Annotated in this window: 54 protein-coding genes (2 of these 54 running past the window's edge); 27 read left to right on the top strand and 27 right to left on the bottom strand. The window is 52.1% G+C overall.

Annotated elements, in window-relative coordinates; all coding sequences use genetic code 11:
* Positions 1-484: the end of a sodium ion-translocating decarboxylase subunit beta gene (locus ACZCED_RS00545; protein WP_464859975.1), read on the top strand. 644 nt of this gene lie to the left of the window's left edge; only the last 484 of its 1,128 coding nucleotides appear in the window; its start codon lies beyond the left edge, outside the window; its stop codon occupies positions 482-484.
* 259 nt (positions 485-743) lie between these two features.
* Positions 744-1,052, top strand: a complete 309-nt coding sequence (locus ACZCED_RS00540) for an antibiotic biosynthesis monooxygenase family protein (protein ID WP_462971229.1) — start codon at positions 744-746, stop codon at positions 1,050-1,052.
* Positions 1,053-1,187: 135 nt separating this feature from the next.
* Here ACZCED_RS00540 and ACZCED_RS00535 read toward each other — a convergent pair whose 3' ends face one another.
* From ACZCED_RS00535 to ACZCED_RS00485, 11 genes are all read right to left on the bottom strand, one after another.
* Entirely contained in the window at positions 1,188-2,045 is an 858-nt protein-coding gene (locus ACZCED_RS00535; protein WP_462971230.1) for a 50S ribosomal protein L11 methyltransferase, read from the bottom strand.
* A gap of 221 nt (positions 2,046-2,266) precedes the next feature.
* Positions 2,267-2,611: a hypothetical protein gene (locus tag ACZCED_RS00530; RefSeq protein WP_462971231.1), complete on the bottom strand. Its 345-nt coding sequence runs from the start codon at positions 2,609-2,611 to the stop codon at positions 2,267-2,269.
* 10 nt (positions 2,612-2,621) lie between these two features.
* Complete coding sequence (locus ACZCED_RS00525) at positions 2,622-3,305, bottom strand: YkgJ family cysteine cluster protein (protein WP_464859974.1); 684 nt, start codon at positions 3,303-3,305, stop codon at positions 2,622-2,624.
* A 37-nt stretch (positions 3,306-3,342) separates the two neighbouring features.
* Entirely contained in the window at positions 3,343-4,752 is a 1,410-nt protein-coding gene (gene mnmE, locus ACZCED_RS00520) for a tRNA uridine-5-carboxymethylaminomethyl(34) synthesis GTPase MnmE (protein WP_462971232.1), read from the bottom strand.
* Between the two features lie 36 nt (positions 4,753-4,788).
* A complete protein-coding gene (gene jag, locus ACZCED_RS00515; RefSeq protein WP_464859973.1) occupies positions 4,789-5,571 on the bottom strand; it encodes an RNA-binding cell elongation regulator Jag/EloR in 783 nt (260 codons plus the stop codon).
* Positions 5,572-5,585: 14 nt separating this feature from the next.
* A complete protein-coding gene (gene yidC / locus ACZCED_RS00510; protein WP_462971234.1) occupies positions 5,586-7,247 on the bottom strand; it encodes a membrane protein insertase YidC in 1,662 nt (553 codons plus the stop codon).
* A gap of 137 nt (positions 7,248-7,384) precedes the next feature.
* A complete protein-coding gene (yidD, locus tag ACZCED_RS00505; protein ID WP_462971235.1) occupies positions 7,385-7,594 on the bottom strand; it encodes a membrane protein insertion efficiency factor YidD in 210 nt (69 codons plus the stop codon).
* Positions 7,587-8,012, bottom strand: a complete 426-nt coding sequence (gene rnpA / locus ACZCED_RS00500) for a ribonuclease P protein component (RefSeq protein ID WP_462971236.1) — start codon at positions 8,010-8,012, stop codon at positions 7,587-7,589. The genes yidD and rnpA overlap by 8 nt, the downstream gene beginning before the upstream one ends.
* 11 nt (positions 8,013-8,023) lie before the next feature.
* Positions 8,024-8,158: a 50S ribosomal protein L34 gene (gene rpmH, locus ACZCED_RS00495; RefSeq protein ID WP_372682401.1), complete on the bottom strand. Its 135-nt coding sequence runs from the start codon at positions 8,156-8,158 to the stop codon at positions 8,024-8,026.
* A 184-nt stretch (positions 8,159-8,342) separates the two neighbouring features.
* Complete coding sequence (locus ACZCED_RS00490) at positions 8,343-9,884, bottom strand: Rne/Rng family ribonuclease (protein ID WP_462971237.1); 1,542 nt, start codon at positions 9,882-9,884, stop codon at positions 8,343-8,345.
* The gene (locus ACZCED_RS00485) at positions 9,877-12,396 is read right to left on the bottom strand and encodes a TIGR03960 family B12-binding radical SAM protein (protein ID WP_464859972.1); all 2,520 of its coding nucleotides are present in this window, start codon (positions 12,394-12,396) and stop codon (positions 9,877-9,879) included. Before ACZCED_RS00485 ends, ACZCED_RS00490 begins: the two co-directional genes overlap by 8 nt.
* Before the next feature lie 43 nt (positions 12,397-12,439).
* Here ACZCED_RS00485 and ACZCED_RS00480 point away from each other — a divergent pair, with 43 nt between their 5' ends.
* Both ACZCED_RS00480 and asnS read left to right on the top strand, forming a co-directional pair.
* Positions 12,440-13,867: a Do family serine endopeptidase gene (locus tag ACZCED_RS00480; RefSeq protein ID WP_464859971.1), complete on the top strand. Its 1,428-nt coding sequence runs from the start codon at positions 12,440-12,442 to the stop codon at positions 13,865-13,867.
* Positions 13,864-15,246, top strand: coding sequence for an asparagine--tRNA ligase (gene asnS, locus ACZCED_RS00475; RefSeq protein ID WP_464859970.1), 1,383 nt, complete (start codon positions 13,864-13,866; stop codon positions 15,244-15,246). The genes ACZCED_RS00480 and asnS overlap by 4 nt, the downstream gene beginning before the upstream one ends.
* 112 nt (positions 15,247-15,358) lie before the next feature.
* On the opposite strand, the gene ACZCED_RS00470 is transcribed toward asnS, so the two are convergent.
* The 5 genes from ACZCED_RS00470 to rdgC form a co-directional block, all read right to left on the bottom strand.
* A complete protein-coding gene (locus ACZCED_RS00470) occupies positions 15,359-16,153 on the bottom strand; it encodes a thymidylate synthase (protein ID WP_462971241.1) in 795 nt (264 codons plus the stop codon).
* A 354-nt stretch (positions 16,154-16,507) separates the two neighbouring features.
* Positions 16,508-18,904, bottom strand: coding sequence for a DNA topoisomerase (ATP-hydrolyzing) subunit B (gyrB, locus tag ACZCED_RS00465; RefSeq protein WP_464859969.1), 2,397 nt, complete (start codon positions 18,902-18,904; stop codon positions 16,508-16,510).
* 20 nt (positions 18,905-18,924) lie between these two features.
* A complete protein-coding gene (gene dnaN / locus ACZCED_RS00460) occupies positions 18,925-20,040 on the bottom strand; it encodes a DNA polymerase III subunit beta (RefSeq protein WP_462971243.1) in 1,116 nt (371 codons plus the stop codon).
* A gap of 223 nt (positions 20,041-20,263) precedes the next feature.
* On the bottom strand, positions 20,264-20,788 hold the full coding sequence (locus ACZCED_RS00455) for a hypothetical protein (protein WP_462971244.1): 525 nt from the start codon (positions 20,786-20,788) through the stop codon (positions 20,264-20,266).
* Between the two features lie 14 nt (positions 20,789-20,802).
* Positions 20,803-21,417, bottom strand: a complete 615-nt coding sequence (rdgC, locus tag ACZCED_RS00450; protein WP_462971245.1) for a recombination-associated protein RdgC — start codon at positions 21,415-21,417, stop codon at positions 20,803-20,805.
* A gap of 249 nt (positions 21,418-21,666) precedes the next feature.
* On the opposite strand from rdgC, the gene ACZCED_RS00445 reads away from it, so the two are divergent.
* Genes ACZCED_RS00445 through ACZCED_RS00435 form a run of 3 tightly spaced genes read left to right on the top strand, consistent with a single transcriptional unit; the run spans position 21,667 to position 26,355 of the window.
* Entirely contained in the window at positions 21,667-25,080 is a 3,414-nt protein-coding gene (locus tag ACZCED_RS00445; RefSeq protein ID WP_464859968.1) for a UvrD-helicase domain-containing protein, read from the top strand.
* The gene (locus ACZCED_RS00440; protein ID WP_462971247.1) at positions 25,014-25,475 is read left to right on the top strand and encodes a hypothetical protein; all 462 of its coding nucleotides are present in this window, start codon (positions 25,014-25,016) and stop codon (positions 25,473-25,475) included. The genes ACZCED_RS00445 and ACZCED_RS00440 overlap by 67 nt, the downstream gene beginning before the upstream one ends.
* Position 25,476: 1 nt before the next feature.
* Positions 25,477-26,355 carry a HEAT repeat domain-containing protein gene (locus ACZCED_RS00435; protein WP_462971248.1) on the top strand — a complete coding sequence of 293 codons (879 nt, stop codon included), beginning with the start codon at positions 25,477-25,479 and terminating at the stop codon, positions 26,353-26,355.
* 60 nt (positions 26,356-26,415) lie between these two features.
* On the opposite strand, the gene ACZCED_RS00430 is transcribed toward ACZCED_RS00435, so the two are convergent.
* The 3 genes from ACZCED_RS00430 to ACZCED_RS00420 all read right to left on the bottom strand — a co-directional run bounded on the left by ACZCED_RS00430 (position 26,416) and on the right by ACZCED_RS00420 (position 32,031).
* Positions 26,416-27,054 (bottom strand): response regulator, encoded by a 639-nt coding sequence (locus tag ACZCED_RS00430; protein ID WP_462971249.1) that lies wholly within the window; start codon positions 27,052-27,054, stop codon positions 26,416-26,418.
* 5 nt (positions 27,055-27,059) lie between these two features.
* Positions 27,060-29,513 (bottom strand): sensor histidine kinase, encoded by a 2,454-nt coding sequence (locus ACZCED_RS00425; protein ID WP_464859967.1) that lies wholly within the window; start codon positions 29,511-29,513, stop codon positions 27,060-27,062.
* Positions 29,514-29,625: 112 nt separating this feature from the next.
* Positions 29,626-32,031, bottom strand: a complete 2,406-nt coding sequence (locus ACZCED_RS00420; RefSeq protein WP_462971251.1) for a penicillin-binding protein 1A — start codon at positions 32,029-32,031, stop codon at positions 29,626-29,628.
* A gap of 292 nt (positions 32,032-32,323) precedes the next feature.
* Here ACZCED_RS00420 and hisI point away from each other — a divergent pair, with 292 nt between their 5' ends.
* The 13 genes from hisI (at position 32,324) to ACZCED_RS00355 (ending at position 44,519) form a co-directional block, all read left to right on the top strand.
* The gene (gene hisI, locus ACZCED_RS00415) at positions 32,324-32,701 is read left to right on the top strand and encodes a phosphoribosyl-AMP cyclohydrolase (protein ID WP_462971252.1); all 378 of its coding nucleotides are present in this window, start codon (positions 32,324-32,326) and stop codon (positions 32,699-32,701) included.
* Positions 32,698-33,573, top strand: a complete 876-nt coding sequence (gene hisG, locus ACZCED_RS00410) for an ATP phosphoribosyltransferase (protein WP_462971253.1) — start codon at positions 32,698-32,700, stop codon at positions 33,571-33,573. The genes hisI and hisG overlap by 4 nt, the downstream gene beginning before the upstream one ends.
* 51 nt (positions 33,574-33,624) lie before the next feature.
* On the top strand, positions 33,625-34,767 hold the full coding sequence (locus ACZCED_RS00405) for a pyridoxal phosphate-dependent aminotransferase (RefSeq protein ID WP_462971254.1): 1,143 nt from the start codon (positions 33,625-33,627) through the stop codon (positions 34,765-34,767).
* A gap of 15 nt (positions 34,768-34,782) precedes the next feature.
* Positions 34,783-35,403: a ribosome biogenesis GTP-binding protein YihA/YsxC gene (gene yihA, locus ACZCED_RS00400; RefSeq protein ID WP_462971255.1), complete on the top strand. Its 621-nt coding sequence runs from the start codon at positions 34,783-34,785 to the stop codon at positions 35,401-35,403.
* A gap of 10 nt (positions 35,404-35,413) precedes the next feature.
* Positions 35,414-36,277, top strand: coding sequence for a GTPase Era (gene era / locus ACZCED_RS00395; protein WP_462971256.1), 864 nt, complete (start codon positions 35,414-35,416; stop codon positions 36,275-36,277).
* Entirely contained in the window at positions 36,277-37,158 is an 882-nt protein-coding gene (locus ACZCED_RS00390; RefSeq protein ID WP_462971257.1) for an ATP-grasp domain-containing protein, read from the top strand. Before era ends, ACZCED_RS00390 begins: the two co-directional genes overlap by 1 nt.
* Positions 37,155-37,454 (top strand): HNH endonuclease, encoded by a 300-nt coding sequence (locus ACZCED_RS00385; RefSeq protein WP_462971258.1) that lies wholly within the window; start codon positions 37,155-37,157, stop codon positions 37,452-37,454. The genes ACZCED_RS00390 and ACZCED_RS00385 overlap by 4 nt, the downstream gene beginning before the upstream one ends.
* 173 nt (positions 37,455-37,627) lie before the next feature.
* Positions 37,628-39,124 (top strand): PAS domain-containing sensor histidine kinase, encoded by a 1,497-nt coding sequence (locus tag ACZCED_RS00380; RefSeq protein ID WP_462971259.1) that lies wholly within the window; start codon positions 37,628-37,630, stop codon positions 39,122-39,124.
* Entirely contained in the window at positions 39,108-40,595 is a 1,488-nt protein-coding gene (locus tag ACZCED_RS00375; RefSeq protein ID WP_462971260.1) for a response regulator, read from the top strand. Before ACZCED_RS00380 ends, ACZCED_RS00375 begins: the two co-directional genes overlap by 17 nt.
* Positions 40,596-40,800: 205 nt before the next feature.
* Positions 40,801-41,484: an anthranilate synthase component II gene (locus ACZCED_RS00370; protein ID WP_462971261.1), complete on the top strand. Its 684-nt coding sequence runs from the start codon at positions 40,801-40,803 to the stop codon at positions 41,482-41,484.
* The gene (gene pabB / locus ACZCED_RS00365) at positions 41,481-43,760 is read left to right on the top strand and encodes an aminodeoxychorismate synthase component I (RefSeq protein WP_464859966.1); all 2,280 of its coding nucleotides are present in this window, start codon (positions 41,481-41,483) and stop codon (positions 43,758-43,760) included. Before ACZCED_RS00370 ends, pabB begins: the two co-directional genes overlap by 4 nt.
* Positions 43,747-44,079 (top strand): TfoX/Sxy family protein, encoded by a 333-nt coding sequence (locus ACZCED_RS00360; RefSeq protein ID WP_462971263.1) that lies wholly within the window; start codon positions 43,747-43,749, stop codon positions 44,077-44,079. Before pabB ends, ACZCED_RS00360 begins: the two co-directional genes overlap by 14 nt.
* Before the next feature lie 11 nt (positions 44,080-44,090).
* Positions 44,091-44,519 (top strand): hypothetical protein, encoded by a 429-nt coding sequence (locus tag ACZCED_RS00355; RefSeq protein WP_462971264.1) that lies wholly within the window; start codon positions 44,091-44,093, stop codon positions 44,517-44,519.
* Here ACZCED_RS00355 and ACZCED_RS00350 read toward each other — a convergent pair whose 3' ends face one another.
* Both ACZCED_RS00350 and ACZCED_RS00345 read right to left on the bottom strand, forming a co-directional pair.
* Positions 44,520-44,882, bottom strand: coding sequence for a nucleotide pyrophosphohydrolase (locus ACZCED_RS00350; RefSeq protein WP_462971265.1), 363 nt, complete (start codon positions 44,880-44,882; stop codon positions 44,520-44,522).
* 182 nt (positions 44,883-45,064) lie between these two features.
* Complete coding sequence (locus tag ACZCED_RS00345; protein WP_462971266.1) at positions 45,065-45,565, bottom strand: MogA/MoaB family molybdenum cofactor biosynthesis protein; 501 nt, start codon at positions 45,563-45,565, stop codon at positions 45,065-45,067.
* A 388-nt stretch (positions 45,566-45,953) separates the two neighbouring features.
* Here ACZCED_RS00345 and mobA point away from each other — a divergent pair, with 388 nt between their 5' ends.
* From mobA to ACZCED_RS00310, 7 genes are all read left to right on the top strand, one after another.
* Positions 45,954-46,559: a molybdenum cofactor guanylyltransferase gene (mobA, locus tag ACZCED_RS00340; RefSeq protein WP_464859965.1), complete on the top strand. Its 606-nt coding sequence runs from the start codon at positions 45,954-45,956 to the stop codon at positions 46,557-46,559.
* Positions 46,560-46,574: 15 nt separating this feature from the next.
* Positions 46,575-46,934: a molybdenum cofactor biosynthesis protein MoaE gene (locus tag ACZCED_RS00335; RefSeq protein WP_462971268.1), complete on the top strand. Its 360-nt coding sequence runs from the start codon at positions 46,575-46,577 to the stop codon at positions 46,932-46,934.
* Positions 46,935-47,131: 197 nt separating this feature from the next.
* Complete coding sequence (gene moaC, locus ACZCED_RS00330; protein ID WP_462971269.1) at positions 47,132-47,620, top strand: cyclic pyranopterin monophosphate synthase MoaC; 489 nt, start codon at positions 47,132-47,134, stop codon at positions 47,618-47,620.
* Positions 47,617-48,840, top strand: a complete 1,224-nt coding sequence (mltA, locus tag ACZCED_RS00325; protein WP_464859964.1) for a murein transglycosylase A — start codon at positions 47,617-47,619, stop codon at positions 48,838-48,840. The genes moaC and mltA overlap by 4 nt, the downstream gene beginning before the upstream one ends.
* 144 nt (positions 48,841-48,984) lie before the next feature.
* Complete coding sequence (locus ACZCED_RS00320) at positions 48,985-49,434, top strand: twin-arginine translocase TatA/TatE family subunit (protein WP_464859963.1); 450 nt, start codon at positions 48,985-48,987, stop codon at positions 49,432-49,434.
* A gap of 5 nt (positions 49,435-49,439) precedes the next feature.
* Complete coding sequence (gene tatC / locus ACZCED_RS00315) at positions 49,440-50,222, top strand: twin-arginine translocase subunit TatC (RefSeq protein ID WP_462971272.1); 783 nt, start codon at positions 49,440-49,442, stop codon at positions 50,220-50,222.
* Positions 50,223-50,564: 342 nt separating this feature from the next.
* Positions 50,565-51,044, top strand: a complete 480-nt coding sequence (locus ACZCED_RS00310; RefSeq protein WP_464859962.1) for a cytochrome c3 family protein — start codon at positions 50,565-50,567, stop codon at positions 51,042-51,044.
* 121 nt (positions 51,045-51,165) lie between these two features.
* On the opposite strand, the gene ACZCED_RS00305 is transcribed toward ACZCED_RS00310, so the two are convergent.
* The 6 genes from ACZCED_RS00305 to ACZCED_RS00280 all read right to left on the bottom strand — a co-directional run.
* A complete protein-coding gene (locus tag ACZCED_RS00305; protein ID WP_464859961.1) occupies positions 51,166-52,608 on the bottom strand; it encodes a cobyrinate a,c-diamide synthase in 1,443 nt (480 codons plus the stop codon).
* Positions 52,609-52,649: 41 nt separating this feature from the next.
* Positions 52,650-52,898, bottom strand: coding sequence for a dissimilatory sulfite reductase D family protein (locus tag ACZCED_RS00300; protein WP_462971275.1), 249 nt, complete (start codon positions 52,896-52,898; stop codon positions 52,650-52,652).
* Positions 52,899-52,973: 75 nt separating this feature from the next.
* A complete protein-coding gene (gene dsrB / locus ACZCED_RS00295) occupies positions 52,974-54,119 on the bottom strand; it encodes a dissimilatory-type sulfite reductase subunit beta (protein WP_462971276.1) in 1,146 nt (381 codons plus the stop codon).
* A 15-nt stretch (positions 54,120-54,134) separates the two neighbouring features.
* Positions 54,135-55,448, bottom strand: a complete 1,314-nt coding sequence (gene dsrA / locus ACZCED_RS00290; protein ID WP_462971277.1) for a dissimilatory-type sulfite reductase subunit alpha — start codon at positions 55,446-55,448, stop codon at positions 54,135-54,137.
* Between the two features lie 377 nt (positions 55,449-55,825).
* A complete protein-coding gene (locus ACZCED_RS00285; protein WP_464859960.1) occupies positions 55,826-56,977 on the bottom strand; it encodes a hypothetical protein in 1,152 nt (383 codons plus the stop codon).
* A gap of 83 nt (positions 56,978-57,060) precedes the next feature.
* Positions 57,061-57,671, bottom strand: partial view of a tetratricopeptide repeat protein gene (locus ACZCED_RS00280; RefSeq protein ID WP_462971279.1) — the 3' portion only. It continues 13 nt past the right edge of the window; only the last 611 of its 624 coding nucleotides appear in the window; its start codon lies off the right edge, out of view — the gene reads right to left on this strand; the stop codon is at positions 57,061-57,063.

Raw genomic sequence — 57,671 nt, 5'->3', positions numbered from 1 at the left:
TCTGTTCCTCTGCTGTTTTCTGGCCCCGGCCTCCATTCCCTTACTGGGAACTTTCTTTTTTGGAAACCTGCTTAAAGTCAGCGGCGTGGTCGATCGCTTGGCTCAAACTGCCCGCACCGCCATCATCGATACGGCCACTATTTTTTTGGGGCTCACCGTCGGCGCCAGCACGCAGGCGGATGTTTTTCTCACCACCAAATCCGTCGGCATCTTTGCGCTCGGCGCCATCGCTTTCAGCATCGCCACGGCCTCAGGTGTGCTTTTCGGTAAACTGATGAATCTCGTTTCCAAAGAAAAAATCAACCCATTGCTTGGCGCAGCAGGCGTTTCAGCGGTTCCTGGATCTGCCCGAGAAGTCCATGTGATGGGGCAAAAAGAGGATCCGTCCAACTACCTGCTGATGCATGCCATGGCATGCAACTCGTCCGGGGTAATCGGCTCCGCTATCTGCGCCGGCATTTTGTGGAGCTTTAATGTAGGCTGACAACCTGAGATCGCGCCGCCCTGCATTAACAACCCTTTTTGCCGGAGAAGGAAGGTCCTTCTCCGGCATTTTTATTTCCGTTATCCAGCTGCACGATTTATTCTTGACCACTCGGATTTGACTGTGCCATGCTTTACTTATCCACGGAAATGGATCGGCGATTTCTATGCGCCTTTTTTAAAGATTCGCTACCCTGCCCGCCCGTCGCCACCTTTCCCGCTTTTACTTTGCCAAGCCATATTCACCAATGGAGGACACCATGATTGCAAAAATTATTATCAAACGCCGCTTTGTTAAGGAAAACACGCCTCAAATACTATCACTGCTCAACAAAATCAGATCCATCGCCATGAATCAACCCGGATATATTTCAGGGGAAACCCTCATGCAAAAAGACTTTCCCGAGAATATGGCGGTCATTGCAACATGGCAACGCATGGAAGACTGGCTGGCCTGGAAAGACAGCGAAGAGCGTAAAACCTATGAAGCCATGCTGGAAATCTACCAGACAAGACCGACCCAGTATGAAGAATATCACCTGGGAACCTCTTTTTTAAATGAGGGTTAGCCGGCGAACGCTTCAGGATTTCGTCACGAGGGAAATTTTTGGCATTTTGGAGAAACGACACCCACATGCCATTAAAAGCGTATTAAAAACGGCGGGTTAAAAACGGATCGCTGAGCGCCCCATTTTCGAACGATCTCAGGTCGACCCATACACAACATTGAGCCCGGCACAGTCATCTAAAAATGAGCCCCTTGCTAAGCATAGCGCACTCCAGCCTTTTTCTGAACGTTTTTGACAAACAAAAAAGCCGACCTTCTCATAAAAAGCGCAAATGGGCTCGGTTTCTTCTGATTTTAACCCCGAAAAAATAAGAATGCTTTCATCTTCGACGTTCTTCTCCAAGGCCGACCAGAGATTGAACAATGTCGGCATTCTCAGGTTTGCAAAAACCAGGTCATAGGTTCCGGTGAGGCCGTTTAGATCCTCATTGAGAATTATGACGCGCTTTTCCACTTGGTTCAAACGCACGTTTTCACGGGCTTCAAAAACGGCACACGGGTCAGAGTCGATTCCGCAGACCGACCCTACGGCCATTTTTGCAGCGACAATCGCCAGGACACCGGAGCCCGTACCGACATCAATTGCCCTCCAAGCATGTCGCCGGGCCTGCCAGTTTGGCTGATGAAGAACCGCATCAATCAATTGGATGGCCAAGCGGGTGGTTGGATGCTCTCCCCCACCGAAAGCGGCCCCCCTGTCAAGCGAGACAAGACACTGACCCGGGAGCGCTTTCAGAGAACACGACGGCGGCTTGATAATCACATGGTCAGAGACCGTTCGGGGCTGATCATATGAAATTTCAATAAAGGAATTGCCGAAATGGGTTGTATAGCGCAGCTGACCAGATTGAATCAAGCCGGCGACCACCTGTTTCAGCTTTTTAGGATCATCCCGGCGGGTCTTGCAGAAGTGACGTTTTAATCCGCAAAAAGTGACTTTGGAAGACGATTCAGCGACGAATCGAAGAACCTGCAACGCTTGGGCTTCAATCACGAGGACCACCTCACACGGCCGCATGGTCGTAGGCAGAAACCGGGCGGATCAAAGGAAGGGCCGAACATCACGGAAAACAAGGCACGAAAAGCGACACGTCCAGTCGTTTGGGAACGACTAGCAAGCCAGGCCGGGTGCAGCGGGCATCGCGTTCGATTGTCTTCATGTCCGCGACCACAACACCAATCGCCTGTTTGCAATTGAGCCGTGAAACAAGCGCGCTACTCGATCCCCTCTTCCGCCAAGAGATGGTTATGCCACAGGGCGAACTCATACATGGCAAGATAACGGTCGTCATCGTTGACGATTCCTATGGCCATCTCCAGCACGCCCCTCCCGTAGCTGTTCGAATAACCCTCCAATGGGCGCGACTGCAAAAACTCCCGGACCAACATCTGAGAGGTTCGTCGGCTTTTGTCTCTGCGGATATCGATCGGATCTTTCGGCTTTTCAAACGGGTCCCATTTATCGTAGCCGACCTTGTTCCGAATATATTTTTGCCGGCGAGGAGACATGGCGTCAAAAATGGCTTGTTTCTTTTCTGAATCGGAAAAAGTACGCTCCATTTCCACCACCTTAATCCTGCTTTGTATCGGACTTGTTTTTATCTGCACTCACGCCAAGATACGCCTCATCAAAAACGGTCAGCAAGGCCATGGATAGCGGCATCAACACATCACCCATCTTCACGTGGGTGGATTGCAACACCGCTATGATTTCACAAGACAGCTCATGTAGCTTGGCGTGCACCGAATCCAGATTAACCGTAGGGTAGGACGCGCCTGTCTTGAATTCGGACAGCCCGCACGTATGACCCTGCCCGGCAATCGCGGTCGGGATACCATAAAGCCGGCAGGTGACCGGACGGGACGCATACAGGTCACACTGGTCGTCCGGGTTGAGCAGCGGGCACCGTATCCGTTCGGCAGCCATTTCAAAAAGAACCTGCTCCTCTGTTTTTTCCCCGGCCTCCACCGCCTTGTATGCCTTCCGCTTCAACTGGTAGATTTGCCGGTCCGACTTATTGGCATTCTCCAGAATTTCGGGCTGCCTTTCAGCGACGATCGTTTCAAAAAATTTCGAGTTGATATAAAGCGCCTCCACCAAAGAAAGGTCGAACAACGCATGACAGCAATCCGCGCACTCCAGCTTGCATTTCACGCAATCGGAATACTGTTGGCGAACGCTTTCAAAAACCCCGTCCAACTGCTCGACAAAGGCTTCATATTTTTTAAACACTTGCTCCAACTCAGGTATCATATGCCAGACCCTCCCTGGGAATGTTTCACGTGAAACACTACTTGCCAACGCAGAATTGACTAAATATATGATCGTAAAGATCCTCCTTATTCCGGCTCCCGGAAATATCTTCCAGGAGAAGGAGGCTCTCGTTCAACAAACCAGACACCACATCAACTGATCGTCCATTTTCAGCTGCAACTGCACATGTTTGTAATTCGTGCATGACCTGGTCAAGAATTTTTCTTTGGCGCAAATTAGGGGTGGCGCCATCATAACGGCCACGGCATTTTCCTGAAACGACATCTTTGAAAATAAGTTCCTTCAAGGCATCAACCCCTGCGCCTGTCTTGGCAGACACCTCGATATGCGCCATGTTCTTGGTTTCTTTTAGGATGTCGGACACCGCGGCTTCTTCAGCGATGTCCGATTTGTTGATGACGGCTATCACTTGGTAGTTTAAAAACTCCTCGATCAGTTCTTTTTCGAACCCATTGATTTTTCTATCCGCCTCTAAAACCAGAAGGACGATGTCAGCCCGCTGGAAATGGTCACGCGCCTTTTTGATCCCAAGACACTCTACCGGGTCTTGGGTGTGGTGAATGCCTGCGGTATCGCAGACGACAACCGGTACGCCATTAATCGAGAAATACTCTCGAACGATGTCACGAGTGGTGCCGGGAACCTCTGAAACGATAGCTGTTTCTCTTTCAACTAGCCGGTTTAATAGGCTCGATTTTCCGACATTGGGTGCCCCTGCAATGGCCAACAGCACCCCCTCCTTAAAAATGGCCGTTTCTTTTTGCCGTTTGATGAGGGCGTTTATATCCGGCAGGATCGATGTTGTCAGTGTTTCGCGAACCGACAGCAAGTCATTATCCTGGTTGATTGATTCTTCAAATTCAATGTCTGCCTCACAAACCGCCAACAACCGGGTAATGTCCTTCGTAAGCTTGGCAATGGCGTCGCGAAGCCCTCCGGCCACCTGGACACTGGCCATTTGGACGGCAGTTTCACAGGGTGCGTTGATTAGGTCGATGACCGCCTCAGCCTGGGTCAGGTCGATTCGCCCGTTTAAGAATGCGCGCTTGCTAAACTCTCCGGGACCGGACAACACGGCGCCGGCGTCCACAACGAGGCTTAAAATTCGGTCCAGAACTACAAATCCGGAATGAGAATGAAATTCGACAACATCTTCACGCGTGAAACTTTTTGGTCCTTTCATGTATATGGCCAGGATCTCGTCAATGATGTTTCCACTACCCGGCTCGAAGAGATGACCATAGTAGACGACATGAGAGGAGAATCGATCGATATCAGCTGTGTTCGCGGTTGACCGGCGTTGGGGTTTCTTCCGGGCGAAGAGCCGATTCATTATCGTGTAGGCAAGGGGGCCTGAAATCCTGACAACGCCGATACCACCGGGGCCCAAGGGTGTCGATATGGCGGCAATCGTATCGCTGATCATTGATCTCCTGATTGAGCAGACAAGTCCTTCGAAGTCTTATCCGTTCGCCTCGCTGTTTCTGCGTCTGCCCTCTGCCTGTTTCTTCGGAAAAATCATCAATTTCCGGTAGTATCCCTCACCGATACTTTGGGTCCGAATCCCGTTTTCATCTTTCAGGTGAATATGAACGATCCGCCGGTCGTGCGCGTTCATTTGCCCAATGGTGACCGGTTTTTTCGTTCTTTTCGCCTTCTCGGCTAACCGGGAGGCCATTTGTTTGAGATTGTTTTTTCGCTTTTCAATATATCCCTCAACATCCACCAGCACGCGAACGCGGTTGGCGCTTTTCTTATTGATCATTTTCTCCAAAAGGTACTGCATGGCTTCGAGCGTCTGGCCTCTTTTCCCAATCAGAACGCCGCTGTCTCCACCCGAAATTGAAAAAAGCAACCGTTCCCGTTGTTGGGAAACATTCACCGTTGCCCCAGAGGTTATCCCATCGAGAATGGTTTGTAACGCCCGACATCCAGCGGCAATCAGTTCCTCGTCATTTTTCTGATCCTCTGCGGATAACGGCGCGGCCTGTTCTGCTAAAGACTCCTCTTTCAGGCTTATGGAGGTTTCCCGGTTATTCGGTTTAGACCGCTTTCGTTTGGATTTATCCTCTTCGACGAATACTTTAATTTTTGCTTTTTTTACACCGACGAGCCCGAATATTCCGCTTGACCCATAAGCAAGGACTTCATGCTTGATTTTTTCAGGCGGGATGCTGAGTTCATCACTGGCTCTTTCAATCGCCTGGTCGACGTTTTTACCTTGAAATTCTATAGACTTAGCCATTCTTGCCTCCAATTTTAGGCGGTTTTCTTTTGGACATAGTATTGTTGGCTGATCGAAAGCACATTGTTTACCAGCCAATATAGCACCAGTCCTGATGAAAAATTGATGAAAATAAATGTGAAAACCACAGGCATTAGCATCATCATCTTGGCTTGGGTGGGGTCTCCTGGAGGGGGAGACATTTTTTGTTGAAGCAACATGGTGGCGCCCATGATTATGGTCAGTACCGGAATTCCATATGGCGGCTCCATAAACGGAATGGAGAACCCGAAGTCGAAAAGCCGGTCAGGAGCAGATAAGTCGTTAATCCATAGAAAAAACGGAGCATGCCTCAACTCGATAGCTTGGTAAAGCATCCGGTAAAGAGCAAAAAATACAGGTATTTGAAGTACCATAGGGAGACACCCCCCCATTGGGTTGACCTTGTAAGTCTTATACAAGGCCATCAACTCCTGATTCATTTTCTGTTTGTCGCCTTTATGTTTTTCACGAATTTCAGTCATCAGCGGTTGCAGTTTTTTCATCTCACTCATTGATTTGTAGCTTTTGTTGCCCAGCGGCCACAGGAGGATTTTCGTGAAAAGGGTCAGAATAATGATGGCGACCCCGTAATTGGGGAGAACACTGTGGATTTTGTTCATGAACCAGAGGCACGGTTTGGCGATGATATTGAAAAAACCGAAATTGAGCGCCTTACCCAGATCATGACCGAGGCTGTCTAACAATTCCATGCTCTTTGGTCCCATAAAAACAAAAAACCGGAACTCCTGCTTTTCGCCCGGTAAAAGCTCAAATTTAGGGTTGATCAACTGATTCACAACGATGTTATCGACCGCCGCCAGTTTCATACTACCATCGATTTCGGCGCCGGGGATGATGCTCGAAAGGAAGTAGCGGTCTTCGACACTGACCCACTTGATCTTGCCTTTATATTCATCCTTATCCTCAATCTTTTTTGTCTTGACCTGTTCGAGCGTGTCGTTGATCAATGCGCTGGGACCGACAAAACCATACCCTTTATCCTCTTCAAGGGGTTTTCGAACAGAAAGAACCAGATTGTCATTGAGTTTTCTTTCCGAAGCATTCTTTAGAACGACGTTCAAACCGATAAGGTAGGAGTCTGGCTCAAAGGTGAATGTCTTTGTCAGAATGGTACCGTCATCAGCCACCCAGTTGAACGAGAGGGACTTGCTTATGTCGTCGACAATCAAACGGTCTCCATCTTGGTCGATGGAGAATATCGCATCATTCATTCCGTTTAAGGAATTTTCCAATAGGGACGTGCGAAAAACACCCTCTTTGAAAGATGGCGGGATCAATTGTTTATTTGGGGAATTCTTGTCGACGGTTTCACGATATTTCTTGAGAATATAGCTGGAAAAGGATGCACCCCTGGCGGAAATCCGAACGGCATAGAACGGGGTTTCAACGGTTATTTCGCGGCTTTTGTCTTCCATGACCGGGGCCGCTTTTATTGCATCGACCTCTTCCTTGCTGATGGTCGCGTTCGTCGTAACGGCGGCCTTGTTCGGGCCTTTTTCAACATCCTGCCCCTTATCTGCTGTCACGGTTTCCGTATTGTCGGTTGCCGGCTGTTGGTCGACAAAAAACATGCTCCAGACAAATAGCACCAAAAAAGACAGACCAATGGCTAGCAACAGTCGAAATTGTTCCATTTTTTTCTCCTTGACGCCAAATTGCGTCAACAGTCGCGTACGAATCGTTGATGGTGGTTTTTAACGGCGTAAGCATTTCGCAGAAGGCATTCGGGGCGGGCTTAAAGCAAAGCGACTTTTCGAACGGGATGGAACTTTCACGGAACCGGATCAAAACCGCCTGGATTAAACGGGTGGCACCTCAAAAGCCGCTTAATTGCGAGCAGGCTTCCCTTTCCGACACCATATGTGGAGATCGCCTGAGAAGCGTATTCTGAACAGGATGGAACAAATCGGCAAGCCGGTCCCAATATGGGTGAAATAAAGAGCTGATATAGCTTAATCGACAGTAATGCCAGTTTATTCATCTTCCCGCGATCCGGTTTTTCCGCCGATGGCCTCGAAACAACGATCGAGGTGCTCTCTTAGCGCCGCGGATCCAATCCGTCCTGACGGTTGACGGGCAATGACGTTAATATCCAGACTTCCCGGCAACATGCGTCTGTTCAATCGAAAATGTTCGCGAATGATTCGCTTGATCCTGTTTCTCGTTACGGCCTTCCCGACCCTTTTGGAAACGGTAACGCCAAGGCGCGATCGTAAAGCCTGATTTGCTTGGGAGATGATGATAAAATAGTCGCTGTAATGCCGTTTCCCATTTTTGGATAACGCCCGGTATTCGAGTGACGTTCTGATCCGATCTGCCTTTGAAAATGTTGCTCGTATCAACGATATAGACCCGTTTTCATTTGGTTTTTTATCAAGCCGCCGAAAAAGGGTCTTCATCGTCGAATCGGTTACGCAGCCAGTCTTTTTCTACCTTTTGCCCGCCGACGATTAATTACGCGGCGGCCTGCTTTCGTTGACATTCTTTTCCTGAATCCATGGGTTCGAGCACGTTTGATTCTACTGGGTTGGTAAGTACGCTTCATCGTTAAATTTCCTTCTTTCCGATTATGGAATGCCTGTGCATACCGGTATTCATCAGTTGAATCGGGTACCTTAAGCACATGACGGCAGCTGTGTCAAGCCGCAAAAAAAGTCCGGCGTAGGCAGCGTGCGTTGAGATTCCCCGTCCTGGTTTAGAAAAAAACCGAAGGCCGTATATCTACCGTTTCAATCATGAGCCGATTCGATAATTTCGAACGCTTCCATATGGTAGCGGTTATCGGGGTAAATAATGATCTGCTTGCCGATGTTCTTTTCCAAACCCTGGATCAGATGGTTTTCTTCACCGTGCAGGAAATCGGCAACTTCCGGATTCACCCGAAGGGTAAGCCGGACCCCGGTCATATCTGCGGCATATCGTAAAATCTCGCGGTATATTGAATAACTTATCGTTCTTATGGAAATAATATAGCCTTCTCCATCACAATAGGGGCACGGATCACACAATAGCCGGGTAAGCGGTTTCCGGGTTCTTTTCCGTGTCATTTGAATGAGACCCATATCGGAAATGGGAAGAATATGGGTCTTGCTTCTGTCTTTGGTAAACGCCTCACTGAGTGCGGAAAAGACTTTTTCCTGGTTCGACTTTTTTTCCATATCGATAAAGTCGATGATGATAATTCCACCGATATCCCGTAACCTGACCTGGTAGGCAATCTCTTTGACGGCCTCCAGATTCGTTTTTAAAATGGTTTCTTCGAGGTTGTACTTTCCGACATATCGACCCGTATTCACATCGATGGCCACCAGGGCTTCCGTATGTTCGATCACGATGTACCCCCCTGACTTGAGCCACACCTTTCTTTTCAACGCCCTGGAGATATCGCCTTCGAGGTTGTACGCATCGAAAATGGGTTCGCTGCCCTCAAACAGTTCGACGGAATCTTTGAGGGACGGATTAAACGTGTCAAGAAACGCCAGTACCGATTCGTAATCCTTTTTCGAATCGATCACGAGTGTTTCGGCCTCCTGGAGCAGCAGGTCTCTGACCGCTCTGAGACTAAGGTTCAGTTCCTGATGAAGAAGGGTTGGGGTGGCGGCCGTTTGGTACTTTTTTTGAATGTTGCACCACAGGTTCTTCAAAAAACCCATTTCGTAGGCCACTTTTTCCTTTTGCACGCCCTCTGCCGCCGTGCGCACAATATAGCCCATCGTACTGTTGCCGGACAATTCGGAAACAATCGTTTTGAGCCGTTGGCGCTCGGTTTCATCCTCGATCCGCCGTGAAATGCCTATATGCGAGGATGTGGGCATCAACACCAAAAAGCGACCGGGAAGCGAAATATTAGAGGTAATCCTGGCACCTTTGGTACCGATGGGGGATTTTGAAACCTGAACCAGAAGTTCCTGACCTTCGGTGATAAGATCCTCAATCTTCTCTTTTTCTTCTTTTGGGGTGGTGGCCGGTTGGCGGTCTTCCTCCGTTTCGTTTTCTTCCTCAACATCACTGCAGATGAAATGGCCTTCGATATCCGCAAAATTATCGCGGATTACATCATCCACATAAATAAAGGCGGCCTGGTTTAACCCGATGTCTACAAAGGCGGCCTGCATCCCCGGAAGCACCCGCTGAACCCGACCTTTATAGATATTACCGGTATTGTCGCGGCTACCCTTTCTTTCGATGAACAGTTCAACAATCGTTTCGTCTTCCACGAGGGCGACCCGCGTTTCGTGGTCGGCCACGTTGATAATGATCTTTTTAGACATGGTTGGTTTTTCTTTTGGTGATTATCGCAGTGAGGATCTGCGGTTCGCTCAACTTAAAAATGGTTTTAATCACATGCCCCGGTCTCACCATCAGGTTGTTATCCGTTCCTAAGGTCATAAAAAGATGACGGTCGTCCAACCGTTTGATTTCGGAAACCGTCTTTTTTAAATCAATGACAACCCTTTTACCTTTTTTATTTTTTCTTTCAATAGTTACGCTTTGTTGTCCCAGAAACCAATCTAAATCTTTTTGCCTGAAAAAGCCATCTTTTAGTTCGACCCGATAATCCTGTTTGTCTATTCGTTCCAGGACCTTGTTTTTGACAAAAGGAGAACAGCCGGTGATTTCCAGACCGTCGGGCATTTGTCGGCGCAACCGCAAAGCCAGTTCATCCGAATCGATGGGCTCGGTCAGCGTGACCTGCATCCGTTCATCTTCGCTTTGCATTCCCATGGGCAAGGTATCGCCAAAAGAAACTTTTGGCATGGGATGAAACCCTTCGGAATATTTCAACGGAATTCCCTCCCGCCGCAGACTTCTAATAAAAATTTTCACCATCTCGAGGTGGCCTAGAAACCGGGATGATCTCATTTTTTTAAAATAGACCACATACTTGATGCCTGTTTCTGTCAGCTGCCGTTCAGGCACGGGTCCCTCCGTTGAAAAAAGCCCTTCCTGGTCATGAAAAGAAACCGGTTTCACCGATTCAAAATCACAAACGCCGCATCCACTGCAGGACCCGGTTCGGCAGTCGGTGGTTATTTTACCGACCGCTGCCCGGGCCTTTTCTTCGATCAAAAAGGACCGATCCACGCCAATCTTGATATGATCCCATGGCAACCGCTGATCCGTATCAGCGTATCCATCCAAGAAATGCTTGGGATTTATTTTGCTGCCTTCAAGAACCGTCATCCACCGCTCAAAATCAAAAAAATCCGTCCACCCGTCAAACCGGCAACCGCTGCGCCACGCGTCGATTAACACCTTGTTCAGCCGTCGATCACCCCTGGCCCAGATCCCTTCAATCATACTGACCCGGGGATCCTGCCATTTAACCTGGACGCCGGAAAGTTTCAGGTTGTCTTTCAGCCAGTTTATTTTTTCCTGGGCTGTTTCGAGACGGATCTGGGGTTCCCACTGAAAGGGTGTATGCGGTTTGGGTACAAATGTGGCGACACTGACGTTAATTTTTCCATTTCTTCCCTGGTTTTTGTTAATGGCTTTTAATCGTTTCACAAGAGCGGCAATCGCTTCGATATCCGCGTGCGTTTCGGTGGGTAGACCAACCATGAAATAGAGTTTGATCAATTTCCAGCCTAAAGAAAAGGCATTGTCGACGGTCTCTACGATGTCTGCTTCCGTGATATTCTTATTGATCACGTCCCGCAGGCGTTGGCTGCCTGCTTCCGGTGCAATGGTGAAACCGGTTTTTCTGACTCTTCGGATCAATTCCATCAGTTCGGGAGTAAGCGAGCCTGCACGTATGGACGGTAACGATACGGCCATCTTGTCCCTGGCTCCGACATCCATGATCTTTTTTAACAGCGGTGCGATACACGAATAATCCCCTGTGCTCAGTGACAGCAGGCTAAGATCTTCATATCCACTCTCTTTCAACAGCTGGCCCACCGAAGACAAGATCGCTTCCGGGTTACGTTCGCGCACCGGCCGATAGATCATTCCCGCCTGGCAGAAACGGCAGCCTCGGGTGCACCCCCTGGCGATTTCCATTCTCAGGCGATCATGAACGGGTCTACCAAAAGGAATGATGGGTGCCGATGGAAAGGGTTCATCGTTCAGGTCTGAAACAACCGCCCGCTCGATATCGCGATGTGATGGGTGTTTTGGAGTTAATCGCTGGTTTTCACCGGCATCGACGGAAAAGTCGAAAAAGGAGGGAATATACACGCCTTTGATCGTGGACCACCGCTGGAGCAGGGCGTTCCTATTACCCCTGTCAGATCGGTGCCAGTCTTTCCATGCATCGGTCATCCGCAAAATTACGGCTTCTCCGTCGCCGACCACAAGCGCATCGAAAAAGTCGGCCACCGGTTCCGGATTGCAGGTGCAAGGGCCGCCGCCGATGACAAATGGATCCCGCTCACTTCGCTGCTCGGCAAAAAAAGCAATGCCGGCGAGATCGAGCATATTCACCATGTTGGTGTAGTTCAACTCGTAGAGCAGGCTGAAACCGAGAATGTCAAAGTTCTTCAAGGGCGTTCCGGACTCCAGCGAACACAATGGCAATTTATTTTTGCGAAGCTGATCCTCCATATCCACTGCCGGCGCGAAAACCCGCTCCGCCAGTATATCGTCCCGGGCGTTGAGCATCCCATATAAAATCTGAATACCGAAGTGGGATGTGGCGATTTCGTAAAGGTCGGGAAACGCCAGGGCGACATGCAGCTGTGTTTTTCCCCAGGGCTTTTTAATGCGATTGGTTTCACTGCCCAAGTAGCGGCTGGGCATCTGCACCAGTGGCAGGATATCTTGAATGGATGTTTCGCTCATGGTATGTTTCTTTTCCTGATTACTATTATGGAAACACGTTTAAATGACAACGACCGTTACACGAATCGACAGAAAAAAAAGATCCTTGCTCTACTATGCAGGATCTTTGATCATGCTTCTTATCACCTGGCAAAACGGCTATTGCGGCATTGACACACGGGAGAACAGTGTCGTCAAAGCGGTCCGAAAAGCAAGCCCGGCAGTGGTCAATATAAGCTCACAATATGAAATACGCAAGAATTCCAGTCCTTTTTCAGGATATGGCATGGATCCTCTGTTAGATAAGTTCTTCCGGGATTTTTTTTCTCCCGAACTCGAACGCCGGGAAAAGCGAACCAGTCTTGGTTCCGGCGTAATCATCGATGGCGCACGAGGCTTGGTTCTGACCAATACCCACGTTGTCGAAAAGGCAACCACGATCAGCGTGGCGTTGAACGATCAGCGCGAATTCGATGCGACGATAATCGGTATGGATCCGGATTCAGACCTGGCGGTGCTCAAAATTCAATCGGAAGAGGAACTCCCAGCCATTCAAATGGGCCATTCAGACGACCTAATGATTGGCGAATCGGTAATTGCCATCGGAAACCCCTTTGGCTTTTCAAATACGGTCACCACCGGGGTGATCAGTTCGGTCGATCGAAGCATTAAAACCGGTGAACGGGTTTTTCACAAATTCATACAAACCGATGCATCCATCAACCCTGGAAACAGTGGCGGTCCATTGCTCAACATCAATGGAGAGTTGATCGGCATCAACACGGCCATCTATGCGCAGGCCCAGGGAATTGGATTTGCCATACCCATAAACCGGGCAAAACGAATTATTTCAGATTTGATCAGTTTTGGCGAGGTCGTTCACGTGTGGGTGGGCCTGACGGTTCAGCCCCTTGATTACCATCTGTCCACCTATCTCGATATCCCAAGCGGTGTAGGACTCATGATTACAGCAGTGGAACCTGAAAGCCCGGCGGCAATAGCAGGCATTCGTGAAGGCGATATCATCCTTTCCATAGACGGCGTAAAGCTAACCGACATTCCAGCGTATCAGGCGAAGCTGAATGACGTTTCAGCCGGTCAAACCTTATCGGTTGAAATAAGCCGAAAGAAAAAAACTTCTCGCATTTCAATCAAAACGTCGACCTTTCCACCGGACCGGGCCCTTGAACTGGCCCGCCAGCGACTGGGATTAACAGTCATCGACCTGGATGAACAGACCCGGGTTACCTATGGCATAAAAACGAAAACAGGGGTCCTTATCGTAGAAATGAGTCGGGGTTCCCATCTGGACCAGTTGGGCGTGAGGCCCGGAGATATAATCCGTCAGATCGACGAAAAACGGATAGAGAACCTGGGGGATTTTAAGTCGGCCATCATCAAGTACCGCAATAAGCCTTCGGTGGTGCTTCTTGTTCAGCGTCATGGTCATCTATACTATGTAAACACTACCATGAAGGAAAGTGGATCATGAAAAGAAAAAAAATTTTCGAATTGCTTAAAACCGAAAAGACCATTGAGCTGTTGCTTATTCAGGGTTGGGTGCGAACGAAACGCGATTCGAAAAATTTTTCCTTTCTCGAGATCAATGACGGTTCCTGCCTGAAAAACATGCAGGTAGTCGTCGATGAAAGCGTTCCCGACTACAGCCATATCAAAAAACTGACGACCGGATCCGCTGTAGCTGTATGGGGAGACCTCGTGGAATCCCGGGGTGGCGGCCAAAAATGGGAAGTCCATGCGACGAAAATAGAGATTGTCAGTTTGGCGCCTGATACTTTTCCTCTACAGAAAAAACGCCATACCGATGAGTATTTGAGAACCATTGCCCATTTACGACCACGGACCAATAAATATGGGGCCATTTTCAGGATCCGTTCAGAACTCTCCTGGGCCGTTCATCAATTTTTCAGGGATCGGGGCTTTCGCTATATTCATACCCCGGTTATTACCGGATCAGACTGCGAGGGTGCCGGAGAACTTTTTCGTGTAACGACCCTTGATCCATCCATGCCAACGACATCAAACGGAAAAATAGATTTTTCCAAGGATTTTTTTGGTAAGGAATCCAATCTGACCGTTTCCGGCCAACTCTCAGCTGAAATGTTCGCCCTCTCATTAGGGGATGTATACACGTTTGGCCCGACGTTCCGGGCCGAAAATTCCAACACCAGCCGTCACGTAGCCGAGTTTTGGATGATTGAACCGGAAATGGCTTTTTGCGACCTGGTAGGAAATATGGATTTAGGAGAAGCCTTCATCAAACATCTTGTTGGCTTTGCCATCGACAACTGTTCTGAAGACATTGAATTGTTTGCCCGCTTCGTTGACAAAACGTTGATGAAAACACTCGACAATATCATGAGTTCCGAATTTTTACGTCTTCCTTACCAGGCGGCCATCGACATCCTGCTCGAATCAAAGGAATCCTTTGAGTTTACGTTGGCATACGGATCCGATCTTCAATCCGAGCACGAACGCTATCTGACCGAAAAACATTTTAAAAAACCGATAATTATCTATGATTATCCAAAGACCATCAAACCATTTTACATGCGTCTGAACGATGACAATGAAACCGTTGGTGCCATGGATATTCTTGTACCGAGAATCGGCGAATTGATTGGAGGGAGTCAGCGTGAAGAACGATTGGATGTATTGGAAAAGCGGATGACTGCGGTTGGTCTATCCAAAGAGAGCTATTGGTGGTATCTGGACTCGAGGCGCTATGGGACCGTTCCTCACAGCGGATTCGGACTTGGTTTTGAGCGCCTGTTGATGCTGGTTACCGGTGTGTCGAACATCAGGGACGTGATCCCCTTTCCCCGAACACCAGGAAATATTGATTTTTAAAAAAACGATATTCTATTCCCGTTTGTATAAAGCCAACACCGTTTTTGTGAACGGCGGTTACCATCTAATTCCCAACGGCAAGTCGTTGGGAGGGTTCGATCACCCATTTTAATCAATCTTGCTTCAAACAGCGAAGTTTAGCCAACTCTTCGGCATACCCGTAAAGGTGAAGTCCTTTGCTTTCTACAATCATTTCTCCATCCTTGACGCCAATTTCCCCGGCCATGTATTCTTTCAGATTCTGAATACCCGCCAAGTTGGCCGGCATGCCCCCCCACAGATCCCAAGATCTGAAATAAACTATAAAATGGAGGGTCCCATCCTGTATGCGTGTGTCTATAGATCTTAAGCAGGGTGGATCGAGCAGAGTTACATCGGACGGGTGGGCCACCTGGAGTACCATCTGATTGTTGCGGGACCCATATCTCCTGTAGGTATCTACTATCCATTCTATCTGGTTCAGATATACCCTTCCATTTTCTTCAAAGACAACTTTTCCATCGACTTGTCTTTCATCGATGATATCCCGATTTTTTTCTTTCCACCATTGAAGTTTATCACCGGTAAGTGGCACGCGTGTCAATCGCTCACCATACGTGTAGGATTCTCCGGGTTCCTTGTGTCCGGTCATCAGATATTCAACATACGACCGATTGTATCCCTCTCCTCCGAAAATATAGGCCTCTTCAACCGGATTGGGTATACCACAAGAGGGAGGAATATCTGGAATCAATGGCAAGGTACCCGGATATTTCACATGACCGATGAAATAATCGTATTCAAGTCGTGTCTGACCGGCATAGGACCCTCGGTCTATAGTAAAACGGTTCCCTTCATCAAGAATATCATGCACCGCTTGAAACCACAGGTCCGGCAGATCTCTTGCATCTATTCGATGAATTTTCATTTTACTAAACCTTGGTTGTCATTTAAAATCTAATAAAAATAATCGATTTAAGTAAAATCGGTTTGTCTTTTTTAAAAAAACTATATCAATTTTTACAATATCTTAGATATCTTTAAAAATTATGAATCCATAAAAAAAAATATTGACAAATACAAGCTTTGTATGAGAATCAGAAACTGCTCTTTAATGCAGATAACCTGATCCTCGACTCATCCTGAATCTGATTCCATTTTCCTGAAGCTGATCCTGATACAGAAGCCGATACCGGATATATTATTTGCAATTTAAAAGAGCGCACCCATTTAAGAACCCCTGATTTTCCTACCGGAATTTCAGGGGTTCTTTTTTCAAATTTCAAATATCGAGCATGCTTACTTCCAAAGCATTGTTTTGAATAAAATCCCTCCTGGGTTCGACTTCATCTCCCATCAGGATAGTAAATATTTCATCCGATTCAACTGCGTCTTCTACGGTTACTTTCAGTAGATTGCGCTTGTCGGGATGCATGGTGGTCTGCCACAACTGCTCGGGATTCATTTCACCAAGTCCTTTATATCGTTGAATATTTATTCCTTTTTTACCATCCTCGAGCAGATAGTGCAAAAGGCGCCGTTTATCTTCCATGACTACTGGCGCATCGTCGCGATCATTTGTGTATATTTCAAACGGTGGTAAATCCTCCCCTTCCAACTTTTTATTCAAGAGCAAACATTTTTGATAATCCGAAGAATAAATTAAACTTCTGCCGATGGTAACGCTCTGCTGATAGGTGCTTTGATCCGTAGATTTTACCACCAGTTCGAAAATGTCATCATCTTCATTCCAGGTAAGCGCTTCCGCAATATACCCTTTCATTTCAATTTTTTCCTTTAACCCATTCATACTGTCCCTGTCCTGCAGGAAAGCCTTGTCCTGAACATCCAGCTTGATCATCATCTCTACAATCAACGGATCGAATCCGCGGTTTTCCAGTTTAGCCATGGCTGACGTGTATTCGCTTAAATCACACAAAAAAATAAAAAGATGATGATCAGACAGTATTTTATCATTGGGAACAAGTTTGACCTGTTTTTTTTCACATATTTTTTTCAGAATAAAATCATTCAGTTCACTATCATCTTTCATATATGATTCGCTTTTGCCCTTACCTATTTTGAAGAGCGGGGGTTGAGCAATATACAGGTAGCCTTTGTCTACCAATTCGGGCATCTGGCGATAGAAAAAGGTAAGCAGCAACGTTCGAATATGGGATCCGTCCACATCCGCATCCGTCATTATTATAATTTTGTGATAGCGTATTTTATCAATATTATATTCTTCCTTCCCCACACCGGTTCCCAAAGCGGTAATGATGTTTTTAATTTCTTCGCTACGAAGTATTTTATCAAACCGCGCCTTCTCCACATTTAATATTTTTCCCTTCAACGGCAAAATCGCCTGGAATTTTCTATCCCTGCCTTGTTTGGCGGATCCGCCGGCGGAATCACCCTCAACCAAGAAGAGTTCCCGCATCGCCGGATCGGATAACTGGCATTCCGCCAGTTTGCCGGGAAGGGTGGAGTCGATCAGTGCACCTTTGTTTCTAGCCATGTCACGCGCCCGTTTGGCAGCATCCCTTGCCCTGGCGGCATCCACTGCCTTTTCTATTATCTTTCGCGCGACAGCCGGGTTTTCTTCCATAAATGCACTGAGTTTTTCATTAACCAGTGATTCAACCAGCCCTTTTACTTCACTGTTTCCTAGTTTGGTTTTAGTTTGGCCCTCGAACTGGGGGGATTTTATTCTGACACTGATAATTGCCGTCAACCCTTCCCTTACATCATCACCGCTGATTTTAGCTGAAAGATTTTTAGGAAGGTTTCCATTTACTGCATATTGGTTGATGGATCGGGTCAACGCTGCTTTGAAACCGATCAGGTGAAACCCACCTTCCACGGTATTTATATTGTTTGCGAAAGAAAAAATATTTTCTTTATAGGTCCCGTTGTATTGGATGGCCACTTCAATATTGACGTCGTTTCTATATCCCTCGATAAAGACCGGTTCATGAAGGACCGTGTGCCGTTTGTTCAAATATTCAACAAATGAAACAATCCCTCCTTCGTAACAATAATTTTCGTTTTTATCGAAGCGTTCATCTTCAATGGCTATATTGACGCCTTTGTTGAGAAAGGCCAGTTCTCTTAGACGGCGGGACAAAATATCATAGCTGAATTCGGATACATTGAATATCTGATCATCAGGAACAAAGTGAATCCGCGTTCCTCTTTTTTTGGTTTCACCAATGACTGTCAATTCACTGGTTTTCATTCCTCGTTCATAGGTCTGGTAGTAAATTTTTCCCTTTGCGTATATTTCAACTTCAAAAAATTTTGAAAGGGCATTGACCACGCTCACGCCTACTCCGTGAAGACCTCCGGACACTTTATAACTGTCATTGTCGAATTTGCCGCCGGCATGCAGTTTGGTCAACACCACTTCTACCGCCGGAACATTTTCCGTCCGGTGAATATCGACGGGAATTCCCCTGCCATTGTCTTCCACACTGATGCTGTTGTCGGTATGAATGGTAACTCGGATATTTTCACAATAACCGGCCATCGCCTCATCGATACTATTGTCCACCACCTCGTAGACAAGGTGATGGAGACCGGCCACATCCACATTTCCAATGTACATGGATGGCCGCAAACGAACCGGCTCAAGACCCTCTAAAACATCAATGCTATCTGCATCGTAATTGTCGTTCATTTTTTTTATTCTCAGTATTTTTAAATTCTCATCGGCATGATGACGCCGATAAACGTATTATCCGTGTCCCCTTCGACAATACAGGGACGGCTGCCGTCAACAATATTGATAATAACATGCTCTTCATCGATGACACTCAGGCTATCCATAAAGAACTTTGGGTTGAACGCGGCTTCGATGGGGTTTCCGGAAAACTCGATTTCCGTTTCCTCCTTGGACTCGCCGTAATCGGGATTGGTGGCGGTTACCACCAGTTTGTTGTCATTGAAGGTAAAAACAGCGCCCTTGTAATTGTCCGTTGCCAGAATGGACATTCGTTTAAGCATTTTTCCAAATTTAATTTTATCCAGTTTGATGAGATGATCACTGCCTTTGGTCAAAATGTCCTCGTATTTTGGAAAATCACCTTCCAGCATACGAATAATAATCGTTTCCGTTTTCTTTTTTACTATAAAATTACTGTTTTTTATACCAATCTGAACTTCTCCGTCGATGTCTAAAAATTTTGCGACTTCATTCAATCCTTTTTTAGGAACCAACACGCCTTCACCGACAGGCAACTCTTCCGGGGTAGCGTAAATATGATGAGTCGCATTGAGACGACTTCCATCTGTTGAAACGAACCGGAGTCGATTAATCCCATCATGGGTCCTTTCAACAAAAACACCATTGATATGCGCTCTTTTTTCATCGCCAGCTGCAGATATGATGACGGACCGTTCAATCATTTTTTCCAAAACGGATGCATCGATGGAAAAAAAATCAACTTCGGTGATATGGGGCGTTTCGGGAAAATCATCTGGATTCATACCAACGATATGGTACTGGACTTTATCGTTGCCTATCTCTATCCACCGGTTCTCCACCTCGTTAATCAGTATATCTTCTGAAGGAAATTCCCTTAAAATTTCAAATAATTTTTTAGCACTGACGGCAACCGCGCCTTCTTTTTCCACCGATGCCGGATAAAAGCCTTCAAACCCGGTTTCAAGATCGGTGGCGGTCAGATGGATGCCATCGGCGCCAGACCGAATCAGTATGTTTTCGGTGATCGCCAGATTGCTCCGCCGTCCGGTTAACCCTTGCACTTTTGCCAGCACATTAACAATTTGGAATTTGTTGATAATGAATTTCATAATATAATTCCTTTTAATATATTGTTATCTTAGTTGGAGCTGACAAATAGCTCATAAGATTATAAAATATTGATTTTCTATTTAATTATATTGATTCTAACTGTTAATAAGTTGATGAGTGTTGTTTTATAAAAAAGACTGTGTGTCAGAAAAATTTAAATTGTTAATAAACGACCACTTATTGACAGCTTTTACATGTCTGTCTGTCCATAATGGTTCCCAATCAACTATGTATCCATTTTTTAATATGTGGGACGGTTTTTTTATTCCATTCCACAGAAGATCTTAATTGTAAGAAAAAATTAAATAAACGATTGACCAGTTCAATTGCCTTTTCATACAGGAAGGCTTTTTCCAGGACCATCCCTTCAATATCCGCGTTGGTTTCAACAGGGCCGGTTTCGGGAACTTTTAGGCCTGAAAAACTGAGGCTTTCCCCTTTCAGGGTGAATTTCCACTCCTGATTATCCGTTTTGTATGAAAGATTCATTTCAACGACAACAGCCCCTTTTCGAAGAGATAAAAGACCCTCTTCCAGTCCGGCATCGTCACCTTTGATGGTAATTATCTCACTGGCATCATTGATGCTATTTTCCAGGACGATCCGATTACCGAGATATAGGGAGGTAATGGACGCATCAACGGCTTTTAAAGACGCTTGATCGTTGTCGATGGTGAACCACAACCAGGTTAAAAACTCGTTTCCAATAAATTTATATCGGTTATAAGCGATTGCGACATCTAGCATGGGTTTTTTTTATTTTACTCCGCGAACCGGGTTGGGGTGATCTGGGACAAGGCATCTTTTTCCACATCGGACAATGGTGAGGTCAAGGATGCCATGGTATAGGGAAACAACCGGATTAATTTCAATTTAAAAGATCGGGTGAAAAGGGTTTCCAACTCTTCATTGGCCCCTTTCAAGTTGGAGAAGAACCAGAGCGTGCTGGATTCGTAGTTCCAAATCAGATCATAAATATTCGGCGTCGCCGGAATTCTCAAACTCAGCAGGTGGACGACATGGTCTTTTATCTCTTTTTTTTCGGTTTTGCTTAAGAAATCACGCCCACTGTTTTCCAGTCGTTTATTCATTTCAAGGGTGTAGTGTTTTTGAATAATTTTAGAGGGAATCGATTTTTTATCGATTCTCATAGAGAAAACCAAATGGGTTCCAATGAGGAAAGGGGTTTGTTTAAAATCGGTGCTGAAGGGGTTGTTGAAACACGTCCACCCAACGGCCTTATCCGATGATTCGTTGTCTATCTCTTCAACGGCATTTTTTTGGAGTCCAGTGGCCACACTTTCCAAAATCGGTTCCGGCAATTTTCCTTCAACGCGATACGGGGTGATAGACACGGAAGATGAAAGAATACCCATTAATTGAACCTATATACCGAATGTTGTGTAAATTTTTATTAAAACAAATACATATAGCGTTTTTATGTATTTTTTTCAAGCTATTTTTAACAGTTGGGGGGAGTATCCCCTGTCTATAATTAGTTGAATCATTTTAGTATGATGAGTTGAAAAGAGATTCCCAATTGAATGTTGACAAAAAGAGCCCAATATTTAACTATGCTGGATAATTATTGTTATTTTTAATAAATTTAAAAGGTTATATATTTAGTGAATAAAATTTCAGATTCATTCATCGCCGACCTTCATATTCATTCAAAGTTTTCGCGGGCGACAGCTCGCAACCTCGACTTTGAAAACCTATACATATGGGCCCAATTGAAGGGGATCACGGTGGTCGGAACCGGAGATTTCACGCATCCTGGATGGATATCCGAAATCATTGACAAACTGGAACCGGCAGAACCGGGCATGTACCGTCTGAAAGCGGAGATTGCCCGGTGCTGTGATGAATTTGTGCCGGTCTCTTGCCGTGCCCCGGTACGCTTTATATTAAGTTGTGAAATCAGTAATATATATAAAAAAAAGGGAAGGACTCGAAAAAATCACAACCTTGTTTTTTTTCCGGAAGTAGAGCATGTGCGTCATTTCAACAGGCGATTGGCAGACATCGGAAATATAGCCTCCGACGGCAGGCCGATCCTCGGTCTAGATGCCCGGGATCTCCTGGAGATGACATTGGAAACCTCCGAGGATGGGTTCCTCGTTCCTGCCCATATATGGACACCCTGGTTTTCAATGCTGGGATCAAGGTCCGGGTTTGATTCAATCGAGGCGTGTTTCGAAGATCTCAGCCCTTATATTTTTGCCGTAGAAACGGGCCTGTCATCTGATCCTTCCATGAACTGGCGGGTTTCAAACCTGGATCGCATTACGCTTATTTCAAATTCAGATGCCCATTCACCTTCAAAACTGGGTCGTGAGGCCAATCTGTTTACAACCGAAATGAACTATTTCGCCATCCGGTCTGCCATGGAAAAAGGAGATGAACGTCAATTTGCAGGCACCTTTGAATTTTTCCCCGAAGAGGGAAAATACCATGTGGACGGGCATCGTAAATGCGAGGTGTCTTTTACGCCAGCTCAGACCCAATTTCATAAGGGAAAATGTCCGGTTTGTGGCAAACCGCTGACACTTGGGGTGCTGCATCGCGTGGAAGATCTGGCCACCCGTCCCGAAGGCCTCCGCCCGGACCGTGGTTTTCCCTTTTACCGGCTCATCCCACTCGATGATTTGCTGGCCGAAATATTAAGGGTCGGTTCCCAGTCCAAAAAAGTAAAAGACAGCTACCGGGCATTAGTGGCGTTCCTGGGCAGTGAATTGAATATACTTCATTACCTGGACAGACAAACCATCGAATCAGCTGGCATGCCGTTGCTGGCAGAAGCCATCATTCGAATGCGAGACGAGCGCGTATCTTTTTCTCCGGGCTATGACGGGCTTTTCGGAAGCGTTCGGATATTCAGCGATCGTGAAAGGGATCGGCTGTTAGGTCAACGGGGCCTTTTTTCGGGTTTTGATAAAGATCTTGAACGGGTAGATGCCGAAATCAAACCAACCCAGTGTAATTTAGAAGATAATCCGATGGGGCCAGCGATCAATGAATCGGATGAACCGCTTGAAAAGGATATATGTTTAAATAAAGATCAGCAGCAGGCGGTCGATCATCCAGATGGTCCCTTGATTATCGTTGCCGGGCCGGGGACCGGAAAGACCCGCACGTTGACCCAGAAAATTGGCCGTCTGATCGAATGCGGCGTAGATGTCAACCATCTGCTGGCAGTGACCTTTACCAATAAAGCAGCCATGGAAATGAAAGAGCGGCTTCGTGCTATTTTGGGCGGTTCATACACACTTCCCTTTGTTGGCACCTTTCATGCTTTGGGTTATCGCATCTTGAGGCGTTCCGTGGCGAATGGCATGCTTTCGGTTGTAGATGACAATACCCGCAAAATGCTGATTCGTGATGCCATGGCCCTAAATGACCTGCCAGAAAAAGGGTCGGCGGCCAGCGTGGATGAAATGGCGGCATGGATTGGCTTGGCCAAAGAAAAGATGCTATCCAGCAAAGACCCCCTCGACGAGGTATGTCCGCATGGGCGGTTGGAATCTTTTGTTCGTTGCTATGACACGTATGAGCAGCTGCTTCGCATTCAATCCCTTGTGGATTTTGAAGATTTGATTTTCCGGACGGTTGACTTGCTGGAAAAAAATACGAATGCTCGATATCGATATGCGGATCCCGTCAGCGATATTTTGATCGACGAATACCAGGACATCAACGCCGGCCAGTATCGTCTCGTTAAGATCCTGGCCGGAGATACTGCCAGTATACGGATTATAGGTGACCCGGATCAATCCATATACGGGTTTAGAGGATCGGACGTCGATTGTTTTAAATGGTTCAAACATGATTTTCCCGACTCTCAGACCATTCATTTGAGAAAAAATTATCGGTCCACGCGGACGATTCTGGAAGCCGCGGCCCAAGTGATTGAAAAGAATTCAGACCGGCTTGAAAGCGGTGGTCGGCATGCGGTTTATTCGGAAATGTCTGGCGATGGCCATATCCCCGTCATGCAGTTGGCTTCGGAAAAATCCGAAGCCGTTGCCATTGGCAAAACCATCGAAAAGATGATTGGAGGGCTCGGCTTTTATTCCCTGGATTCCGGCGCTGTGGATGCGGCCGCGGATCACAGACGGTTGAGTTTCGCGGATTTTGCTGTCTTGTTCAGGATGCGCAACCAGGGTCAGATAATTTTGCAAGCACTTGAAAAAGCCGGAATTCCATGTCAGTTGATCGACCGGCAGAGCGTTCTGGATCACCCCGGGGTACAAGCGTTGATTTCGGTTATTAAACTGCTAACCGGCACGGGTATATTTAACGATCTTCAAGCAACCGCAGGGCTGTTCAATTCATCGGTTTCGAAAAAAGGTGTGGAGATTCTTAAATCGTGGTCTTACCGGAAAAAGCTTACCTTGGCGGAAGCATTGGTTCAATCCTGCCGGCTGCCGATTCCCCGCATGGGCCACGCACGTCAGCAACAATTATATGAATTTATCGGACGACTAACCCGTTTTAAGGAAAAAGCCAAAGGGTTCTCGGTTACGCAAATTATTGAGTTGATATTGAGCAAGACCAATTTGAGTGGGAAATATCGTGATGACCGTGGGTTCGAACGTGGCATTGGCCACTTGCTGGAAATGTCCAAGGCGTATCAAAAAGAGGTCGGCGGGTTTATGGCAGCGATCACCCTTTGCAAAGATACGGACCTCTATGATCACCGCGTGGAAAAAGTGGCTCTGCTTACTATGCATGCCGCCAAAGGCTTGGAATTTCCCGTTGTTTTTATCGCCGGTTGCGAAGATGGTTTTATACCCTACCGATCAGACACCCGGCCGGCAGACATGGCAGAGGAGCGGCGGCTATTTTATGTGGCACTGACCCGGGCAAAAAGACACCTTTTTTTAACCATGGCTGACCGCAGACGGGTATATGGCCACATGCAGACCAGGCAGGCATCCCCGTTTTTGGAAGACATTGACAATCGTTATACGTGCTTTTCCTTTCCCGGCGCAAAGCGATCCGAAAAGCCAATCCAAGAACAACTTTCCCTGTTTTAGAGAGGAAAATCATGCCAACCGATCCCCTTTTGTCTTTAAATTTAAAAAATGGTCTGACCCTGCTGGGTTGGGATCAGTCAAAAAAAATAACCGCCGACCACTGGCACGTTTGTGTGATGGTCGAGATATCCATCCCCGTGGAAAAGAAATGGTTCGGCGACAATCCGATGGATGAGGAAACATTCAAACAGATCAAAGGCGAACTGGGTGAATCCGTCGTCTTTCAACAAAAAAGAGAAAGGCAGTTCATCCGCGTTGATGAAAAGGACAAACGGGTTAAGGAAATATGCAAAAACGTGCAGGAAACAGGTGTTAAATACCTTGGCCGAGACGATTTTGCAGCCAAGTACATCCTCAAGGTGTTTGCCGACCAGCAACGCCGCCGACAGGGATGACATGAAAACCGGCGTGCTCATACCCATGAACCGGCCGGATCGGCTGTTGGAAAAGGTACGCCTCTATCTGGCGGATGTGGAGGCGTTTCTTGCCGAACCGGCCGTTGCCGTTGAGGTTTTTTTGGATGCGTTGCCCCACGCCGACACGGCGCTGATATTGAAAATGCTTCCCCTGCTTGGATACGCCGGGAAAGAACGGGTGCTATGGCCACTTTTTAAGCTTATGCTCGAGACCTCGCTGGACGAACAGGTCCGACACTCGGCAGCCATGCAATTGAGCCTTGCCGCGTCCTTGAGCGATGACCCCTCGGCTTTGAAAGACGAGCTGATGGAAAAACTGAATCACCCCAATCCCTCCGTTCGAAGCAGCTGTGCCCTGGCTCTCGGCTGGGAGGGAAACTGGCAGGCGGTTGAATCGCTCATGCTGCATATGCCCGATCCGGATCGCCATGTTCAGGACGCGGTGGTTGCAGCCCTGTCATCGGTGGGCGATGTGCGTGTATTCGATTTGTTGATCACCCGCCTGAAAACCGGGACGATGGAGGAACAGCGCAGTATTTTGCTGAATCTATGGAGGTTTGCCGAATTCATTGACCAGGTTGAAAACGTTTATTTCGGGTGTTTGGAAACCCTTGTGCCGGATTTGCGCGTGGATGCGTTATCCGGCTTGGCCATGCTTCCTTTCTCCACGACCATCTTCAACGGCTATCTGCGGCTATTGGGGGATGAGGATGCCCGGGTCCGCCGTCAGGTCTTGGAAAATCTATCGGCACAGCCGCCCGTCGACGATGTGCACCTGAAAGCAACCCTGGTTGGGTTGCTGGCAGATGAAGATGCACAAATCCGTCGGGCAGCGCTTCGGCTCCTGGCCAGGCGTTAGGCGTATCCGATGAAAGGTGTTGGCGCTGGGCACCGGAGCACTAGAAGATAAACCGCCGGTTCAGGTTTCGATGAGGTGATTCTGGATGGCAAAGCGCGACAGGTCGGCGTTATTGCGCAGATTTAATTTCTTCAGCAGGCGGAACCGATAGGTATCGACCGTTTTAATGCTGATATGATAGGCGGAGGCGATCTCCCGGTTGGTGTTGCCCAGGGCAAGGCGTCTTAACACCTGTAGTTCGCGGGTGGAAAGGGAGTCCAGCGGACTTTGGGCCTTGTTACCCTTGGCGACCCTGAGGGCCAATGCTTCAGCGGCCTCGTCAGTTAAAAACAAGGATCCGGAGTGGACTTTACGAATGGCTTTGACCAACTGCTCCGGCGCGCTTTGTTTGGTGATGTAACCCATTGCTCCGGTTTCGATAGCCCGAACCACATACTGATGCTCTTCGTGCATGGTCAGCACCAGAATGGGCACCTCCGGAAATTCGCTTTTCAACTGGGTGATTACTTCCAGGCCGTCTAAAATAGGCATTGAAATATCGATCACGGCCACATCCGGCTTCTCATTTCGAACGGCCAACACCGCCTCCCGGCCATCCGAGGCTTCGGCCACCACTTCAATATCTCCACTCTCTTCGACGATTCGCCGCAGTCCGGCGCGAACAATGCTGTGGTCATCGGCAAGAAGAACCCTGATCATGATGGTCAGCTTTCGGTTAAGGCTACGGTGAAGCGGATCCGGGTTCCTCCCCCGGGTCTGGATTGAACATCGAAAAATCCACCCACCAGGTTGGCGCGTTCGCGCATATTTGCCACGCCTAATCCTTCGGCGTCACCCAAGGAATCCGGTTCGAAGCCCTTGCCGTTATCCTTGATGGTGAGCGATAAATTGCTGTTGTCAAACGACATGGTCACCTTGGCGCGGGTCGCTGATGCGTGGCGGGCGACATTGGTCAACGCCTCCTGTGAGATGCGGTAGGCGGCCGTAGCAATACTGCCCCGGATTTCCGGCCCGTCGTCGTGTTCGAACACACAGCTGATGTCATACCGCTTTTCAAAATCCGCGGTATACCATTCAATCGCCTCCACCAATCCCAAATGATCCAGAACGCCCGGTCGCAAACGGATGGCCAGGCCGCGAACTTCTTCAATGGTCTTATCGATGAGTTCACACATTGTCAATGCACGGGCCGAAGCGATCGGGTCGGATTGGATCACGCGACTGCGGATCCACACGGCTTCCATGCGAAGCGCAGTGAGCACCTGTCCCAGTTCATCGTGAAGTTCGCGGGCCAGATAGGCGCGTTCTTTTTCTTGGTTCGTCATAATGCTGGCCGAGAGCCGCCGTAGCCGTTCCTGGGCTTTTTTGAGTGCGGTGATGTCAGTGGCGATGCCACATACACCGGTCACCCGTCCTTTGCCGTCGTAAAGGGGGAATTTGGTACTCAAATAGGTGTGCGCATCGTCGTCGATAACGATGCTTTCCTCCACCTGAATGGACTGTTTTTCACGAAGGACCCGGTCGTCATTTTTAAAGAACTGGTCGGCGATATCAGGGGCGAGAAAGTCCTGGTCGGTTTTGCCGCGAACGTCGGCGGAGCGGATGCCGAACAATTCCTCGAATTTTGAATTGACCATGGTATATTTGCCGTCGGCATCCTTGATATAGACCACGGCCGGCGTGTACTGGAGAATACCCGAAATTTCACGCGTACGTTTGCGCACCTGACTCTCAAGGTCCTTGGAGTAGCTGCTGAGCGCTTCCTTGGCCTCCTGAAGTGCCCGTTCGGCCTTGTTTCGTTCGGTGACATCGATGGAAACGGCCAGCGACCTGAAGGTCTGTCGCTGCTCATCACGATCGGTGATAGCCGAAATTTGAACCTCGATAATCTCGTTGTTTTTCTTGATGAACTGATAGGGGACGTCTTTGATGAATCCCTTTTTGAAAAAAGTCGGAATAATCGTTTCCTCTGCATATTTACGGGAATCCGGGGAAAGGTAGTCCGTGAGTTTTTTGCCAATGACCTCCTCTCGTGTGTATCCGAGGGCATCGGACCAGTAGTTGCTGACACTGACCAGTCTTCCATTTTTATCGATCGAATGCAACATGGCCGGCGTATGGTGGTAAAGGGATCGGTATCGCTCTTCGCTTTTTCGAAGCGCATGTTCCACGGTGCGGCGTCTGGCGATTTCCAGACTGGCTTGGCGGTATAGAAAAAAAATAGAGGCTCCCAGCAGCAAACACAGGACGATGATGACCGGCTGTATGATTTTCAACAGCGGTTCGGAAACCAGCTTGGATGCGGCTTTGAGGTCATACAGGTGGACAATTTTCCAGCCCGGGTAGTCGTCGACGGCAATCTGGTGAAACAGGTACGGTTTTCCGGAAGCGTCAATGACCTCCTTTTCTCCATTTTTCCGGAGCCCCGTCCAGTGCCAGGGGCCGTTGCCAAACTGCCGGGTTTGTCGCAGCCGCCTGATATCATCCGGCTTTAGCTGCCACAGGAGCTGGTACAGCCATTCAGACCGGCTGGAGATAAAAATCATCCCCTGGGGGTCCACGACCAACTGGATACTGGTTTCCTCCGGTGTCAGTTCCTTTTCAACGAAAAAAATGGATGCTTTGATGACGACAATGCCCAACGGGGTATCCGAATTTTTTCGGTACACCGGGTAACTGTGGTACGCACCCCGTTTTCGCGAGGTGGTGCCCAGGGCCAGGTAACTGGCCGGAAGCCCCTGCATGGCGTCCTGAAAATAGGGGCGGAAGGAAAAGTTCATACCCACAAAGCTGTCCGGATCGTTTCGGTTGGACGAGGCAAGAGTGTTTCCCCGCAGGTCCATGAGGTAACAGACCTCCACATCCAGGGTCTTTTTGAACAGGTCCAGCAGCGCATTGGCGGCGTTGAGGGTCTGTGGATCCGGGTGAACAAGAACATCTACCAGGGGCTGCATCGCCGCCAGCACCCGCACGGGTTTGATGTTTTCGGAAAAAAAGGCGGACAGGTTTTTCTTGGTGGTCTGCAGCCGATTCAGGGCGTTGCGTTCCGCTTCTTGAAAGGCGTATTCTTTCAAGGAGCTATAGTACAGATAGCCGGCAACGCAGGCGGAGAGGAAGGCCAGCAGGGAAAGCACCCTCAGAATGGATCTTAACTTCATCGATCAGGCCCCGGCTGCTGATGGATCCTGCCGTGCGGAGAAACCTGGTCAAAAAGGTCAACAGCCTCGGCACGGCAGAACAAAATACGAAAAGACAGCGATGTGGCCACGGCTACATGTCGGACTTGAAAAAGGATTCGGCGTCGACGATGGTATCCGGCTTTTTCGTGTATTCGGTAGGAACGGATCCCTCTTTAAAACATTCGAACAGGGTTTTTCTGGATTCGGGGATGGGCAAGAGGCCGGTTTGCGCATCGATTTTTGCAAAAACCACGCCTTCGGGGACCTGGAACATACGCACCGGTTTATCTTTTAAAATCCTATCCATGAAACCCAGCCAGATCGGACTGGCCGTTCGTGACCCGGTCTCCCCCTTGCCTAGCGTTCGTCCATTGTCGTAGCCCACCCAGACACCGGAGATGAATCGCGGGGTGTATCCGACGAACCAGGCATCCTGAAGGTCGTTGGTCGTTCCCGTTTTTCCGGCCACCGGCCGGTTCAGGGCCTTGACCCGTTTGCCGGTTCCCTCTTGGACCACACTCTCCAGCAGGCTGGTCATGATGTAAGCGGTGCTTTTGTCGATGACCCGCTCCCTTGACGGATTCATCTCCTCGAGGATGTTACCGAAGCGGTCTTCAATTTTGGTGATGAAGGCGGGCTCCACCAGATATCCCTGATTGGCGAAAACGGCATAGGCATTGACCAGTTCTAAAAGAGACACGCCGGAGGATCCCAAAGCGATAGAGAGATCACGGGCCAGGTCGGACGTAATGCCCAGCCGTCGGGCGTATTCGATACAGTAGTCGATGCCGATTTCCTGAAGTATTTTAATGGTAACGACGTTGCGCGACTTGGTGAGGGCCTCGCGGAGCAACGTCGGGCCGTAAAACTTCTTTCCGTAGTTTTTCGGTTTCCAGGTGAAGTCATTGACCTCGTCTTTAAAGACAATGGGGGCGTCAATGATCTCTGTTGCCGCGGTAAACCCCTTGTCCAGCGCGGCAGCGTAGATAATGGGTTTAAACGCGGAGCCCGGCTGGCGACGGGACTGAATGGCTCGGTTGAACTGGCTCTCCATGAAGTCGCGCCCGCCCACCATCACCTTCACCAGGCCGGTTTCGGCCTCGATGCACATCAGGGCGCTCTGGGCATCGGGTACCTGGTCCAGGGAAACCTCCCACAGGCCCCCTGAATTCATTTTTTTAACCACTTGCACCAGAATGACGTCCCCGGTTTTCAAAACCTGGCTGACCTTTTTCACCTGAGCCTGGTAAAAAGCCAGGTTCGGATTGGGTTTGCGCGCCCAGCGAATGTCTTCGATGGATACGGTCCCGCGGGCATCGCCCATGCGAACGGTGGCGGTCCCTTCCTTGTCATTCACATCGATGACCACGCCTTTGGTCGATGACCCCTCGGCCAGCGGGGTTTCCTGCAGCGAGAGCTGGAGTTCATCACTGAAGCTCTCAATTTCCTCGGGAGCCAGATGTGCTTCCGGACCCCGATATCCAAGCCGGCGGTCCAGTTCACGCAGGCCTTTTTCAACCTCCTGACGGGCAGCCCGTTGCATTTCGATGTTGACCGCCGCGTAAATCTTGAGTCCCTGGGTGTAAAGGGCCTCCTCTCCATATTTTTTTTCCACGTACCGCCGGATGTGTTCCGTGTATATGGGCACCTCTTCAATGTACCAATTGCGGCGCGGCTTGATGTCCATCTTTACGTCGATGGCCTCGGTCACCTCGGTGTTATTGATAAACCCTTCTGCCAGCATTCGGTTCAACACATAAATCTGGCGTTGTTTGGCCCGCTCGGGAAACCGGAAGGGGGAGTATCGGCTGGGCGCCTGGGGCAACCCCGCCAGAATGGCACACTCCGCCAGGCTCAGTTCGCTGACCGATTTGCCGAAGTAATTTTCAGCGGCAGCTTCAACGCCATAGGCGCCGTGGCCGAGGTAGATCTGGTTCAGATACAGGTAAAGAATCTCCTCCTTCGTGAAGGTCTTGTCGATCCGATAGGCCAAGATCGCCTCTTTGATCTTTCGTTCGTAACTGCGCTCGGGGGTGAGCAAAAAGGATTTGGTGACCTGCTGGGTGATGGTGCTGCCGCCCTGAACGATGGCGCCGGCCTCGATATTCTTTATAAAAGCCCGGATAATGCTGAACAGATCGATTCCCTGGTGTTTGTAGAACCGGGAATCTTCAGCGGCGATGAAGGCCTGCTGGAGTTGGATGGGGATATTTGAAAGGGGAACCACGATGCGCCGTTCCTTGTAAAATTCGGCGACTTTGCGGTTGTCGTCGGAATAGACGGTGGTGATGATGGACGGGTGATAGTCCGTCAGTGACGTAATTTTGGGCAGGTCGTCGCTTAAATAGAAATAGACGCCCACCATGGTTGCGGCACCCATGAACATCAAGACGACGGCCATGATCAGCGACCACTTGGCAAGCCGGCCAATGATCGCCCCCGGTTGGTGGCGTGCCCGTTTTTTCAGGATTTGAGAAGCGCTTTTTTCTTTGGACATGGCTACGTATAAAACCTGTTCTTGTTTCGGGAGCGTCGGCGGCTGCAGCGACGAACCCCATGGTCCGAGCCCGGATGTGATAACCGCATTACCCTATCAGAGTAAATAATTTTTCGCAAGATTATCCCGCAGTTGCGGAAAAAAGGGATTGACTCCCACAGGCGATGTGGTTAGATAATCCGGATTTGCATGAATGTATGAACCGCGCTGGCCTGTGCATTCCCCGTCGCTTGCGGCGGGACTTTCGAGCGAACGACAAATCGATTTTATCTTTACGGTGGAGTGAAAACGAATGATCGAACTGAATTTCGAAAAAATGGGCGGATTGATACCGGCCATTGCCCAGGACGAAAAAACCGGAGAGGTCCTCATGTTGGCCTATATGAACCGAAAAGCCTGGGAAGAGACCTTGAAAACCCGCCGGGCCACCTACTACAGCCGGTCCCGCGACACCCTGTGGGTAAAAGGACTCACTTCTGGCCACATTCAGCGTGTCAAGGAAATCCGCGTCGACTGCGACGACGATACCGTGCTGCTGAAGGTGGAACAGGCCGGGGGGGCCGCCTGCCACACCGGATATGCCAGCTGCTTTCACCAGAAAGAGGAGGGCGGCGAGCTGGTTACCATCGGGCAGCCGGTTTTCGACCCCAAGGAGGTTTACAAGGTATGACGACACCCCTGAAGCTGGGCATTCCCAAGGGCAGCCTGCAGAACGCCACCTTTGCCCTTTTTAAACGATCCGGCTGGACAATCAATGTCAACGATCGCAGCTACTTTCCCGAAATCAACGACGACACGATCGAATGCACCATCTGCCGGGCCCAAGAGATGTCGCGCTATGTGGAAAACGGCACCTTGGATGCCGGTCTCACCGGCAAGGACTGGATTGCCGAGAACAGCTCCGATGTTCATGTGGTGGAAGACCTGATCTATTCCAAGGTCAGTGCCCGGCCGGCGCGGTGGGTGTTGGCCGTGCCCTATGATTCTCCGATCAGAGCGCTTGACGATTTGAAGGGCAAGAAAATTGCCACCGAACTGGTGGCCTTTACCAAACGTTATTTCGAGGCGCGCAACATTGCCGTGAAAGTCGAATTTTCATGGGGCGCCACGGAAGCCAAGGTGGTTTCCGGCCTGGCAGATGCCGTGGTGGAGGTCACCGAGACCGGAAGCACCATCAGGGCCCATGGCTTGCGAATCATCCACGAGCTCATGCAGACCAACACCCAACTGATCACCAATCGCCAGGCATGGAAGAACCCTCACAAGCGGGAGAAGATCGAACAAATCGCCCTTCTCCTGAAAGGGGCCCTGCTGGGTGAAAAGATGGTGGGAATCAAAATGAATGTGCCCCACGACAAGCTGGAACAGGTGGTGACGCTTCTGCCCAGCCTCAACGCGCCCACCGTGGCGTCTCTTTATCAGTCCGACTGGTTTTCCGTGGAGACGGTTGTCGGCACCGGCGTGGTGCGGGACCTGATTCCCGTCCTGCTGAAAAACGGTGCTGAGGGTATCATCGAATATCCGCTCAACAAGGTGATCTAACGCGTCGCTCGCCTCACATGATCGGCGCCAATAAAGGGAGAGAAGGGATCCATGGCATCGCACCGCACCGAGGAGATGACGTCTTTTATCGTCATGGATGTGCTGGAACGGGCCTGCGAGCTGGAGTGCCAGGGCAAGCACATTGTCCACCTGGAGGTGGGAGAACCCGATTTCGACACGCCGGAATGTGTAAAAGCTGCGGCCTGCAAGGCGTTGATGGACGGATTCACGCACTACACCCACAGCTTGGGCTTGCTTGAGTTGCGCGAAGCGATCTGCGAGTATTATCACCACACCTATGGTGTGCGGGTCGATCCGGGCCAGGTGGTGGTCACCTCCGGCAGTTCGCCGGCTATTTTCATGACCTTCGCCGCCCTCCTGGAACCCGGAGATCCGGTGATCCTCTCAGATCCTCACTACGCCTGCTATCCCAACTTCATCAAGTTCGTCGGGGGCGAACCGGTGAAGGTGCCGGTCTTCGAGGAAGACGGGTTCCAATATCGTCCGGAGGCCATCGAAAAAAAGCTGTCTGATCGCACCCGGGCCATCTTCATCAACTCGCCCTCCAACCCCACGGGCAACCTGCTCTCCAAAGCGCGCATGGAAGCCATTGCCGACATGCCGCCCTGGATCGTCTCGGACGAGATATACCACGGGTTGGTTTATGAAGGAAAAGAGCATTCGATCCTCGAGTTCACGGACCGGGCCTTCGTACTCAACGGCTTTTCCAAACTGTTTGCCATGACCGGTCTGCGATTGGGCTACCTCATCGCACCCAAGGCGTTCATCCGCCCCATTCAAAAGGTGCAGCAGAACTTTTTCATTTCGGCCAATGCCATGATTCAGAAGGCGGGAATCGCCGCGCTGAAGGAGTCCGGGGATGACGTCGCGCGTATGAAGCGCATTTACAACGAGCGACGGATCTTCATGATCCGACGCCTGAGGGAAATGGGGCTGGGCATCACCGTGGAGCCCACCGGCGCGTTCTATGTCTTTGCCAACGCCCGGCACATCTCTAAAGATTCCTACGCCCTGGCATTCGACATCCTGGAAAAGGCCAGCGTGGGGGTGACCCCCGGTATCGATTTTGGCCAGAACGGAGAGGGATACCTGCGCTTCTCTTACGCCAACTCCATGGAAAACATCGCCGAAGGCATGAACCGCCTGGAGGCTTACCTCAAGGCGCGCCAATGAACCGGGGACAGAGACATGATCGTTAAATCGGCAGACTTTGTCACCAGTGCGGTCAAACCCTCCCAATATCCGGAGGCCCTGCATCCTGAAGCAGCCTTCGCCGGTCGCTCCAACGTCGGAAAATCCTCATTGATCAACACCCTGGTCAACAGGAAGCGACTGGTAAAAACAAGCTCGACACCCGGCCGGACGCAGCTGATTAATTTTTTTACGGTCAATGACCGGATTTCACTGGTTGACCTGCCCGGATATGGATACGCCAGGGTTCCCGCATCGGTGAGGCGCAATTGGGGACCCATGATTGAGACCTATCTCAAAGGCCGGGAAACGCTTAAAGCGGTCGTATTGATCATGGACATTCGCAGGATCCCGGGCATCGAAGAACAAAACTTTATCGACTGGCTGAAACTTTACCACCGCACGCCTATTTTGGTGCTGACCAAGGCGGACAAGCTATCCAAATCTGCACAAAAAAAACAGCGACAGGCCATCGGCGCCGCCATCGGTGTGGACGAATCCGTCCTGATCCTTTTTTCCGCCAAGACGCGGGTGGGAAAACCGGAGGTCTGGTCGGCCATAGAAAGGGCCGTCCTCGATGAACACCCCGAACGGACCAGACTCAAACCACGCTTTTAGATCCGGTTTTGTGGCGATCCTTGGCGCACCCAATGCGGGAAAGTCAACCCTGCTCAACCACATGCTGGGCCAGAAGATATCGATTACATCCAAAAAACCCCAGACGACCCGCAACCGGATCCTTGGCGTGGTTCACCGGACCGGTTCCCAGATGGTCTTTCTGGACACCCCGGGCATCCACCGGGCCAAGAGCCCGCTCAACACCCGGATCGTCGACATGGCCCTGTCTACCCTGTCTGAAGTGGATCTTGTCCTTTTGGTGGTGGATGCCCACAGCCCGGACGAACCGGCGGAACGGTTGCTGCTCGACAAGCTTTCCCAACAGCGACTCCCGGTGATGCTGGCCCTGAACAAGATCGACCAGGTCCAGCGGCCGGCATTGCTGTCACAGATCGAACGCTGGTCTGGAATGTTTCCTTTTGCAGCCGTGGTTCCCGTGAGCGCCAAAAACGGCGAACAGGTCGATCGGTTGATGGATGCCATGGAAGCCGCCCTTCCCGTCGGGGCACCCTTTTTCCCTCCCGAGAGTCTGACGGACCTGCCGGCGCGTTTCATTGCCGCTGAAATGGTCCGGGAAAAGGCCATCCGGCTTACCGGGCAGGAAATTCCCTACGCCGTGGCGGTTACCATCGACTCCTTCAAGGAAGAGAAAAGCGGCACACGGATTCGGATTCATGCCACCATCCACGTGGAACGGGAATCTCAAAAGGGCATCGTCATCGGCAAACAAGGGACCAAACTCAAGCAAATTGGCGAGGCGGCCAGGCAGGATATCGAGAAGATGCTTGATGCCAAGGTTTTTCTGAAACTTTTTGTGCGGGTGCAGAAAAACTGGACCAGGGATACCAAGGCACTGCGCAAGTTCGGGTACTAATGATTCTTTCTTTTCATCCCTGCTACGAAACCGACAGCAACAGGCTTTGTGCCGGCAGGGATCCGGATGAAAAAGATCTGGCAGCCATCGTGGCCGCCGATGCCGTCATTCTGCCCCAGGGGTGCCGGGAGACGCTCTACCGCATGGTCAGACAAAACTGCCCCCATGTCTTCCCGGATTATGATGCACGCTTTCAATATCCCGGAAAAACCGGTCAGGCCAGGCTTTTTCAGGCCCTGGGAGCCCCCCATCCCCGCACCTGGGTCTTTGACGATATCAAGCACTTCCAGCGTTGCGGCGCGGGGGTGCACGAGGTCGGTTTTCCCCTCGTCTTCAAACTGGACTGGGGAGGGGAAGGGGAAACGGTCTTTCTGCTCCGATCCCAATCTGACTTGGAACAAGCCCTTATCAAGGCGGCGGTTTATGAGCAGTCCGGTCAGCGGGGATTTGTCATACAGGCCCGTATCGCCGAGTCGAATCGGACGTTGCGGGTTGCCGTGATCGGACAGACCCAGGCGGCCTATTGGAGAATTCAGGACGACCCCGGGGTTTTTGGCACCGGCCTGGCCACGGGTGCGCGGATCGACACGCAATCAGACCCGGTGCTTCGTCAGACGGTCCTGGCCTTGACTCGCAGCTTCTGCCAACAGACGCGAATCAATCTGGCCGGGTTCGATTTTATTTTTGATCGATCCGGGCCTGCAGAAAGCGACCTGAAACCGCTTTTTCTGGAGATCAACTACTTCTTCGGCAGAACCGGTTTAGGCGGATCTGTCCGCTTCTATAAGATGCTGCAGGCCGAGATCGACAACTGGCTGGTTGGATTGGGGCTGGCAGGCAGCCGGTCCTCCATGACAAGGGCGAACAAGGAGATGCGATGAAGCCGTTTGCCTATGATCTGGATGAGCAGGATCTCACGCGTGAGCGACAAAAAGCCCGGGAACTGAGGCAGTCCCAGTGGTGGAAACGAAAATGTGCCAAAGGCCGTTGCCACTATTGCGACGGGCGGATACCGGCAGCCGAGCTGACGATGGACCATATCGTTCCGGTGGCCAGAGGAGGCAAAAGCACCAAGGGAAATGTGGTGCCGGCTTGCAAATCCTGCAACAACAAAAAAAAACAACTGCTTCCCATGGAATGGGATGCATACCTCCAGAAGCTTCAAGCCATGCCGTAACAAGCGTCCGTCGAATCCATGACGATGGACGGTGAATTTCATGGCTGGGAATCCTTCGTTTCAATGAGGACGCGACGGCGCTTTTAGCGGCATCGCTGTTGACAACATCAAGAAACTGTCTTTTAATCGCTCGACCACGAGTGGTTCCGGAACGTCAACCCCCGGGAGGCCTGATGCGCACCGAAAAAGAGCGGAGACTGCTGCTCAAGGCGCTGGATGCGTTCAAACGAAAAATTGTCGTTATCTCCAGAGATTTTCACATTCTGGCTTCCGCCGGTGTCGACTCCCTCATCGACGGGGAGTCTCCATCGGGAAAATGCTGTCACGAGGTGTTTTACAGCCGCCCCGAACCATGCGACAACTGCCCGGCCAAAAAAGTCATGGTCACCGGCAAGCCATCCCTGCGGGATCTTTCATCAAGTTCGTTGAGCAAACAAAAACGATCCTGCCTGTATGCTTACCCCATCACTGACGAGGATGGGCAGGAGGTATTGACGATTTTTAACTTTGAACTTCCGGCGTTGGAGGGTCTCGAGGAAGAACTCCGGCGGGCCAACAGCTTTTTATATAATCTGCTCCAAAACGCCTGTGATGGGGTGATCGCCGCGGACATGACCGGAAAGATCATCATCTTCAACGATGCCGCCGCCGAGGTGACCGGCCATAGCGTGGAGGCGGCGCTCGATCATCTGAACATCAAAGCGATTTATGAGGGTGATGGTGCCAAAACGGTGATGCGGCACTTGAGAAGTGATGACTATGGCGGCAAGGGAAAGCTGAAGAAATACCGGATCAAGGCGATCGGGAAAAACGGAGAGAAAATTCCCATCAGCCTATACGCGTCCATCATCTACGATGAAAACGGTAATGAAGCCGGCTCCATCGGCTTTTTCCATGACCTGAGGGAACGCATCCATATTCAGCAGAAACTGGAAAAAACCCAGCTGCAGTTGATCCAGTCTGAAAAAATGGCCTCCCTGGGAAAATTGTCTGCCGGGGTGGCCCATCAGCTGAACAACCCGCTGGGGGGGATCACGCTGTACACCAAATTGATGCTGGAAGACTACGAACTGGAGGACAGTGCCAAAGAGGATCTGTATCGGATCTTAAAAGACGCCCAGCGATGCCGGGATACTGTCAAGGAACTGCTTGAGTTCGCCCGGCAGACACGCCAGTTCATGAAGCCGTTGAACATAAACAAAGCGATCGACCGGACCCTTTTTCTCATCGAGAACCAGACCCTTTTTCATAATATCACGGTGAAAAAGAAAATGGCTCCCTTCGTTCCCCTGGTGTTGGCGGATGCTCAGCAATTGGGCCACGTGTTCATGAACATCATCATCAATGCGGCCCAGGCCATGGACGGCAACGGCACGATCACCATCAGCACCCGGGAATCCGCCACCAAAGATCGGGTGTTGATCGAAATTGCCGATACCGGCCCGGGAATATCCGCCGAGAATCTGGAGCATATCTTCGAGCCTTTTTTTACCACCAAAGATGAGGGCAAGGGAACCGGATTGGGGCTGAGCGTCGTTTACGGCATTGTTGAAAACCACGGCGGCACCATCACCGCCCGAAGCATTCCCGGCCGCGGCAGCACCTTTACCATCGAATTTCCCACCACCCATGAAACCGAAAAAGGAGCCGAACATGCAGAGCACGCCTGATCCCGTAACCGTTCTGGTGGTAGACGATGAAAAGGGCATCCGGGACGGGTCGGAGCGGATTATCAGCCGCATGGGATGCAGCGCACTAACGGCAAAAAATGGTGAAGAAGGGCTGGACATTATCGAGCGTACCGAGGTGGCTATCGTGCTGTTGGACCTAAAAATGCCCGGCATTGACGGCATGGAGGTGCTCAAGCACATACAGGCCATGGGTCGTGACATCCTGGTGATTGTCATCACCGGCTTTGCCACCATCGAAACCGCCATCGAGGCCATGAAACGGGGCGCCTACGATTTTATCCCCAAACCGTTCGAGCCGGATCAGCTGCGAATCGTGGTGAACCGGGCCCGGGAGAAAATCCAGCTTCAGAAGGACACGGTAAAACTGGAAGCTGAGCGGCGCAGAACCCTGGCGGATCTGGGAACGGAAAAAAGCAGAATCCACACCATTGTCGACTCGATACCCAACGGGATCGTGGTGACCAATACCGACGGCCAGGTGGTGCTGATGAATCCGGCCTTTTGCCGACTCTTGGATCTCGGTGCTGACACGGATACCGGCGGGCCGATTTCGGCCTACATCCCTGACGAGGGATTGTGCCGGTTGATTGGGGAAATATCTGGCGGGCGGCATGTGGATTTTGACGATATTCCTTCTTACGAGTTTTCCTTCGGCGGAGACCGTTTTCTCATGGCTCGCGGGCGGCCGGTGCTGGGCGAGCGCAAAGCATGCCTGGGGGCGGTGGTCACTGTTATCGATATCACCAATATGAAGGTGATAGACCGGCTCAAGTCCGAGTTTGTGGCCAAGGTTTCCCATGAGCTCAGAAGCCCGCTGTCAACCATCCACGAGCAACTGGCGCTGGTGCTGAACGATCTGATGGGGCAGCTCAGCGAATCGGAGGAACACCTGCTCTCCCGGGCCAAGGAAAAAACCCAGGGGCTGATTTCCACCATCGGCGACCTGCTGGATCTTTCGCGGATCGAATCCGGAACCACCTGCCAGGAGCCCAAACCGGTTCAGCTGGAAGATCTGCTCGGTAACATCGTGGACTTTCTCGGCACCCGTGCCAGGAACAAATCGCAGTCACTCGTCATGGAGCGGCCGGCCGAGCTGCTACCCACCATCAAGGCCGACCCGCTGGCCCTGGAGAGTATCTTCGGCAACCTGATCACCAACGCCATCAACTACACGCAAAACGGGGGTGAAATTAAGGTCAAGGCCGACTTGGCCGGCATCAACCTGCGGGTCCGGGTGATCGACAATGGATTCGGCATCGAAGCGCGCTACCTGGATAAAATTTTCGAACGCTTTTTCCGGGTGAAGAACGACAAGACCCGCTTCATCACCGGCACCGGGTTGGGCCTGCCCATCGTCAAAGGGCTGGTGGAGGCGCTGAAGGGCCGGATCAGCGTTGAGAGCGTCCCGGACAAAGGAACGACCTTTACGGTGCTGTTGCCGGTGGATTGATCGGAACGATATTTGGTGTCGGGTGTTATTTTACTTGACCGTGCCTGCCATATTCGCTACTGAGATAAAAAATATTGATACGCGTCCGCTTACGTGGTCGTAGATAATAACTGAGTTATGCAACAGGCATCAGCCACCCAGGCTCAACCGGGGTGGCTGTTTTATTTGGTATCCCATGCGTGGCGGCATTAAGCTTCAGGAGGCAATGGTGGCAACGCTGCTCGTCATCGACAACTACGATTCATTTACTTACAACCTGGTGCAGATGTTTATGCATTACGACGTGGATATCCAGGTTCGCCGCAGCGACCGCATTACTCTGGCTCAGGCCGTCGCCGAACGACCGGACTACGTATTGATCAGCCCCGGGCCCAAGGATCCGGTTCACGCCGGTATTTCCAGGGCGCTGATCCAGGCGCTTTACCAAACGACCCCCATTTTGGGTGTCTGCCTGGGAATGCAGTGCATCAATGAAGTGTTCGGCGGCCGGACCGTCCGATCCCCGGCTCCCATGCACGGAAAAACCAGTCTGGTGTATCACCAGCAGGAAGCACTTTTTTCGCAAGTACCCTCCCCGTTGACGGTCGCCCGGTATCACTCGTTGGTGGTGCAACTGTCGGAGGATGCCTGCGAGCGTCACCTCTTGGTTACCGCGCGGACGGCGGACGGGACGATCATGGGGCTGTCCCATCGTCGCTTTCCGCTTCATGGCGTACAGTTTCATCCGGAAAGCTTTCTGACGGAACACGGATTCACCCTGGTGGAGAACTTCCTGCGGCTGGGCCCGCTGAAAAAAGAACGGGCAACCCAGAAACGACATCGGGCAGCCACACCCTTTCACCATGTGGAGGCGGACAGCGGGATGACCGCCCATGCGAGGGCCTGTTGAAGTCCTTGATTGATTCCCTGCCCCGCATTACCGGGCTGCGGTCTGAAACGTTTCACCTGGAAGAGCCCTTCGAGGACATGGCGGCCCGTTTCGCCCACCTGCCGGGTTCGGTTGCGCTACTCAGTGGCGGGGACCTGGACTGCGCCCGTTACCATTTTCTGGGCATCCATCCTTGGCTTTCGATCACAGGACGGCCCGGGGAGACGACGGTGGTCATTGACGGGACAGCCCATGGTGTGCCGCAAGCACCGCTGGATTGTCTAAAAACGGTTCTGGCTCGCTGCCGTCTGAGCCCGGGCGACACGAAGGGTCCCATTGCCGCCGGCCTCTTCGGCTACCTGGCCTATGATTTGAAAGACGGGCTTGAAGTCCTGCCCCGAACCACCATCGATGACCTTGGGCTTCCCCAGCTTTGCCTTTTTGCCCCGTCCCTGATCGTTGTGCACGACAAGGCCAGCGGTGCGAGCGAGGTTCATGCTCCGGTTCGCCAGGGCCAGGCGATGAAATCGGCAGGCGCGGTCATCGAAGGATTCATGCATGCGTTGACGTCGCCCCCGTCGCCGCCCGGCGCGTTCTGGGGGTCCGGGCAGTCGTTGAAGTCAAATTTCACCCGCTCCGACTACACTGCTTCGGTTAAGCGGATCCGGGAATACATCGCTGCCGGCGATGTTTATCAGGTCAACCTGTCCCAGCGGTTTGAAATGGCCTTCGGGGGCGATGGCTACAGCCTTTTCAAAGCCCTGTATCAGCAGAATCCCGCTCCGTTTTTTGCTTTCATCAATGCCGGGGATCATCAGATCGTCTCCACGTCTCCGGAGCGGTTTCTGCTTCGCAACGGCAGCCTGATCGAGACCCGTCCCATCAAAGGTACCCGACCGCGGGGGGAAACGCCGGAAAAAGACTGGGAGATGAAGTCCGTGCTGACCCGCAGCCCCAAGGATGATGCCGAGCTTTCCATGATCGTTGACCTGCTGCGCAACGACATCGGCAAGGTGTGTGCCGCAGGATCGGTGGTCGTGACCCAGCACAAACGGCTGGAAGCCTACCAGAACGTCTACCACCTGGTTTCCGTCGTGGAGGGCTCACTTGCCGAAGGAAAGGATTCCGTGGACCTGATCCGGGCCACCTTTCCCGGCGGATCCATTACCGGATGCCCCAAGATCCGCGCCATGGAGATCATCGACGAACTGGAGACCCGTTGCCGCCATATATACACCGGATCCATCGGCTATATCAGCTTTCACGACACCATGGACCTGTCCATCGCCATCCGCACGGCGACCGTTGCCGGCGACCGCCTCGTTTTTTCCGTGGGAGGCGGCATTGTCTATGACTCCGACCCCGAGGACGAATATGAAGAGACCCTTCACAAGGGAAGGACCCTGATGTCGGTGATTGGCGAAGCCGGAACAAGACCGTCGGCCGAAACCGGTTCCGGCGCCTGGGTGTGGCAGGACGGCCGAGTGATTCGCCAAGCGCAGGCGGCCGTTTCCGTATCCGATTTAGGGTTGCAATACGGCTTCGGTTGCTTCGAGACGATCCGCGTGGAAAATGGGCTTGCCTGCCGCTTGCAGGCGCACCTGCGTCGCTTTAACCGGACCTGGACAGCCCTGTTCGGCCATCCGCCGCCGGACCTGACCTGGGAGGCGATCGTCGCCCAGGTCATCGGAAAGAACGGGTTGAAAGATGCCTCGGCAGCCCTCAAGATCCTGGCCACTCGGGGCGATGATCGCCTCTCCCGACACAATGGCACTTTGCTGGTGACCGCCCGGCCCTATACGCATCGATTGACGGCTCTGGGGGCTCCCGGTTTGAAACTGGCAACCTATCCACACCGGCGGATGTCCCCATTGGCGGATTTCAAGACGCTGAACTATTTATTCTACCATCAGGCCGGGGCGTGGGCCCGGGAGCGGGGTGCGGACGAGGCGCTGGTCCTAAACCCGGACGGCACGATTTCCGAAACCCATACCGCCAATATTCTGGTGGTGTCGGGCAAGACGGTAACCCGCCCCCGGTCTTCCCACGTCCTGCCCGGAGTGATGCAGGCGGCGGTTAGTCGGCGTTTGCAGGCCCTGGGCTTTTCAACCGAGGACCGCCCCCTTCTTCCCGGTGCGGTCTGGAAGGCCGACATGGTTCTGCTGACGAACGCCCTCATGGGCGCGGTACCGGCTTTGAGCCTGGACAACCGGCCCCTGAAATACGATAGTTCCTTGGCTGCAGGCCTTAACAGTGGGCTCTTTAACACACCGGAGGGCAGCGATGGCCTACGATGAGACGTTGGAGGCGCGGATCCTGTCGACCATCGACGGATGGAAAAAGGTTTCGACCAAAAAGATGTTCGGCGGGGTCTGCCATTTGATCCGCGGCAACATGTTCTGCGGGGTCTACAAGCACTTTCTGATTCTTCGCCTGGGCGAAGCGGCAGCGGCAGCGGCCCTGTCCGAACGGCACACCCGCCCCTTCGACATTACGGGACGGCCCATGAAAGGCTGGGTGATGGTTGGGCCAAACGGCATTGAAACCGACGAGGCCCTGACCGGCTGGCTCAGAAAAGCGCGTGAATTTGCCCAGGCGCTTCCTCCCAAATCGTGAGGGTTCCGGCCATGACCATCCCTGAAACCCTGCTGGAGGCGTTCACCCACACGGATGCGGGATATCGCCCGCTGGTTGATTTTGGTGCCTGGCGGGTGGCCATTCTGAATTACAGCCAGGACCTGCGGCCGGAGAACCTAACGGCCATGCAGCGCCACAATGCCACCGATGAGGTCTTTGTACTGCTGCAGGGCCGGTGCATCCTGTTTGTCGGCCAAGGCGACCATGCTTCGATTTCCGCGATCTACGCGCAACCCATGCGGCCCCAAACGATCTACAATGTCAAACAATCGGTCTGGCACACCCACACGCTCAGCCCTGACGCCAAGGTCCTGGTGGTGGAAAACCGGGATACGACCTACGCCAACTCGCCTTTTTGTCCGCTTACGGCAATACAGCGAAAAATCCTGTGCAAAATGGCCGGTGAACAAGGATTCTAGTCAGGACCTCAACTTCGGATTGTTGCGGTGGCGACGGCTGTCCCGGGCCGTTTTTTTTTGCAGGTTTTTCGAAATCGCGGCTGCCAGGTCCACACCGGTCTGGTTGGCGATGCAGACGAGAACGAAGAGCACGTCGGCCAGTTCGTCGCCGAGATCAATAGCGTTATCTGTCCCTTTGAAGCTTTGCTCCCCATAGGTCCGGGACATGATCCGGGCCAGCTCCCCGACTTCTTCCATGAGCACGGCCAGGTTGGTCATTTCCGAAAAGTAACGCACGCCGTAGGTGTTGATCCAGCGGTCCACGGTTGCCTGGAGTTCCTTGACGGTCAGCGGTGTGATGGTGGTTTTTTCTGTTTCTGTCATCTTCTTCATCTTTATATGGCGGCTATCCACAAAGGGCAGGTTTGGGTTCAGGCCAAGGCTGCAGCGAAGTTGAAACCGGCGGCGTCACAGCATTACGTCGAGGAGAGCACCGAAGCTTTACGACGTGCTCAACGGAGCGAGACCGCCGGCCCGGGCCGAAAGATGTTGTTTGTGGGCGGGCGCTATTTAATATGGGCCACCACATGCCCCAACTCGGGAAAAATCAACGCCTTGCAGGCCAGTTGACAGGCTTTTTTACTGCCGGGCATGCAGAAGACCGCGGTGCGGCCGATAATACCGGCTGCTGCGCGAGAGAGGATGGCGGCGGAGTCGATCTCTTCGTAGCTGAGCTGGGCGAAGATGGCCCCGAATGCGGGCATCTCTTTGGAAAAAAGGGGTTTGATGGCTTCAATGGTAACATCGGTGGACGTGATGCCGGTGCCGCCGGTGATCAGCAGGGCCTGAAGGGCGTGGCTGCGGAGGGCCCTTAATGCAGCATCGCGGATGGCGGTTATTTCGTCGGTGACCACCTGGTGGAACCGGACGTCGTGACCCTCTTTTTTGGCCCGCCGGGCAATCCAGCGGCCGCTTTCGTCGTTCTCGATCGTCCGGGTCGTGGAAACCGAAAGGATACCCACCCCGACCGATGCCGGAGCCGCGTGTCGATGCTGGTGCACACCCATATATTATTTCTGCCTTGTTTGAAAGGTTGCCGATCGACATCCCCGATCAAGGATGCCATCAATTTGAAGCGTCCCCGTAAAGGATACACAACTCGATTTTCCGTTCGCTCGCTATCGCCGTTCATGTTCCCGCTGTTTCGGCGGCGGGCTCAACGGTCCAGGATTCCTTCGGAAACGGTCGTATCGGGTTCGCGCCAAAATTATGAGAAGTCTGGCGTGGGCGATCAGATGCCGTTTCCGAATGGACCCTATCTAACCCATGGGGCACACCATGGCAAGTGAATATCCTTGCATTTGAAAAGGCTTTTTTCTATGTTCAAGTGCGATCGGGATCGTCCTTTTAAGAACCATGCGGTCTACTGAACTCGTTTCTGCCGGGGTCCTTATTATGGTTTTGCCCTGCACCGGCGTGATTCTCGCCGGCGGACTGAACAAACGCTTTGACGGACAAAACAAAGCGTTCCTCCGCATCGGCGGGAAACGAATCGTGGATCGTCTCCTGGATGTCTATCGCCGGCTGTTCGATCAGATCGTTCTGGTGACCAACGACCCGGCGGCCTACATGGATGTCGACGCCCTGATCGTAACTGACCACTATTCGGTGCGCAGTTCGCTAAACGGTCTTCATGCGGGCCTGTTTGCCGCCGCTCATGAGTACGCTTTTTTTGCCGCCTGCGATACGCCGTTTATCAACGGCGCCCTGATTCAGCGATTGCTGGATACGGTCACGCGCAAGTCGGATATCGTCGTTCCGTTCACACCGGCCGGCTACGAGCCGATGTTTGCCGTGTATAAAAAGACCTGCCTGCCGGCCATGGTGTGGCAGCTGGAGCGGGATCTGTTGAAGATCCAGGGGTTGTTTCGAAAAGTACGGGTGAAAACGGTTGGCGAAACCGACCTGAGGGACGTGGATCCTGATCTGGTTTCCTTTTTCAATGTGAACACCCCCGCAGATCTGGCGCGGGCGGAAGCCCTTCACGCGCAGGCGTGCTGAGGAGTCAACGGGAAAATGAATGCAGACCAATTGATTGCCAAGATAAAAGCCCATCCGGCTTACGACCGGGTGGGCATGATCCTGTGCCACAACGGTGTGGTTCGAGGGACTTCCCGCGACGGCCGGAAGGTGACGGGCCTGCGGGTAGCTGTTGATCGGGAGCGGTTGGCAACGGTGCTTGACGAACACAGGTCGCGGCCGGGCATCGTGGATATCCAGGTGGAGATCGCCGCCGACGGCGACCTGTCAATCGGGGACGACGTGATGATGCTGGTGGTGGCCGGGGACATCCGGGAAAATGTCATCGAAGCCCTGACCGACACCCTTAACGCCATAAAAACCACGGTGACTGCCAAGACCGAGTTTTTTACCTAATTCCCATCAAGAATCGGCGTCTTTCGGCCCAAGCCTGCGTTCTCGCTCGATGGAGCACGCAGTGAAGCGTCAGCGCTATCCTCGACTTAGCGCCACAACGCCGGCGGTTTCAATTTCGCTGCGGCCTTGGCCTGAACCAAAAGCTGCCCTATTCTGGATGGGAACTACCGATTGCCCTCCAGGACCGGGAGAGAGACATGTCCGAGCTGACCCACATTGATGACAAGGGCCGCGTGCGCATGGTGGACGTGACCCCTAAAAAACCATCCCAGCGGACTGCCGTGGCCCAGGCGATTGTCGGTATGTCCGCGGAAACGTTCCAGCGGATTGTTGACGGCACGGTCTCCAAGGGCAATGTTTTGGAGACAGCCCGCATCGCAGGGGTGATGGCTGCTAAAAAGACCGCTGACCTGATTCCCATGTGCCACCCCTTGAACCTGACCCACGTGCAGGTGGATTTTTTTCCCGATTCCGCTGGTCATTCCATCCGCATCGAAGGGACGGCGCGTGTTTTCGACCAGACGGGGGTTGAGATGGAGGCGCTTACCGCTGTTTCCGTGGCAGCGCTTACCCTTTACGACATGTGCAAGGCCATCGACAAGGCCATGACCATCACCGACGTCTGCCTGCTCAAAAAAACCGGTGGAAAGAGCGGCACGTTTGTCCGGGAAAACGCCCGCCCATGAAAAAAACAGACCGCCTCCTTTCTGCCGGCAAGCGGCTCACCCTTTTTATTACCCTATTAACGGCTGCGGGTTGCGCCTTTTATCCCAAGCCGCCTGCCAAGCCTGAGGCAGAACTGGTCCGGCTGGCCGTAGAGGAGTATCCTGATTTTTCAGACGACCTGTTTCTGGACAACCTCTCCTACGGCATCGGCAAAAGCTTGGAGTATCTCAACCAGGTGCCTGCCGAGCGCACCTTCCGCTTCGGCGATGATGTCTACAGCGCCCTTCATCTGATCCGGTCGCTGGAAACACTGCAGGCTTTCGTTGAATCACGACCCGGCCCGGCAGCGGTCGACCGTTTTATTGCCGACCGATACCGGGTGTATCGATCAAAGGGCGGGCCGGAGAGCGGGCAGGTGCTTTTTACCGGATACTATGAACCCCACCTCAAAGGAAGCTTGATCTCCGACGCCCGCTACCGCTATCCGGTGCATGCCATGCCCGGGGATCTGATGGTTATCGATCTTTCTCTTTTTTCAGAAGACCTTAAAGGCAAGCGGATCGTCGGCCGTGTCAAGGGCAATACCGTGGTGCCCTACCCTGATCGGCAGGCCATCGAGGCGGACAAGGGGTTTACTCAAAAAGCGCCGCCCATCGCCTGGGTGGATGACCGGATCGACCTTTTTTTTCTGCAGATTCAAGGCTCCGGGCGGATCTACCTGACCAACGGCGACTTTATTCGGGTGCACTACCACGGCTCCAACGGACAGCCTTACCGCAGCATCGGCCGGCTGCTCATCGACCAAGGTAAAATCCCGGCCGAGGAGATGTCGATGCAGCGGCTCAAGGCGTATCTGCAAACCCATCCTGACGAGGTCGATGCGGTACTCAACCATAACCCCAGCTACGTTTTTTTTAAAACCGAAACATCCGGCCCCATCGGCGCCATCGGTGTGGACCTGACACCGGGACGATCCGTGGCCGTGGACCGCCGGGTCTTTCCCATGGCGGCACCGGCCTTCCTGCAAACACAGATACCGGTGGTGGACGGCAACGGCCGAATTGACCGCTGGATGGATTTTTCCGCCTTTGCCCTGAATCAGGATACCGGCGGGGCCATCAGGGGGCCGGGACGGGTGGATATCTTCTGGGGCAACGGTCCCTACGCGGAGATAGCGGCCGGCCACATGCAGCACAAAGGGTCCTTTTTCCTGTTGGTGTTGGTCCCCGAGGTTCCATAACCCGTGTTGTGGCGGGCAATTGGTTTTGCCTCTGATTTCGCGGCATAACGCCGTGCCTTAGTCTTGACACCCCCTGTCAAAACCAGTAGTGTTGCCAATTTCAGCAAGCACGCATGCACTTCAAGCGCAGCAAAGGAGATGTTCATGTTCGGTATCGGAATGCCGGAAATGATCCTGATTCTGGCGGTAGCCCTGATCGTCATCGGTCCCAAGAAGCTGCCGGATCTGGCCAAGTCCTTGGGAAAGGCCATGGGGGAGTTCAAAAAGGCGACCAGCGATCTGAAAGAGAGCATGCAGATCGATACGGAACTCAAAGAGGTGAAAACCGCCTTTAACGATCTCGGCAGGGAGGATCAAAAAGCATCCACGCGAGACACCCGCGATACGGATGAACAACTCGTCGATTCTGCCGTTCGGGTGAAAACGCCCGAAGCCGACACGCCGGAAGAACATGATGGCGATGCGATGGACCAATTGAAGGCGGCCTTCGACCGCCGGGAGAAGGATGCGTCGGGTTCCGATATAGGCACTCCTGCTGACCGTGAAATGTCACCCAGTGAATCTGACGCGGATCCTGAAACGCGCAAGGGGTAAGCAACGTGGCCGATCAGGCAAAGGATACGGAAGACAAAATTCCCTTTACCGCTCACCTGGAAGAGTTGCGAAAGCGTCTGATCACCTGTTTTGTCGCTGTTGGCATCGGTTTCGCCATCTCATACGGATTCAAGGAAAAGCTGTTCCAGGTTCTTACCAATCCCCTGATTTCAGTGATGAAACAGGGGGAAACCCTGATCTACACCGGGCTGCCTGAAGCCTTTTTCACCTTCCTCAAGGTTTCCTTTCTTTCCGGTCTCATGCTCGCCTCGCCGGTGATCATTTATCAGTTCTGGATGTTCGTCGCTCCTGGCCTCTATGACCGGGAAAAGCGCCTGATGATTCCTGTCGTCCTGCTGTCGTCGATCTTCTTCATAGGAGGGTCACTGTTCGGCTATTTCATCGTTTTTCCATTCGGGTTTCAATTCTTTTTGGGGTTTGCCACCGAGACCATCCGCCCCATGCCTTCCATGAAAGAATATCTGAGTTTTTCCGCCAAGCTGCTCCTGGCCTTCGGATTGGTCTTCGAACTGCCATTAGTGCTTACCTTCCTGGCGCGCCTGGGCATCGTTTCCGTTGAATTTTTAAAGAAAAACAGGAAATATGCAATTCTTGTCTTCTTTGTCGGGGCGGCGATATTAACCCCGCCCGACGTGGTGACTCAGATCATGATGGCGCTGCCGCTGATGGTGCTGTACGAAATCAGCATCGTCGGCGCCCGGATTTTCGGAAAGAAAAAAGAAGCGCCCACGCCGGCTGCTGAAGCCGAGACCACAGGCGATCCATGATCCTCTCCGAATGATGGCCCCCTTGACCGAATCTTCTGAAAGCGACGGTGGCCAGCAAGGACAGATTGCCGTCGCCCACCGCAATGGGCGCCGTGGGAGTGCCGGCTGTCCTCACTGAAAAAGTGTCTCCCCGCCCTAAATCCGCGAATTCCGGACATCGACGTAGTAACGGGCATTTTCCCGTACTGCCGGATCAATATGCGAGAATTTAATAAATATTTGAAAATAATGAAATAAATGTAGTTTTCAATTCCCATTGACAGCGCGCATAAGGATTGATAGAGATTTCAGCTGGAGCGATGGAGGGTGTTTAACCAATCATGGAAGAGGAGAGTGGAGGTTATGGACAAAAGAAACGGTATCGTATTGGCAGCGGTTTGTGTGGCCATCATGTTTGCCGGGGGTTCCATTTATGCGGCTACGGCGGTCCAGGACGTGATCAAGATGGAACACAAGGCCTACAGTGAACACACCAAGGGCATTGTGGAGTTCAGCCACAAGAAGCACAATGAAGAGTACAAGATCGGTTGCGGCGAGTGCCACCACGACGACAAAGGCAAGCCCTTGAGCAACCTGAAGCATGGCGATGACGTCAAAGGCTGCATCGAGTGCCACAAGATCCCCGGACAGATGCCCGGCGATCTGAAAAAAGAGATGAAGGAAAAAAAGGTTTCCAAGAAAGAGATCGCCGCCAAAGAGATGGAATATCACGCCGAGGCCATCCACGAAAACTGTATCAGCTGTCACAAGGAGTACAACAAAAAGAACAAGACCAAGGCTGCACCGCAAACCTGCACCACGTGTCATCCGAAGGAAAAATAGCACTCTTTTTTCCCGGGAATATCAACGGGGCAGCGCGGCTAACGGCGGCGCTGCCCCGTTTCTGTTGTGACAGATTGAGGAGGAAACGGCCGCTCGATTCATGCATCAGAAAAGCGAGGCATCAGGGTGTGGTTTGGCAGGCTTTATAGCGTCGGGCTTTGTTGACCAGCGCCTTGGCCCATGCAGGTGTGCCCAGGGCATGGATATGAGTATAGGTGGCAAGCACGTTGTTGATACAAACGCCGTCCTTTTCATTTAAGAAGCCGGTGCCGCGCTCCATGGAAAACACCAGATTCTCCTCTTTTCCCTTCCAGTTCTTCACGCTTGAATAGTGAAATTCATGGCCCAACAGCGTTGTTCCGGTTGAAAAGAACGGATTGTCCTGTATCACACGGACAATGGTGTAGCCATGACCCTGGGGGCGTCTGGAAAAGCCGAAGACGGCTGGAAGGATTCCGCACATCTCAAAGCTTCCATCGTCCAGAACCAGTTCCTCACCCAGATACATGAGGCCCCCGCACTCGGCGTAAACAGGCAGGCCGTTTTCGGCAAGCGCTTTCAATTCATTCTTAAAGACCCTATTCGCCTCCAGTTCCCGGGCATGGGTTTCCGGAAAACCCCCTCCGATATACAGGGCATCTACTGCAGGTAAATGCGGGTCCGTCAAGGGACTGGCAAACACCAGGCGTGCACCGGCGGCTTCGAGGGCTTCCAGGTTTTCAGGATAGTAGAACTGAAAAGCCGCATCCTTGAGAATGCCGATGGTGGGCCGGTCTGAAGTCGAGGTTGTTGCAGGTGCATAGGTTGTTAAAACAGGTCTGGTTTCGACGGGTGTCGCCGTTGCGGCGAGGCACTGAATCTGTTCCAGGTCCAGATGTTTTTCAGCCACTTGCCGGATGGCATCGATGGCCGGTTGCGCCCAGCTGTGTTCCGGTGTGGGCACCAGGCCCATGTGGCGCTCGGGAAAGCGCTGCTCTTTCAGTTTCGGCACCGCGCCCAGAACCGGAATACCGGTGTATTCTTCGATGCTGCGGGTGAGGATGCTTTGGTGCCTTTTGCCGGCGACCCGGTTCAAGACCACGCCGCCGATTCGCACGCCGGGGTCGAAGGCTTTGATACCGCCCACCACCGCGGCCATGGTGCGGGTAGTCTTGGTGGCGTCGATGCACAGAATCACCGGCAAGCCCAGCAACTTGGCCAACTCGGCGGTGCTGGTTTCCCCGTCGGTGTTGATGCAGTCGTAGAGGCCGCGGTTGCCTTCGATGACGGCCAGGTCGGTATTTTGGGTGTGAAGGTGATAAGAGCCGAGAATGGTGTCCCGGTCGATGAGGAAGGTGTCCAGATTGTAGCAGGGCCGGCCGGCGGCAAGGGCCAGCCAGCCGGCATCGATATAATCTGGACCTTTTTTAAAGGGTGCAATGGATCTGCCCAGGCTCCGCAACGCTGCGATGATGCCCACGGAAAAAATGGTCTTTCCCGATCCCCCGCGCAAGGCGGCGATGACAACACCCGGCGTTGTGTGAACGTGCTGGTTAGCTGGAGCCTGATTCAAGACCTTACCCATGACGACGAATCCCCGATCGAAAGGAAAAGCCGTCGCGGAGACTATTTGTCTTTTTCTTCATGCTCAGCAGCGGCTTGTTTGCCGGTACCGGGCATTCCATACATCGACGTGCTTCCCGAAGACCAATATTCAAGGACGTTTTCCTCGACGAGTTTGTTGACGATTTTTTTGGCCTCGCGGGGCTTCATATCCAGAATTTTGGTCAGGTCGTTGAAGTAGAACTTGCTTTTGGTTTTCAACTTTTTGGTCAACTGCTCTACGATCAGCTTTTTTGCCTCTTCGTATTCCATGGTAACCTCTTTTCTAAAGAAGGCAGGGGGGGCGCGTGGCCTCCCCCTGCACAGATTCGTTCATATGGAAATAAATTAGAACTTGAACTGCGTGGTCTGGCGCCAGGTGTAGTATGCCGGATCACGGAAGTCATCGATGAGATGATGGGTGAATTCAAGCTCGCATTTGTCGAAGAAGCGCTCCCAACCGATTCTCTCAGCCCAGTCGCCCACACGTTCGTATTTATTGGCGCCGGCGGAGTAGGCTTCGACGATCTTTTTGATGACCGCGGTAGTCTGTTCCCAGCGGGGCACTTCGTTGGGCAGGAAGGCCACGACAACCTTGGAGAATTTTGGCGTGCTGATGCGGTTGGAGACCTTGCCGCCGACCATGATGACGATACCGTCACCTTCCTTGTCTGCCAGCGGCAGGGAGGGACACATGGTGTAGCAGTTTCCGCAGAACATGCAGCGTTCATTGTTGATGGCCACGGATTTAACTTCCTTGTCGCCGACCTTCATCTTGGCCGGCTTGATGGCGGCGGTGGGGCAGGCGGCGATGGCCAGCGGAATCTCGCACATCTTATCCAGGTATTCATGATCCATGATCGGCGGTTTCCGATGGTATCCGAGAATGGCGATATCGGAGCAGTGTACGGCGCCGCACATGTTCAGGCAGCATGCCAAAGAGACGCGCAGCTGGGCCGGCAGGCGGTGCTGTTTGAAATCGTCAAAGAGCACGTCCATGGTTGCCTTGACCGGGCCGGAGGCATCGGTGGCCGGGGTGTGGCAGTGGATCCAGCCCTGGGTGTGAACAATATTGGTGACGCCGGCGCCGGTGCCGCCCACGGGAAACTTGAAGCTGCCGCCGTCGAACTTGCGGCTTTCCAGGTCCTTGATCAGGGGTTCGACCTTGGCTTTGTCGTCCACCATGAACTCGATGTTGTTACGGGTGGTGAAGCGCAGGTGTCCGCCGCAGTGCTTGTCGGCGATTTCACAGATCTCGCGGATGTGGGTGACACTCATCAGACGGGCACCGCCCACGCGCACGGTGTAGCACTCGTCGCCGCTGGCAGCCACGTGCACCAGCACGCCCGGCTTGATGATTTCGTGATACAGCCATTTGCCTTTGTTCTTGGCGATGACCGGCGGATAAAATTCATCGTATTTTTTCGGGCCGATGTCGGTAATCCGGTTTTCCATCGGTTTGTCGGGATTGTATCCTGAAGAAATAAATGCCATTGTGATTCCTCCCCTTTATCTCTGGTGGTCTTTTCTGAAGTCTGCAATGTCTCGATCCCAGCCGCCCTCAACCTCTTCCTCTTTCCAGAAGATGTAGGGGTTGTGGCGCGGTTCCTGTACATGCTGCGCCATCGGCTTGATGTTGGTGGCTTCGAGCAGTTTCTGGAATCCCTGACGTTTGATCAGTTCACCGAGACGTTCGCGGTTCTTGCCTTCTTCCATCCACCAATCCCAGATGGCTTCGATGACTTCCTTGATTTCGTCGTAGGGCTCGTCGACGTTGATGAAAGGCACCAGCAGGGAGCCCATCTGGGCGCCGTCGAGGATCGGGGCCTTGGCGCCGACCAGCATGGAGAGGCCGCGGTCATCGCCGATATGCAGGGCCCTGGGCATCACGTTGATGCAGTGCATGCAGCGCGTGCACTCTTTGTTGTCGATCTTAAGCTTGCCGCCGTCCATCCACATGCACTGGGTGGGGCAAAGGCCGGTGACTTCTTTTTCGATGTCGAACTTGCCCCAGTCGCGTCCGCTGTGGGCGCCGCCGTTGGGGGGAAATTCGCCGCCGATGTAACCGGCGACGGCTTCCTGATCGATCTTGATGTCGTCTTTCCAGGTCCCCACAAAGGAGATGTCCGCACGGGCAATAGAGGCCACGCAGCAGTTGGGGCAGCCGTCGAACTTGAACTTGAATTTATAGGGGAAGGCCGGCCGGTGCAGTTCGTCCTGGTACTCCTGGGTCAGGTTGTAGCAGAGGTCCTGGGTGTCGTAGCAGGAGTATTCACAACGGGAGGAACCGATACAGTCGGACGGGGTTCTCAGGTTGGAGCCGGAGCCGCCAAGATCCTGGCCCATATTGTGGGTCAGTTCGAAGAAAATTTCTTCCAGTTGCGGCGTGGAGGTTCCGATGAAGATGATGTCACCGGTGGAGCCGTGCATGTTGGTGATGCCGGAGCCGCGGAATTCCCAGAGGTCGCAGAGTTTCTTCAGGAAGTCGGTGGTGTAGTATTTGCCACCGGGTTGGGCGACGCGCATGGTGTGAAAATGGGCCACGCCGGGAAATTTTTCAGGCTGGTCGCAGTAGCGTCCGATAACGCCACCGCCGTAACCGAACACACCCACGATACCACCGTGTTTCCAGTGGGTCCGACCGTGTTTGAAAGAGAGCTCCAATACACCCAGAATGTCTTCCACACAGTCTTGGGCGACCTGGAATTCTACGTTGTTCGGGTTCTTGGCCCGGTTCGCGGCTTCCTGCTTCAGGTCTGACACGAAGCTCGGCCATGGCCCGGACTCAAGCTGGTCCAACAAAGGGGTTGCATGCTTTGCCATCTTTTACCTCCATTTAAATTGATATTAAACCAACCTGCCAATAAAAAAAGAACCGTCCCCGACGGGGGGTTTCAAGGTCACCTCCTCTCGATTTTTTTTTCATATATTGTCGGGATTGTTGAAATCACTTGGTTTTCATCATTAAAACTGCAAGGAGCAGATATAGAATTAATCATGGGGCTTGTCAATAAAAAAGCCTGGTTTCGAGCAGTTAAGCCGCGCGAGGCGTCAACGTAGGGACGTTCATACAAAATGTTGTGCCCCTTATCGTTAACACCTCTCCATATGGTGTTCAAACCTCGCGTTGGGCGAGAGAACAACGTTTGACTGGTCGAGACGGCTGGGGCGCACGACGGCGATGGGGTCGGGGCTTGTTGTCAAACCGCCGCCAGCAGCCGGTGCAGTCTCTTCATGTGGCGGGGTAGATGGCGGTCAATGAGACGACGTTCTTCGGTCCGCCGATCGAAAAAGGTTTCTGTGATCCGGCGTGCCACGGCCATCTGGTCATCGTCATCATGGCGGTTGTAAAAATGGCGGAACATCCCGGGAAAAGTATCCGGAAAACCGTTGATGCGGCCAGCCAGGTCCAAGCCCATGAAAAAGCCGTCGACCAAGGGGGCCAGGCAGTGGTCCGGCGCCCAGGCAACATCAGACACACCGTCAAGGCGGTCCAGGCGCATGCGCACGGAGAGATGGATGAAAAAAACCACCAGGGCATCCAAAAGCGACCGTTCGCTGTCCGCTTCAGCAACGCAACCGGGCATGGGAACATAATCCCTGACGGTGATCAGTCTGACCGTCACGCCGCCGCCTTCGACCCGGACCACAAAGTCGCCGGCGGCATGATGCCAGGGAAAGATCTGGTTTGACGTGATCGGGTCGTAGCAGGCGGTCAGGATCATGGCGGCATTGCGGTACATGTCTGCCGCCTGTGTTTCTGAAAGCAGGCAACGGGTGGCCGCCCCATCCCAGACCACAATGGCCGGCTCCCCGCTGTCGGGTTGCCGGGTCAGGTGAAATTCATGGAACCCGTCAAACCAGTCCCCCATGAACATGGACAGGCCGTCGGGCGCGAAACTGTGAACCCGGGGGAACCATCCAAAAGGCCGCTGTGCGTTGAGATGTTCCAGTGCCGTTACCTCGCGAGCCATAGCCTTGCGCCCGTGGTTGGATGCCGCCACGTTGACCACGAAGGAGAACACCTGATCCTTGACGGTCACTTGGAGCCGAGCCGGGTGGTAAAAGGCGCCGTGTTTTTCTAAAAAGATAGCCAGGCGCTCCAGATCGTTTTCAACGACAGGCTGCTTTAATTGGCGTGAGGCGGCCGCGATGATTCGGCCCCAGCCGCGGGCCCCACAAAAGTCAGAGACTGCTGTAAAATATTCGCCATAGGTAACGGTTGCGGAATCATGACTGGCGGGGTTTTTGACCGCACCTAGTCGATTGCCAGGCAGCGGGCAATGCCACAGTGGATGGTCTTCATCAAGCGGGTGGTCGATGGTGGAGAGAAAATAAGATACGGTCGGCATGGGTCGGACACTATCGGAACGGGTAAACATAATCGGGCGTCCGGACCTGTGGCGGTCGCGGTCCGAATGCCCGACGGATTCGATCAGGCGCGGTGGGGTTCCAGCTCTTTGAGGATTTCCGGTGCCACGTCATAGCCCAGCTCAACAGCTTTGTCGGCATGTTCCACGGCAAGTGACGGCTGACCGTCCTCCAGGTAGGCGATGGCCAGGTTGTTGTGGGCGACAGCAAACTCCGGAGAGAGCTTCAGCGCCTTCAGATTGGTCTCGATACTCTCTTTGACCTGGCCATTCATCAGGTAGGCGTTGGCCAGGGTGGCGAAGGCCTGGATAAACCGGAAATTGAACACGGTCGCTTTTTCCAAGGCTTTGATCGCGCCTTCTACATCACCTTGCTGCAGCAGGACAAATCCGATGTTTCCCCACCCTTCGGAAAAGCCGGGCTTGGCCTTGACGGCCCGTTGGTTCCAGTCCAGGCAGCCATCTATATCTCCGCGTTTCAGGCAGATGCCACCGATCTGGACATAGGCTTCGGCCAGGCCGGGGCTGCACTCGATGGCGGTAAAGAGTGATTTTTCGGCTTCTTCGATCTTTCCCTGCCCCAGCAGGGCCACGCCCAGGTTGTAGTGGGAGGTGCCACAGTCGGGGTTTGCGGCGATGGCTTTTCTCTGCTGGTCTATGAACGCTTCTGCATTGG

This window comes from Desulfosarcina sp. (assembly GCF_055467485.1).
Note: the sequence above shows the minus strand (reverse complement) of the source record. Positions and strands in the feature narration are given on the sequence as shown.

Bases quoted from the DNA above. Each gene is read 5' to 3' on its own strand.
- ACZCED_RS00540 (WP_462971229.1), top strand. From the start codon at position 744: ATGATTGCAAAAATTATTATCAAACGCCGCTTTGTTAAGGAAAACACG.
- ACZCED_RS00530 (WP_462971231.1), bottom strand. From the start codon at position 2,611: ATGGAGCGTACTTTTTCCGATTCAGAAAAGAAACAAGCCATTTTTGAC.
- ACZCED_RS00525 (WP_464859974.1), bottom strand. From the start codon at position 3,305: ATGATACCTGAGTTGGAGCAAGTGTTTAAAAAATATGAAGCCTTTGTC.
- mnmE (WP_462971232.1), bottom strand. From the start codon at position 4,752: ATGATCAGCGATACGATTGCCGCCATATCGACACCCTTGGGCCCCGGT.
- jag (WP_464859973.1), bottom strand. From the start codon at position 5,571: ATGGCTAAGTCTATAGAATTTCAAGGTAAAAACGTCGACCAGGCGATT.
- yidC (WP_462971234.1), bottom strand. From the start codon at position 7,247: ATGGAACAATTTCGACTGTTGCTAGCCATTGGTCTGTCTTTTTTGGTG.
- yidD (WP_462971235.1), bottom strand. From the start codon at position 7,594: ATGAATAAACTGGCATTACTGTCGATTAAGCTATATCAGCTCTTTATT.
- rnpA (WP_462971236.1), bottom strand. From the start codon at position 8,012: ATGAAGACCCTTTTTCGGCGGCTTGATAAAAAACCAAATGAAAACGGG.
- rpmH (WP_372682401.1), bottom strand. From the start codon at position 8,158: ATGAAGCGTACTTACCAACCCAGTAGAATCAAACGTGCTCGAACCCAT.
- ACZCED_RS00490 (WP_462971237.1), bottom strand. From the start codon at position 9,884: ATGTCTAAAAAGATCATTATCAACGTGGCCGACCACGAAACGCGGGTC.
- ACZCED_RS00485 (WP_464859972.1), bottom strand. From the start codon at position 12,396: ATGAGCGAAACATCCATTCAAGATATCCTGCCACTGGTGCAGATGCCC.
- ACZCED_RS00480 (WP_464859971.1), top strand. From the start codon at position 12,440: ATGACAACGACCGTTACACGAATCGACAGAAAAAAAAGATCCTTGCTC.
- asnS (WP_464859970.1), top strand. From the start codon at position 13,864: ATGAAAAGAAAAAAAATTTTCGAATTGCTTAAAACCGAAAAGACCATT.
- ACZCED_RS00470 (WP_462971241.1), bottom strand. From the start codon at position 16,153: ATGAAAATTCATCGAATAGATGCAAGAGATCTGCCGGACCTGTGGTTT.
- gyrB (WP_464859969.1), bottom strand. From the start codon at position 18,904: ATGAACGACAATTACGATGCAGATAGCATTGATGTTTTAGAGGGTCTT.
- dnaN (WP_462971243.1), bottom strand. From the start codon at position 20,040: ATGAAATTCATTATCAACAAATTCCAAATTGTTAATGTGCTGGCAAAA.
- ACZCED_RS00455 (WP_462971244.1), bottom strand. From the start codon at position 20,788: ATGCTAGATGTCGCAATCGCTTATAACCGATATAAATTTATTGGAAAC.
- rdgC (WP_462971245.1), bottom strand. From the start codon at position 21,417: ATGGGTATTCTTTCATCTTCCGTGTCTATCACCCCGTATCGCGTTGAA.
- ACZCED_RS00435 (WP_462971248.1), top strand. From the start codon at position 25,477: ATGAAAACCGGCGTGCTCATACCCATGAACCGGCCGGATCGGCTGTTG.
- ACZCED_RS00430 (WP_462971249.1), bottom strand. From the start codon at position 27,054: ATGATCAGGGTTCTTCTTGCCGATGACCACAGCATTGTTCGCGCCGGA.
- ACZCED_RS00425 (WP_464859967.1), bottom strand. From the start codon at position 29,513: ATGAAGTTAAGATCCATTCTGAGGGTGCTTTCCCTGCTGGCCTTCCTC.
- ACZCED_RS00420 (WP_462971251.1), bottom strand. From the start codon at position 32,031: ATGTCCAAAGAAAAAAGCGCTTCTCAAATCCTGAAAAAACGGGCACGC.
- hisI (WP_462971252.1), top strand. From the start codon at position 32,324: ATGATCGAACTGAATTTCGAAAAAATGGGCGGATTGATACCGGCCATT.
- hisG (WP_462971253.1), top strand. From the start codon at position 32,698: ATGACGACACCCCTGAAGCTGGGCATTCCCAAGGGCAGCCTGCAGAAC.
- ACZCED_RS00405 (WP_462971254.1), top strand. From the start codon at position 33,625: ATGGCATCGCACCGCACCGAGGAGATGACGTCTTTTATCGTCATGGAT.
- yihA (WP_462971255.1), top strand. From the start codon at position 34,783: ATGATCGTTAAATCGGCAGACTTTGTCACCAGTGCGGTCAAACCCTCC.
- ACZCED_RS00390 (WP_462971257.1), top strand. From the start codon at position 36,277: ATGATTCTTTCTTTTCATCCCTGCTACGAAACCGACAGCAACAGGCTT.
- ACZCED_RS00385 (WP_462971258.1), top strand. From the start codon at position 37,155: ATGAAGCCGTTTGCCTATGATCTGGATGAGCAGGATCTCACGCGTGAG.
- ACZCED_RS00380 (WP_462971259.1), top strand. From the start codon at position 37,628: ATGCGCACCGAAAAAGAGCGGAGACTGCTGCTCAAGGCGCTGGATGCG.
- ACZCED_RS00375 (WP_462971260.1), top strand. From the start codon at position 39,108: ATGCAGAGCACGCCTGATCCCGTAACCGTTCTGGTGGTAGACGATGAA.
- ACZCED_RS00370 (WP_462971261.1), top strand. From the start codon at position 40,801: ATGGTGGCAACGCTGCTCGTCATCGACAACTACGATTCATTTACTTAC.
- ACZCED_RS00360 (WP_462971263.1), top strand. From the start codon at position 43,747: ATGGCCTACGATGAGACGTTGGAGGCGCGGATCCTGTCGACCATCGAC.
- ACZCED_RS00355 (WP_462971264.1), top strand. From the start codon at position 44,091: ATGACCATCCCTGAAACCCTGCTGGAGGCGTTCACCCACACGGATGCG.
- ACZCED_RS00350 (WP_462971265.1), bottom strand. From the start codon at position 44,882: ATGACAGAAACAGAAAAAACCACCATCACACCGCTGACCGTCAAGGAA.
- ACZCED_RS00345 (WP_462971266.1), bottom strand. From the start codon at position 45,565: ATGGGTGTGCACCAGCATCGACACGCGGCTCCGGCATCGGTCGGGGTG.
- mobA (WP_464859965.1), top strand. From the start codon at position 45,954: ATGGTTTTGCCCTGCACCGGCGTGATTCTCGCCGGCGGACTGAACAAA.
- ACZCED_RS00335 (WP_462971268.1), top strand. From the start codon at position 46,575: ATGAATGCAGACCAATTGATTGCCAAGATAAAAGCCCATCCGGCTTAC.
- moaC (WP_462971269.1), top strand. From the start codon at position 47,132: ATGTCCGAGCTGACCCACATTGATGACAAGGGCCGCGTGCGCATGGTG.
- mltA (WP_464859964.1), top strand. From the start codon at position 47,617: ATGAAAAAAACAGACCGCCTCCTTTCTGCCGGCAAGCGGCTCACCCTT.
- ACZCED_RS00320 (WP_464859963.1), top strand. From the start codon at position 48,985: ATGTTCGGTATCGGAATGCCGGAAATGATCCTGATTCTGGCGGTAGCC.
- ACZCED_RS00310 (WP_464859962.1), top strand. From the start codon at position 50,565: ATGGACAAAAGAAACGGTATCGTATTGGCAGCGGTTTGTGTGGCCATC.
- ACZCED_RS00305 (WP_464859961.1), bottom strand. From the start codon at position 52,608: ATGGGTAAGGTCTTGAATCAGGCTCCAGCTAACCAGCACGTTCACACA.
- ACZCED_RS00300 (WP_462971275.1), bottom strand. From the start codon at position 52,898: ATGGAATACGAAGAGGCAAAAAAGCTGATCGTAGAGCAGTTGACCAAA.
- dsrB (WP_462971276.1), bottom strand. From the start codon at position 54,119: ATGGCATTTATTTCTTCAGGATACAATCCCGACAAACCGATGGAAAAC.
- dsrA (WP_462971277.1), bottom strand. From the start codon at position 55,448: ATGGCAAAGCATGCAACCCCTTTGTTGGACCAGCTTGAGTCCGGGCCA.
- ACZCED_RS00285 (WP_464859960.1), bottom strand. From the start codon at position 56,977: ATGCCGACCGTATCTTATTTTCTCTCCACCATCGACCACCCGCTTGAT.